Raw genomic sequence first — 57,671 nt, forward strand, 5'->3', positions numbered from 1 at the left:
GAATAACCCCACGTGTCGCGCCCCACGGGCGCGGGCGATCTCGATCTCGTTCCTCCCTCGCCCTCTCTCCTAACGAACTCAAACCCTTACCGAAGCGGCGGCACAATGAGTAACCAGTCTTTTCCCTACGAGGTGATCGGCGAATTCATTCGCGGTGGATGTTCGATCATCTACAAAATAAAAGGTCCGAAGGGGACCAAGGAAGAAGACAAAGAGTTCGTCCTCAAAACCATGGACCTTTCCGACGAAGAGCCCCAAGGTCCGCAACGTTTTTACATGGAGTACGAGTTCCTGCGCGCCTATCCCCACCCTAATTTGATTGAGGTGAAGGAGTTTTTCCCCGACTGGGAGGGCAAACCGGCGTACGTGATGGAGTGGGTCGAAGGCGATACCTGGCAAAACTACTGGAAACGCCGCACTATTTTTGAATCACTCCCCAACTTTTTGCATCTCTTCCGCCAACTGTGCGAGGTGCTTGATTTTATTCACAAGCACCAAATCATTCACCGCGATCTCAAACCCCAGAACATCCTCGTCTCCCGCAAGGACGAACTCAAACTCATCGATTTCGGCATTATGAAAGTTGCCGACATGACCATGTACACCCATCGCAATACCTTTATGGGCAGTGCCTATTACGTGTCGCCCGAGGGGATTAGCGGCGAACAAGTCAACCACACCGCCGACATCTTCGCCGTGGGCGTCATGCTGTACGATCTCTTTACCGGCATGAAACCCTTCAAGGGGCCGACCCTCGGGGAAACCATTTACCAGCGGCTCGTCAAAAAACCGCAAGCCCCCTCGCAAATCGCGGACTGTCCGCCCGCCCTCGACCCCATCATCCTCAAAATGTTGGATCGCGATCCCCGCAACCGCTACAACAGTTGCGGCGCCATTTACCGCGAGGTCGAAAAGGTTCTGCAATCCTACAGCCCGACGCCCCAATTACAAGAACAGCCCAAAATCGATGTGCTCACCCGCGGACCCCTGCTCCACGGGCATTTCATTCAATCGCTCAAGGATATTTGGTTATCGCGGCGTCTGCTGTACCTCAAGGGCGAACAAGGGAGCGGCAAAACCACCATTTTGGAGAACCTGTGTACCGAGGTGTTTGCCGATTCACCCGTGCGCATGGAGTGCAGCCAAGGCACCAACATCCTGGAATTTATGGAGATGATTCTCCAACACATTAAAATTCCCAACCACAAACCCGCGCTGAATCCCTGGATCGAAATCCTCGCCACCGCTTTGCCGCGGCTGCAATGGCCCTCACCCGGCCAGTACCAAGAACTGAGCCATTCCACCATCTTGACCGCCTTCCTGCGGGTCTTTTTTGCCGTTGAAGACACCTTCGTGCTCGCCATTGAACACCTGCACGATTGCTCGCCCAACCTCTCCCAATTTGTGGTGCAACTGGCGCAATCGATTGTTTCCGGCAACAACAAAAACCTTTTCCTGGTGCTCACCACCCAGAAACACGCACCCGAGTTCAGCATTATCGGCCCGCCCGTCACCGTGGAGTTCCCCGACGTCATCGCGCTCACCGATTACACCGTCAGCCTGTTTGACTCGGCACGCGGCAGTGTCGACCTGACCAACCAGCTCGTGGAAATGTCCGGTACCAACATCAGCAAATTCATTGAGTTGGTTGACAATTTGCGCGGCAACGGACGTTTGCTGGTGCGCGACGGTGTGCTGGAATTGAAGCTCCCCAAACCCGAGACCTTGCTGGCCGACGTAGAAACCGGCGTCCACACCATGCCCTTAAACCTCAAAGAGTTCAACGGCAAGCAGTTGGAAGCGTTGATGTGGGTCGCCTTGTGTCCCGACGGCATCGACCTCAACCTGCTGACCAAACTCACCCATTCCAGTTACGAGGAAATCAGCAGCACCATCGATTTGGCCGACAAGCTCCATTTCCTCGATTTCCAGTCGAGCACCACCGAGGGCTTCCGCTGGAAACACGAAAAGGTCCGCCAATACCTGATCACCTCCCTGCCCCCGGAGGAGCGCGCGCGCAAGTACAGCCGCCTGGCCGAAACCATCGAAACCGAAACCCGCAATTACCTCAACCATTCGCCGCCCTTGTGGTTCATGCTCTCGCGCCTCTACCAGCAGGCCGAAAACGATGAAAAGGCAGGCCATTACGCGCTCAATTACGCGCGGTACTGCTTCCAAAACGCCAATTACGAGCCGATCCGCAAAAATTTGAGCCTGTTTATTCCGCTACCCACCTTTCAAAACAACCTCGAGTTTTGGTCGATGCTGGCGTTGTCCTACCGCTCCGTCGACCCCGCCCAAGCGCTGTATTTCGGCCAAAAAGCGCTCAAAATTGAGCGCAACGTGCATACGCTGGCCCTGGTCGCGATTCTCGATTTCAACTGTGACAACCACGGCGAGGCCCACGGTTCCGTCCACCAGGTTTTTGCCCAGCCCAATTTCCGCGAGTTGTCGGTCCACTACGCATCCCTGCTGCAACCCATCCTGATGGCCTTTAACGAGTACGAGAAAGGCCAATTGCTGTTCGGCCTGCTGTATGAAAAACTCAAAAGCCGCAACGACCCCTTCGCGACCAACCTGCTGGTTTCCGCCAAAATTCGCCTGCTGCAACCCCATCCCCGCAAACTCACCAACGCCGTGGAGAAAGTCCCCAACGACCTGTTGCCGCAAACCCAGCGTCACCTCAACCAATGGGCCGGCTTGGCGCACCAGGAACTGTTCGAATACAACCGTGCCTTGGATTACCTGCACGCCTCGGAGCTGGAAGCAGACGGCGACCTGCACTATTACCGCAACCTGCTGTTTTTCTACCTCAACTTCCGCAAGTTCAACGATGTAAAACGCTTGGTCTCCAACTTCACCCACGCGTGCGAAAAGTATCCCCGCCTCAAGCAACTGGAACCCCTGTACCAACTGTCCACCGAGGTCGTGCTCTCCGACCCCAAGGCCTTTGATTTCCAGCACATCGTCCAGTGTTTAACCGAATCGAAGCAGGACCTGTCGGCGTGGCCCGCCTTGATCCTTTCAACCGTGGATCTCAAACATGTGGGTCCCGATTTGGTCGATCAAACCCTGAGCCGGCTCGAGGCCGCCGCCATCCCCTGGGCCCAGCACCAAATTCCACGCATCCGTTTGTTAAGCGCGCTGAAGAACAAGCGTTACAACGCCATTGATCGCCTCTGGAACAAGTGCCTGCAGCGCATGAGTGATTTCAACCTGGTCATGGAACGGGTGCGCTTGTTCGCCTTGTACCAGTACATGCAAAGCAACGAAATACCCCTGCCGGAAACGCCGATGATGCTGCCCCACGCCATACTGGATCGCCCGGAAACCATCGCCTTTATTTCGGGTTAACCCTAAGGGGCGCGATAGGTCGCGGTGATTTTAGCTGAATCTCCGGGCTGCAACTGCCGGCAAAAATGTGCGAGCCCATTGGACGGGATTGTGCGCGTTCCCGATCCGCTTTTCCAAATCATTTCGCTCCAGACATTTAGCCCCCTCGCTTCAGCGCGGGTTGGCCCGGCTCAGGACGCCTTAACGCCGGTGGCCACGAAAAGCCCCAAGAAACCCCAGGCATGGGGATCATCGATGAGCGCGCGCAGGGTCTGATAATCGCGATGCGCCTGCTCGCGTTGGGTTTCCGCGGTCATTTTCCACTTAGGTGAAACCGCCACATCTAAGAAGGTTTCCATCCCGAACACCGCCGAGGACATCGGCAGGATGGTCACCGCGACATCAACCAACCCCGCCTGTTGCAGGTAACGCCCGAGTTTGCGACCCACAAAGCGGTCCCCGCCGACCGCCGCCTGACCCGCGACCGAGTTTTCGTGAAAACGGGCGTAGACCTCGGGCTCAGGGACCAAGCTCAACCATCCGTCGTCAATATCAACGATGCACAACCGCCCGCCCGGGCGCAGATGCGAAACGATTTGCGCCAGCGCATCAGCCGGTTTGGCCAGGTGTTGGAAAAAGAGTCGGGCATAGACGAAATCAAAGGCGGGGCCGTCGAGGTTGAGATCGTAAACGCTGCCGTGCTGGAAGGTCACCGTTTCGGCCTGTTGTGATTCGGCATAGGCACGCGCTTGGGTCAACAGGGTTTCGCTGATGTCTACGCCGGCGACCGAACCGCCCGCGCCCACATAATTCGCCAAAAGGACCGAAACCAGACCGGGGCCGCAACCGATGTCGAGCGCGCGATCCCCCTCGCGGAGTCCGGCAAGCTGGAAAATTTTTTGTTCTACCGGCGCCAGTTCCCGGGCCTGGCGTTGCAGCCGCCGCAACTCTGCCTCACTTTCGGGAAGCGCGTCAAACGCGTAGGAACCTGCTTCTGCCATGGTTGCCTCCTCAGACACAGCGGTGTTTCGATTTGGGGACGACAGAGGAACAATCGCCGTTTTCATTCAGGTGGATAAACGCTATTATAAACCAACTCCAAAATCTCACCTTATCCAACTTTCCAGCAACCGCTAGGAACCCTGCTCGCGGACCGTTGCCGGTGTCCGGGCGGGGGAAAAAGGAGCGGCGCCGATGAGTGTCAAAATCAAAGTAGCCGAGGAAGACGTCACCCGCGAGGCCCTGTTTCGGGGACGTTACCAGGTTTATGTCGAAGAAATGGCGGCCATGCCGACCAACCCGGACGGGCTCATCATCGACCGCTTCGACACCTTTAGCGCCACGGTGAACATCGCCTGTATCGCGGAAAACGAGGTGGTCGGCGGCATCCGCATGACCGAGAAATTGGCTCCGCTGGGCACACCGGCCGACCATTTATTCGATTTCTCGCCCTATGTTCCTCCCGAGGCGCCTTGTGCCGGCAGCAGCATGCTGTTTATGCGCAAGGAATACCGCGGCCGAAGCGAATTGATCATGGGTTTGTTTTTGATGGGTTACTTTTGGGCGGTTAAGCGCGGCGCTGAATACCTGCTGGCCCCGGTGAATCCCCCGGTCGGTGCTAAACTGCGGCGCATCGGCTTTACCCAAGTCGCCGAGGATTGCAAGGCGCACGGACTCCCCATTCGTCCCATGGTCTGGGATTTCCGCCAAGTGAACAGCATCTTCCTGCGGTTTCTGGAGATGCAACAACTCAACACCTTTGCCCTCAACTTCCATCGCGAGTTTTTCGCGCCGGGCGAATACATCATGCGCCAAGGCGACACCGCCGACGCGGCGTACGTCATCGTCGACGGCCAAGCCGAGGTAAGCGTGGGCGAGCCGGACGGTGAGATTGCGCCGCGGGGAATCGGGACCGTCGGTCCCGGTGATCTGGTCGGCGAAGTCGCCTTGCTGGTCGAGGGCGACCGCACCGCCAACATCCGTGCGGTCACCGCGGTGGACACGGTGGTTTTGGATCGCGAACGTTTTAAACGGGAGATCGTCAAAAACCCGGAACAGTCAATGCGTTTGCTGCAACTGCTGGGAACCCGCCTGCAAAACGTGACCGAGTTGTTGACCGTGGGCCGCATGTCCACCATGGAACTACGCGACGGAACGCAAGGCGGCACGCGTCCCGTCAAACATTTTTACGATCCCAGCAACCCCGACATTCGCCGCAACCCCTACCCCATTTACGAACACATTCGCACCCGTGAGCCGGTCCACTACAATCCCATTCTGCAAGCCTGGATGGTGTTCGGCTATGAACAGGCCCAGGCCATGCTCAAAAACAGCAATGCCAGTTCGCGACGCGCCGAACTTTTGGCAAAAAAAGTGCCCGCGGCGGTTCGCGACAAGGCGAAAACCTTCACCCAAACCGCCAATGACATGTTGCTGTTTCTGGACCCGCCGGAACACCGCCGCAAACGCCACCTCACCGCTCGCCCCTTTTCCATGCGCATGGTACGTCGCTTGGAACCAACCATCCGCGACATGGTCGACAAGGCCCTAAAACGCATCGCCGATCAAGGTCGGTTCGACATGGTCCATGACTTGGCGCTGCCACTCCCCCTGGGCGTCATCGGCGCGATGCTCGGCGTCCCCGAGTCGGACCGCCACACCCTTAAAACCTTTAGTGAGGCGATGTCGCTGATGGTCAACCATCCCAAACCCAGTGCCGAAATGGTGGTTCAGGGGAGCGAGGGCATGGAAGCGTTGTTCGCTTATTTCCGTGACCTGATCGCGGAACGGCGCCGCCAACCGCAAAGCGATCTCATCAGTGAATGGATTAAGGTGGAGGAACAAGGTGACCTGCTCAGCGCACAGGAAGTTTTGGTCAACGGTTGCTTGCTCCTGTTCGCGGGTCACGAAACCACCACCAACTTGCTGGGAACCGGCCTCTACAACTTGCTGCGCCACGGGGAACAGTTGCAGCGCCTGCGTGAAGAACCCAACTTGATCGAAAGCGCGGTCGAGGAGATGCTGCGCTTCGAGAGCCCGGTCCAAATGGTTACCCGCATCGCGCGGGCCGATTTTGTCGCATCCGGCAAACAAATCAACCGAGGCGATCCAATTTTTGTGGTGCTGGGTTCCGCGAATCGGGATCGCCGCCATTTCAACGACCCGGAACGTTTCGACATCACCCGCCGCGACAGCCGTCACCTAGCCTTTGGTTACGGCGAACATTTTTGCTTGGGTTCGGGGTTGGCGCGGCTTGAAGCAAAAATCGTCTTCGAGCAGTTGCTCGAATTTTTCCCATCGCTGTCCCTGGCCGCGGATCAAATGGAATGGAAACCCGACATCATGAACCGCGGTTTGCTTTCCTTGCCAATTGCTTTTGAAACACACTAGCCTAAAACCTAAAACCTAAAACCTAAAACCCAAAACGAAAAAGCCGGCCCCTGGTGAAGGGCCGGCGGTTGAGCGGTTGTGTTTCGTAAGCGTGGGTTAGGGCAGGCGCAAGACGGGGTTTGCCAGCAGGAAGGCGAATGGCGCGCCGGGTCGGGAGCCACGCAAGGCCAGGACGTGAATCGGTTGATCGGATTCGAGGCGGACCATGCCGCGGTCTACCGTGCCGAACAGCGTGGCCAAATCGGCCAGCGCCTTACCGCGCACCGCCAATCCGGTCGCAATCTCGCGGGGTGTTCCCGCCGCGCCGTTCTCATGAACCAGGGTCGCCGTGACCCGTGCCGCACCACTCCCCGCATTCACCACCGCGATGCCGTCAAACACCAGATCGGCTTCACCCAAGTGCAACAGGAAGGTACGACCCGTTTGGCTGGATTCGGCGAGGTGGGCCCGCACACTTTGGTCACCGACAACGCGGTAGGCGGCGGTCATCAAACCCGCCCCGCTGACCAAAGCCAGGTGGCTGGGACGTTGGTCGGCGAACAAGGTATCGATGGTCAGCGCGCGACGTTGGTTGGCTGCCAGTTCCACGGTTTGCTCGCCCAGGTTTTGGCCGGCTTGGTCGTAAGCTCGCAAGGTCAGCGATTGGGCATTGCTACCGGGGTTGGTCAGATACAGCTCGGTTTCAAAACCGCCGGTGGTACTGGTAATGTGGGGCAACCACCGCTGTTCCATGGCGACGGTGGCGGGACTGTCGGTCAACAGTTCTTGGCGATAGCTGGTAATGACACAACGCATGCGGTTAATTTGGTTGGGGGTGAACTCGGTCATGCAGGTTTCGGGCATGTAGTTCATGTAGTTTTTGACAGGTTCCTCGGCGTCGCAGGCGGTGCGGCTGTTACAGGAGGAAATCGACAGGTCGGGTTGTGGGTGCGGGTTGGTGTCGCAAATCAAATCGCCGGTGGTGTTACAGTCACCGGTGGGGCAATTCTGGGCATCTTCGACACCGGCAAAGGTATGTTCCAGACCCAGGTAGTGACCCGCCTCATGGGTGGCCACGTGAAACGGCGAATTGTTAAAACCGTCGTAACCCATCACATCGTAGGCAACAACCCAACCCTCAAAGGCCGGTTCGGCCCAAGGTTCCCAGGGCATTTGGTAAACCACGCCGGCCGCGCCTTCCCCCTCGGAAACGTAGAAGTTCACATAGCGGGTGGGGTCCCATTGCAGTTCGGCCCCGTAGCTTTCGAGTTCGCCATGAAAATAGGCGTCGTTTTCAACATAAACAATGCCGTTGGTGGCGTTGCCGGCGGGATCGGTGCTCGCCAATTCAAACTGAATCCCAGCGTCGTTTCCGGCCGCACCCGAGGTGCCGGCCATGGCGCGAAAATCCGCGTTTAGGATTTCGACCGTGTCGCGAACCACTTGCTCGCTGACTTTGCCGGTGCCGTCTGCTTTATGAATGACATGAACCACCAGTCGCAGCGTGAAGGTCTCGTTGACCGCGTATTGATCGCTGATCACCGTGCTGTTGCCGTCACAATCGGCGGGTGCTTTGCTTACGTAATCTGCTTTGCGCACCACCGTGGCGCAGCGGCGGCCGTGGGAGGCCGACCAAAGCGGCATCGTCGCCATGACACAGCAAGAGAGCATCGTCAGGACCTTCATCATAAAATTCTTTCGCATGGTAACTCCTCATTTTCACGCACCCCGAGGCATGCAGCATGGTGCCGCAATCACCTGCTTAGGGTGAACAGGAACGGGTGACGCGTTTGACCCTTCGGCGTCACGAGTTGATGTCGTTTCTTCAATCCCCAGCCCGTTTTGCTCAGGCGCCACGGCCCATGTGAACAAATGGGGCAAGCGGGTGGTGAACCAAGAAGACCACCCATTTATTGATCCGCTTTGGAGGACCCGTTTAACCCTGCCTCAAGTTAAAATAACGGGTCGGGTGCGCGGGTGACGGCAGGCTTTTCAACCGTTTCACCGCAACTATCACACCCATACGGGGCCACGCGCGGTTCCCCCTACCCCGGCCTCGGTCTTTTTTAAAAAAAACGAAAAATCTCGATAAGAATCCGTCATTTTGTCTCAACCATGCCGCCACCCCGCCTCGTTTGAGGGTTCGGGCGCGGTTCAAAACCCTTGATTCGCGAAGCCGTCACCCGGCACAAAACCGAGGTCACTCATGGAACTCCCTACATTACTAATGATCCTAGGTTCCATCGGCATCGCCTTCCGCCTCGGCCGCCCCTTGCTAACCCGCCTGCGATTGGGGGAACCCCTCGCTGGACATTTATTAAAAGGCGGCTTCGAAAAACCGGGGGCGGAACCTGGCTGGCACCTGGCGACACGGCAACTGACCATCCACCTCGAACGGATGGGAACCCGTATCACGGTAACCTTCACCGACCGGACGGGCGGTCCCCGAGCGAAACTGGAACCCGCATTTGAGAAGGTGGTGACCGAGGTCCTAACCGGACCCACCTTGGCAATGGCCCAAAACCTCAAGCCGGCCCTGACCTTTACCGAGGATCACATCCAGCTCGCCTTCGAAAACACCGAAAACCTCACCTCGACCTCGGCCAAACAATGGATGCACAACCTTATGGCGCTTGTCATTCCCGCGATCACCCTGACCACCGGCGCCTTCTCCGATCCACAGCGTTGGCTTTGGCTCACCACACTCCGTTCTTTTGCCGCGCACCACGCCGCGGCGGTTCGCGCTTTGTGGCCACGATTTGAGACGGTCCACCGCTCGCCGGACGATACCGAGGCCGCCGACCGCGTCCTCGCCGAACTTTTCCCCGGCCTTTCCCGCGCAGGTTTGTCGCGCAACCTCACGGACGCGGGCGACAATGAGCCTCCCATCGCGGTATTTCGTCGTTGGTTGGACGACCCCAAACTGCTCCCTGAAGCATTACACGACCAGCGCCCACACCTGCGCGTTACCGGCCCCTTCGAACTGGTTACCGCCATGGTTTCGGCACCCTTGCCGCCGAGATTGCTGACCCTTACCCTGCTCGATGTGCCCAGCGAATACAACCAACAGCTTCTGGAGATGTGGCGCACCCACCGTGAAATCGCCCGCGATCCCGAACAAACCAAAGTGCTGATTGATTTCAGCCTGGCCCCGCACAAGGATTTGGTCAAACTGCTGATCGAGAACAGCCCCGCCCATAGCCGCAAACACCTTTGGCAAAAAGCCTGGTGCAAAACGTTTCTCCAAGATGAAGCGCTTTCCGCGCTCTCGGCAATGAGCGACCTTGACCTGATCCCCTTCTTCAAGCAGCAACTCCGCGAAGGTCGTCAAGAAGACCACCTGATCCACGTTTTGGCCAATCATCCCAGCCAAGCGGGCCGGGACGCCCTGATCGACTGCCTCACCATTCCCCACTTGATCGCCCGCATCAAGAACCACCTCAAGTCACGCAACGACGACCTTCTCATCAAACAACTGGCCGCCTGCATGCTTAACCCAAGCACCTGCGATGAGATCCTGCTCCATTTCAGCGAGCGAAGAGACGACCGCCTCCTCGAGGCGATGCTGACCGCGCTCAGCCGGCCGGAATTGGTCGAACGGGTCTTGCCCCATGTGATGACCCGACGAGAAAAAGGGGTGCTGCCGGCATTAATCGAGGTGGTGACCGACGCCAGGCTCCCCCTCTCGGCGCGAATCACGGTCACCAACGGCCTCAAAATGTTTACCGATCCCGCGGCGCAAAAGACCCTACGTGCGCTGATTGATCACGGGGAACAAGGGATCGCGCTTGCCGCCATTGAAGGACTGGGCTTCCGCCGGGAAGCTGGAGATTTAAGCCTGTTGGCGGCGGCGCGCAAACGCACCAAGGATCGCGACATCCGCGCGGCGATTGATCGCGCAACGGCGCGCATTCGCGAAAGCAATGATGGCGGCGAGACCGGCTTGTTATCCTTGGCCACACCGAGCAGCCAGGGCGATTTAGAGATCGCACCGCGGGGCGGTGATTTGTCCAAACCTTCTTAAGCGACGGTGCCCATCGCGGGTGTCACCGGGATTCGGCGCCAAACGAAACGGAGCCGAACCCCGGCGCGGGTTTAATCCATGCAGATGAAGTTGATCTTGTTGCCGTCGAGGTCACGGAAATATGCGGCGTAAAAACCACCGGCGCGAACACCGGGTGCCCCCTCATCCGCGCCACCCAGTTCAAGCGCTTTGGCATGCAACTGGTCAACGTGTTCACGATTTTTGGCAACCAGCGAAATCATCACCCCATTGCCCACGGTCGCCGCGTTCCCGTCGTAGGGCTTGCAGACGCAAAAGTAGAGCTGATCACGGCCGTTGGCATAGGCAATAAACTGTTCGCTGTCTCGTACCCGTTTGCCGTCCAACAGCGCAAACAAGGCATCATAAAATTCACCGGCCTTGGGTAAGTCATTCGAACCAAGCATGGTGTAGGCAATCATCGCATCCTCCGTGGTTGGATTTTTTACAGACCCGTCCATCATAACCCGCGTCGCAACCAAAAGAGAGCGCTTCTCGGGGCCGAACCCACGAGAGTGAGGTGGAAGCGTTCGTGGAAAATCAGCTTCAATCCTCGTCATCATAAAAATAGGGCGATTGAAAGGGTTCAATAAACATGCCGGGCATTTCAAGTTGATCCTTTGATACATCTGCATCGCATCCAAGATACATATAGTAGTCGTAGCCAAAATGAAAAAACACGCCGTCATCGCCGACAAGTTTGCACCAAAGGAGTTCGCGCAAAATGTATCGCATACAAACCAAGGCTTCTTGTTTTCGTAACCGTGCCCCCTCCTCAATAGAGGTTAATGCCAAAAACCGGCGGCCAACAGAAACGAGATCAGCGATTGACCCACCAAGGCGCGCCTCCAAACCCACAACGGTTAAGGTTTCAACCCGGAGCAGACTTAAGAATCGATCAGCAACAGCCACGTATTGTTTTTCAGCACGCACATAGTCTGTCCCTGTAAAAACCACACCATCAAAGTTGCGGCCGATCTCCGAGATACTCGTCCATTCATCGGGTCGGTAAGCACCTGAAGCGTCCCGATAGCGAGGGTTGTATTTTGTCACACGAAACTGAGCCATATTAACCACTCTGTTCATCGTAAGGCTTAAACTTTTTCACCAGACTTCGCGCGGGATCGTAGGGAGTACAGGACCATGGTGCCGCATCAAATTCAGGCAATGATTTCGCTAGGAACGCCAAGCCGTTAAGGATTTCTAAGACATAGGGATGAAAAGGATCTTCTTTTTCTTGTTGTAAAAAGTGCTGTGCTTTTCCATTCAAAAATGCAACGTCTTGGGGTCCCATTTGGTGGGATTCAAAATCAAGTGGAAGGTTAAGCGCCAACGCGGACAATCGGCGTGCCCGTACTGCATCAAGACGGTCTTGCGCGTGTTTCACCACCTGCCACACCGAGCGCAAAAACCCCCGCTCCTCAACCCCACGGCATCCTGCCATCGATTGTGAGAGGGCATAGTTCTGCAATAAGTTATAGAGCGCATTCTTGTGAACTTTTGGGTGGCTCGGCCGGGCTTTTTCAACCGCTACCGGTTTTTCATCATTGATGTCTTCTGATCCAGGCAGATAGAAGGCGCGCGCCAGTTCAATTAAGTTGGGGGTAAATATTTCGATGACCTCATCCATGGTGTCGTGTTTGATCTGGAGCAATGCCGCTGGTTTTCCATCGCGCCATCCAGAACCCTCGCGAAGGGCTTCCTTGGTTAAAAAGTGGCGGCTTTGAAGTTTTCCGAGATGGCGATTGAGGGCAAACCCCAACACCTGCTCAACGGCAGTAAACGCAAAGCGTTCTTCCGAATTAACGGGTGGAACGGGGATGCTCCTCAAAAGCGCGGTGTCCTTGGTTTCACTCATAAAATGCTCCTTTGCTCAATAGAACCTGATGGCACCCATCTTGGATTGGATGCCACTCAAGGAATTTCATCTTGCAAAAACGCATCCCATAACTGATAAAATTTCGGCAAGGCCTTTTGTGTATCCCCCTCTGCAAATTTATTTAACACAACCCAATCCCACCCACTTGAACACCGATTACCAATCTTTTCATACAACCATTGCTCAAATAAGGTAAGCTCACAGCTTAAACCAGAACCTTTCCTGCCGGCAGAGAAGCCATTTAAAAAAGCAACAACATGGCTCCAATCCGGGGGGAGAACGTACATCCCTTCGCGGCCGCGCATGCCACCAATCACTTTACGCAACGGTTTTTCCATTCGATCTCCTTTGAAAACGACAGAACAAATGAGGTCTGGATGTTCGCAAGAAATCCTCCAAGAACCGGCAACCAATTTGATACTAAGTCACATTCACAGATAACAACTATCAGCGACACATTCTTCTAAGGTCTGGTACCAGTGATTTGAAGATCCAGTACTATTATCCTCATGAGAAACCAAACCCCAAGGATAACCCTTTTCGCCAAAGCCTTTCTCGGTGTAAGCCACGGCCACGCCATAACCTTCAAATTCAGCAATAATCCAAACAAGATATTTTTCTTCTTTCCGGTCCCATTCCCAAATTTTTTCATCCGCTCGCGGAGGAACCAAACACGCGCGAAATGCTTCGGCTAATGCATAATCAGCAAACTCAGCCAAGGATCTAGCAACTTTCTCTGAAACATTTGTTTCAATCATACTGTCTTCTCACTTCTTTTTTGTAGGATTTTTTGTAGTTGGACGCATAAGAGAACTCGCCTCATCCCCTGTCAAGCCACTCAATGTAGCGTGATCAGGATTCTTTACATTAGGACTAGGCACGACATCGCCACCAGCTTTTCTAACATTCCCTACAGTTGTCTGGCCAACTTGACCATTTCTAATCGTTTTTGTCAGCTCTTTTGTTGACTTTCCTGCGGCACTATTAACTGATACCTGGTCAAGTTTCCCGTCAGGACCCTTTACTACCCCAGATCCCTTCTCAAAATTCTCAGGTAGGCTCTGTCCTCCTCTCAGCACTAAAGCATCATCTGGTAAATGCCCAGGTTGATGCGGAACCTCTTCGGGAGAACCAGAATTAGAGCCCCTAGGAGAACGACCCGAGCCCTTCGAGTAGCTGTGGGTTATGTCGTCGTAGGAGTTTTGGGCGAAGTTTTTGGAGCCCTGCGTCATGACCGCGAAGCCGTAACCCGCCACGATGATCCCGCCGGCGACGACGCCGCCCGCCAATAGGATCGGGCCGCCCGCCGTGGCGATGGCCACGCCGCCAATCGCCATCGCGCCGCCCATCATCATACCCGAACCGGCCAGCGCCGCGGCAATATCACCAACACCTTGGCCCACCTGGAACCAAAAATGATCGACCTCCTCGCGGCCCAAACCCATCATCATGTTGCTGCCAAAGCCGTTCATTGCGCCCATGGTGAACATGCCCGAACCTTCGATCATCTTGTCCAAGTCGACCCAGCGATCACCCTGCAACACCTGCACCCGCACGATGGTCATTTGCTCGTCTTGCAGGCCGGTCGGGTCGATGCGGTTGATCGGGTTGTTGCCCACGTAACTGTAACTGTTCCAGTACTGTCGCATCGGATCGGCTTGGAGGAAGCGGCCCACCTCGGCCAAATACCAGCGACCGTTCATGTAAAGCAAGCCAAGGCTGCGCTCTACTTCCTGGCCGGTGAACTGGTGGGGCTCGGTTAGGTCACCCGCCAATGGCTGGTAACGCTCGATGAGGCTGACACCAAAGGGATCACTCTCAACCCGCGAAAGCACAAACAGTGAACGGGCCCGTTCTTTTGCGGGCGCATCGACCGGGGGTGCCGCCGCCGGCGCGCGGCGCATCGGCGCATCCGGCGCGGAACGCAGATAATGGTCGCGAATGGCCGGATCCGCCTCGGCGCGGGTGGTGATCCAAACCGCGTCCAATCCGCCGTGCCAGGCGTAATCCTCATGGCCCGGCCAGTCACCGACCACCACATCTTGGGCGGGGAACAAGGCGGTTAAGTCCACGGACTCCGGCTCACCCAGGAGTTCGCCGTTTTGGTAACAGCGCACATGGGTCCCGTCAAAACTGACGGCCAAATGGACCCAGGTTTTTTGCGGCAAGGGACTGAAGCGACTGAAATACCGCCAACCCTCGGCCCCGCCGCCCAATCGCAACACGGGCAGCTTGCCGCCGTCGAGATAAAAGTGGACGGGATTGTGGCGAATGGATAAACCCGCGCCGACCGCCACCATGGTGCTGCTGTCCCATGAGCCGTCGTCCTCATCGCTGTCATAAGCCCACAAAGCGATGGTAAACCCTTGGGTAAGCTGTTCTACGTCGGCATGGTTGGGGAAACGCAGGGCTTCATCGCGATCAAACCACAAGCCACGCTGACCGTCACGGGCTAGGTAATTGGGTTCCCCCATAAATGCGCCCTCGCCTAAGGTGCCCCGGTTTATTAAGGACCCCTCGAAATCGAGATCTACCAGGGTTTGGGGGCTTGGGGTGACGGAAGGTTCGCCGGGGGTTTCGCTTCCCGAGGAAGGTTGCGCATCCGCGACGGGATCGCGGTTGAGCGCAACCACCATTTTGGTACTTCCCAGGTGATCCTTAATGTACAAACCGCTGTTCCGCTTGCTTTTGTAACCGAGCCGCTCCGCGCCGTTGAAGAGGTAGACCCGGCGGGCACGGCCCCAGCCATCCAACTCGGCCGCGTTTTCCAAACCATGGGGGACGAAGAAGGTAGTTTCCGGCGGCCCAACCGGTTTTTCGACAGCGCGGAAGATGCGGGTCCCGTCATGGTCGTAGCGATAGCGGTGGATCTCGGTAGCGAAACCCGACCCTTCAGCGTCCCCGCCGTACAGGGTTTGGGTCAAACGGGTCGGCTGGTGCAGGAAACGCGGATCCTCGTAGGCGAACACCTGATCAACCTCAAGGCTCGAATCGACATCTTTATACCGTTGGATGCCGGTCACATTGCCCATGCTGTCGTAATCAAAGGTGTTGTTTTCGTAACGGGGTTCGTTGTTGGGGGCGTCCCAATCCTTGCGCACGGCGCGTAGGCGATTGGTTCCGGTATGGAAGTCGTGAACCAGGTTGGCCTGATAGGGCACCTCGGAACGAGGACTAAAGTAACCGCTTCGGTTTTCGCGAATCCGGTTGCCGTTGCGATCATAACCGTAACGGACGATCAACAGGCTGTCGCGCTGCTGGGTAGCCTCGGTTAACTGGTAAACGCCGTCGTAACGGTAGGCATGTTGGGTGGTTTCACCCGCAACCCCTTCCAGGTGAAAGGTTTCGGACAAGGCGGCCACGGTGCCGTCGAACATGCGCCGCGTTTCCTCTTCGCCTTGCAATAAACCACCCAAACCAAAGTAGTCCAGCGCCAGCGAATAAGCGGGTACCCCGTCAACGGCAACCTCTTGGCCGAGGAGCCAATCACGGACATCGTAGGTGAATCGATTGGAAATGGGCGCGGCACCGTCGCCCCCGTAAACAACCTCGCGCACGTGACCGGTTACGGCGAAATCCCAAACGGCAAGCTGCCGGGCGGTGTCTTCCAAGGCGAGGTTGCTTCCCTCATCCACCAGGGGGCCCAAAACAGCAACGACGGCTTCGGCCGGTTCGTTGGCGGGTGTGTCTTCGTGACGGTAACGAACGCGCAAACGCATGCGCTCCGAAAGCGGGGCTAAATCATGGGTGGCGGCCAAACGACCGAAGGGATCGTAAGCGAAACCGGTCCCCAGATGATGGGTTTGGTTATAACGTGCGACGGGTAAATCGCGATGGTCGTAGCGGGTCCAGGTGACCTGGGGCTCTAAAACGCCGCGAATCAACTGAACGCGGCAAATCAAGCGCCCCTTGAAGTCGTAATAAAAACGCTCGGCACTTTGATCGGCCATAATTTCGACGCGTTGGTCCAAAGGTTCCGCAAACAAAAGGCCGTCGTAATCCCAGGGATAAGCTTGTTCCAGGGATTGAATGGTCGGCCAATAGGCACCCTCGCGAAATGTGTCCGACCAAGGATGGCGTTGGTTGAAAAGATCGTATTCACCATAGAGGTATTGGACGACCGATTCGGCGTTGACCCGGACCCGGTAATCAGCGGTGGAAACGCCTTCCTCAGGCAAAGCCTGATCATCGGCGGGGATGCCCCGCACGGGGTCACCCACGATAAACAAACGCTGCAAGGTCTGCTGCTGTTGGGTGCTGATGCCGGGAAAGGAAACGATTCGTGTTTGCACGAGGCGACCCAGCCGGTCGTAAACTGACTCAAGCCATTGGTTACGCGCGATATCACCGGCGTGGCGCACCAAACGCGGGCGACCCAGGCGGTCATAAACGTATTCGGTGCGCCCGTGATCCGGGGCGATGGTCGCGGCCAGGCGTCCTTGCCCATCATACTGATGACGGACACACAACGCGCCTTGGCCGGACGCCGGCGTCAAACGCCAGGGTTCCCCTTCCCCTCCCCGTTGCAGGTTCAACGCTTTCGGCGGCCACACGGCTGTCACCCGATCCTCGGCGTCAACCTCGGTAAAGGTAAACACATTGAGATCAGAACGCCATTCGCCGGCACCCGTCGGATCACCGGATGACAGATCATTGGCGGCAACACGGTCGTGGTAATCGGCAGGCAGCTCAATCACGGTATTTTGGTGGAGGATTTTGTCGCCGACATAAAATTCCGAATCGCCGATGCGCACACCGAAACCCCATGAACGCAGCAGGTCCACGCTGGGATTACCGATCTCTACAAAAGCGGTGCCATGGGCGTCCATCAAGGAAGCGTGCATCAAACCGTTGGGATCAATGCTCAGCCGACCCTGAACGACGGGCACCGACAGGTCGTCGAACGGCATGATGGTAAAGGCTTGGTGAACAGCCAGTTGGTCAAACAGGAGCTTGGCCGCGGCGGGCGGCGTACCGCCTTTGGAAAGGTCAAAAACGGGCAGCGTAAAGTAATGAAAACGATGGTGGCGCAAGGGATCGACCGCATTTCGGGCCTGACTGCCGGCGGGGATTTCGGCAAGCATTCGGCCGCGGGCACTGTCGCGTTCGTAAACGGTTTCGGTGTAGGCAAAAGGATCGCGCCCTACCAAATGGTTAAGCCGTTCCCGATTGCCGACACCCTGGGCATCGGCGCCCCAATAAAAGATAGCGGCTTCAAAACTACGCGCGGCGCCGCCGGCCCCAACCAAGGCGGCAGGCGGCGGGTTTTGCCGCCCCTGGCTACTCACGGTATTCATACCGAAACGACCGTTTTCGTAGTCATTGATTTCAAAAGGTTTGGCGGTTAAAGAAACACGGCCGAGCGCATCATAACGCCGTGCCCCGGATACGCCCACCCGGTCGATCCAATCAAAAGGAACGTGGGTGGCCATGGTGCGGGTTTCTTGGTAACGCCCGATCAGGTCAAAAAAATCGATGGAGACAATGCGTTGTTGCGGGTTCTCAGGATTGGGATAGGTCATGGAAACAACGCGGTTGTGGGTTTCGCTTTCCCCCCAATTGCTCGGGTCGTCACCCTCCAAAAATGCGTTTAAACGCGGGTTCTTCCGCCAAAAATCCTCATCTCCCTCACCCAACGGGGAACGTTCTAGGCGACTTTGAGGGACGAATACACAAATGTGGAACGCCCCGCCGCGATCCGAGCAGGGTGGGCGGTAGCGGTAAAACAGGTTGTGTTCCCATCGCCAAGTGGTGGCCGCTTTTTGCAGGCTCACCGCTTGCCGCGCGGCGTACTGGAAGGGCAAGGGTCCACCGTCTTTGTGGTCGGGATAAGGCACCACAAAAACCCGGTGCGAACCGCTGTCGGTGAAGGGATCGACGGGAACGGTAAGCCAAGCATACACACCCAAGGCTTCCAGGTTCGTCGGGGTTTGGGTGAGATCCATGTCGTCTTGGGCGCTACCACCCAAAACCCAGGTTTGATTGCCGGCACCGTCCAAACGACGCGGCTTCAGAACCATTGGCTCGGGGGCAAAGGCATTGGCCAAGGCATCGCGCAGCTGAGGCGTGATTTCTTCCAGCAAAGGCTGGAACGGCTGCTGCTGATCCGCTGCACTCAAGCCGCTGTTGCGCAGTCGCGGTGTTGCGACGGTGCCGGTACCGGCGGGAACCCAGTTGATTTGGAGGCGGTTGGCGGGCCCGTCACCCTCGGCGACCAGCGAGCTGTCCCCGTTTTGTCCGAGGTAAACCAGCTCCAGATGAAGGGTTAATTGATCGCGCCCCTCGGGTTTGAAACCGACGGGAAAACCGGTTGCGGGGAGACTCGCCTGAACCAGAAGCCGCGGCAATCCGTTTTGCCAACCAATTCGCGCAAAACTTTGGGTAAACATCGGCGCTTGACCCACGGCCAAGTCGGCAGGCGCACTCTGCCATGCTTGCCCGTTGAAATACCCCAGCTCGGAACGCCAGCGCCAACGGAAGTTGGCGTTATTGACCTGGTCGGGACGAACCGATGGGTTAACCGCCAGGGTTTGGGTCATCACCAACGCGACACCGTCCCCTTCCCGTTTCATAACGCGGTCGGGCGAAATGGTTTGGTAGGTCATGTGCGTCAGGGGCCGGCCTTGGGGCGGCTCTCCCGGACGCAGGTCAATCGCAATCCCGGCACCGTGCAAGCGGCTACTGCGCGCGAGAAAATTGCCCTGGGTGTCCACCAAATTGATATGCAGCCGTACCCGCGTTGAAGCATCAGGGGCCTGGCGAAAGTCGACCCAGCCATTTTGCTGAAAAAGGGCCCACCAGTTTTCGGCAATCACTTTCGGCAGCACCAAAAGTGGCTGGGCAACCTCGGTGAGGCCGGTGGTCGGCATGGCTTGTCCCGTTGCGGCCAAGTAATCAACCAAGGGCATTCCCGCGGAACGCTGTTGAAGGCCGTCCTCGGATAAAAAGGTCAGACGCAATTGCCATTGATTGACAGCGCTTTGGTAGTCCTCGGTTTTGAATTTAACGTGGGTTTGCAAGGCGAAATCGTGAAGGTCCGCCGCACCGTAGCGCCACACCAAATCTTCTGAAGCCGCGGCAATGCCGATGGTCCCCAAGGTGTTGGGTTCAAAGTCCGGGGTTGGACAGGTAAGCGATCCCCCATAGTTCAACGTCAAAGACGCATCGGCCAGGGGATAATTTCGACCGGTCAGTTGATCGACCACGGCCACCTGGCGCACGGAGATGGGATAAGGGAGCGTGGCCAAATGGACCGGAACCGTTTGGTTGAGATCCTGGGCGGTGCAGAAATTGATCGCGGACAATGCCTGATTGAGCACGGCCTGGTATTCCTCCGGCCGGCCCGAGGCATTTTCTCGGGTGGCGAAGGTGTTGAACACAACACCGGCCTGGGTAACGGGCACCACCTCAAAACGGTTGTGTTGGCGGCTCCAGACCTCGCGGGTGACGGCACCGGCGCGAAGCGCAAAGCGATGGTTGCCGGTACCAACGAAGCCGGGGTAATCCACGCTGTAATTGAGATTTAGGTTTCGGGTCAGGCTGGTTTCCAAAACGGGATGGTTAAAGTTTTGCGAGTCGGCACCGCCAAAAGCAAAACCTACCCGAGCCCGATCCAAGGAACGGATCGAACCAAAATCTTGCACGGCCCGCACACGCATGCCGCAGGGATCGCGGCCTTCATAAATCACGCGGTAGGCGGTGTCGGGAAGGAAAAGGTCGTCAAACAGGAGACCGTTACCGGCGGGACGCACCTCAATCAAGCTCGGTTCACTCGAATCGGGATCAAGCCGAAAAACAGCAAAGGTCCCCTCAGGGAAGGCTTCGGAAAAAGCCGCGTTCTCCACCCAGGGAACCAGGGTCGCCACGCGCGGAACCAGTTGGTCGCCGAGGTTGGCGGCGGCGCGGCCTTGCAGCCGCCAGGGACGCGGCAGGTTGCCGGCGACGCCTTCTCCATTGACGCGGTGGGAAAATGACGTGATGGTGCGATCCGGCAGAGTGCGGTACTGAACCGGCAGGGTCGCCGTGGTGAAATCAGCACCTTGTTCGTCGTGGAGTAAACCAATCTCGTGGCCGGCCACGCGCAAGCGAACCTGCATGCCCGGCAAAGGCAGCTCCGGCTGATAACGAGCATGGTTAAGCGCATCGTGGGTTTGGTTTGAAACCAAAAATGCGGCCAGCCGGTAGGTGCGATTGGGCGGGCGCGGCACCAAAGAGGAAGGGTAAACGGTGGCTGATGCGGGAATGTAGGTGGGAAGGTCGGATTCGCGCAGAAGCGACTGAAAAGCCCGTGACAAAACAGCCGCGCCTTGCTCACCGGCCAGCTCGGGAAGGGGCGTGGGCACACTGGTGAACAACGGACGATAACCACCATCGCGATCAGGTTCGTAGAGACGCAACACGAGTTTCCAATCGGCGGGAACACCACTACCGGGAAGGATTTCCAGCGAGGAGGACAAACCCACCGCCTCGGGTTGTAATTCGCCGTCGGTAAGCACCACTTCGGCCAAGGTTGGGTCGGTGGTTAAGCCCCAACGGTCAACGCCCAGCGCCAAGGAAAACCGAGCGTTGAGGTTGTCAAAGGTCAAGATCTCGGTGAAGGGAAACAGGTTGTTTAGGAGATCGGTGCCCATGTTTTCTTGCCGGAAGAAAAGCCGGAGGCGACGTCGTTCACGACCGTTGAAGAACAGGTCCCGATGGGGGCCAAGCTGGTAGGTCACCTGAAAAGAATCGTCCCTATGGGTGAGTTCGAGGCCGGGTCGGTCCGGGCTTACGGCGCCCAGTCTGGGCTGGTAAACCAAGGACCAAGGGGTTTGATCACCGGACGCCAACCATTGGCGGCCGTCCCACATCTCGCCGGTATCTTCATCGCGCCACACCCACTGAATGTGTTCTGAATGCTCGCGGAAAGAGGGATGAACGGAAACGCGGAAGGAGATCGCGTCGCGTCCATTAATAATGTAGTGGGTTTGATCCACCACAAAGGGTTTGTAGACCCCGACATCCAGGGCAATCTCTTGGCGCTCGCCTAAAACCTGCCAACCGAGGGTGAGGTTGTCGCCCAAACCTTTGATGAAGTCGTTGGCAAACGAGGCGCCGTTGCCCGGCCACATAAAGTGAAAAACCAAATTGGTTGGATCCCCCCGAAATGCCCCATGAAGTATGCCGAAATAATCCCTTTGAAGGGTTTCAACAAAAGTAAAACCGTAGTGATCAGGATCATTTCGATCATGGGCAATCCATTGTTCACCATCGAAAAACAAGCCATCGCTAAGAACCAAAACGCGAATATCATCACCGGCTAAACGTTCCGGCAGATTGAAGAACTCAACCCAACCCATGATGTACTGCACGCTGGTCATTCCCCCCATGGGAAACCATGGGGAAGGCCCCGAATAAATGGGGGTTCTCGGGCGATCCTTTGCGACCTGAAGGTCCTGCACCTGGAGATCGTCGTGCATGGCAACGGTCTCCGCATCTGTCATCGTGGAATGAAGTGAAAACGCACCGGCTTCCACGGTTGGCATCGCCAAAGGTGCCGGCATCGCGGAGGATGAAACAGGCGGCCGATAAGTCATCTGCGCCAATAAAAGTTCGGGGGTGCGCTGGTGGCGGTCTCCATAATGCATGACAATGTCGTAGGTTTCATTGGGACGCAGCCGTTCGCTGCCCAACATATAAGCCATGTTCAGCCGTAGCCCACCCGGTAAACGCCGCCAATGGGGATTCAACCACCGCCCAAAACGATCGCGAATCCCAAAAAAAGCAAAACGCGAGCCACTGACCGACAGACCCGGCGCGGTCAGGTTCAAGTCATGGGGCAACGGCTCGGTGGTGGTCACCTGAAAAGGTTCAGCACCCTCTCCCCTTTCGGCCACGGAGACATTGCTGTAGGCGGTAACCGGTAACAACCCCATCGTTTCTTGGTTGAGCGGCGCCAACGCGGTCGGACGGCGATGAATGATCTCAAGGGTCGCGGGGAAGTTGGAACCAACGGGGTTCGCGCTATTGTTGCGAAAACGGTAAAGCACCAACTGGTACGCGGTTTCGGGTTCAAGTCGGCTGCCGTCAACCACCACGGAAGCCTCGAAAATCGCGTTGTTTTTCCAGTTGGGATCCATCCAGCGCCCATCACTAACTTTCTGTACACCCAGCCGATAGAAGTAGGCCTCGGGCGGAACCCCCGCGGGCAAGTCCCAAGAAACACGAAAACGGCCGTCGGCGAAAAAGGAAACATCCAACCCGGTGGGCGCGGGTAAGGCCGCAAATTCCAGGTTTACCGGCGTCCAACCGGATTCGTGTAGACCGTCCGCGCGCGTCTCGCGCACCTTGACGGCGTAAAGGGTCGCGACACCGTCCCAAAAAGCCGAACCCCGATCATCGACCCGCAACACCAGCCGGCCGGCTTCATCGTCAACCGGGGTCAGCCTGGAAGCAGCGCCGATCACGAGCCACTGAAGGGTGTTCTGCCAGTGTGAGCCGTCCCAATATTCGGTCACCCCGTTGCGGACACGCCGCCAGGCAAAGGTCGCATCCTCAAACACAAGCGCGCCAGGGTCCCGATGCTGAAGATGGAGCGAAAGCTGTGAAAAACCATCGTCTTGGGATACCAAGGACGCGGTGCCTTGGTCCTGAAGCTGAACAGACAGTTCCGCCGCATGGAGACCCGGCCCGACCAAGCTCGCAAGCATTCCATAGATCGCTAAAAGCAAAACACCCTTTTTCATTTGTTTACCCTTTATCAACGTGCAAAAAAGCTGAGTACCCGGCATATTTGAAACGAAAAACCAAAGCATCAAGGCGCTGGGTTCGTCGCGGGCCGGCGCCGATGTTCGAGAACCTGAAACTCCTGACGCACGGCGCCGTCGCCGTCAAAAACACGCCACAACTCGCCGTCCGCGTTGTACTGGTAACGAACCGTCCGCCCTCGTCCATCGGTGGACGCGCTCAACTTTTGGAAATGGGGATCATAAGCAAAGTGATTGAGCATCGCGCCGGTGCCTGGCGACGAACCCGCCGGATACGCGGCGATATCGTCGAGACGCATGCCGGCCTGGCCCAGCGTCAAGCCGCTAAGCTGGTCCCGGTTCAACTTAATCTTGACGTAGAACCATCCTTGAACCATCGGCCGAATGGTGATGTGCCGCGAGGCACTGGCGGGACGCTGCGCCGTCAGTGTCACAGTCCTTGGCTCCCAACCGCCGGGAATGTTGAGGTTCAGCGTGGACCCGCTATCCGGACGGCAGTAAAAGGAAAGGTAGTAGGGACCGTTCGGGTCAGCGGGGTTAACGGCCGGGGTAACATTCAGCGTCACCGGACCCAGGGCCGCCCCACGCCCGCTGTAAACCTGTTGGTACCGGGCCATATAAGCCGCGGCGGAAAGGTTGTGTGCATCGGGTGCCGTTAACGTCGTGATTTGATAACCCAGCGGGTTGGCTTTGGCCGCGGGGTAGGCACCACCGGCCACCTCGCGGTAGTCTTCAAAATCCTCGAAAAAGACCTGGTCCCGTTTGGCATTGGCAAAAGATGCCACCACCCGACGCCCCGATGCCTCAAACACCAAAGCACTGAAGTTGCCCATACGGTCGCGACGCTCCACGCGACGATTAAACCGGTTGTAGGCGGTGTTCTGATAAGCGACTTCCCAACGACCCGCCGAGGATTCGGCGTAGGAATCGTGCCAATAACCGTCGGCACCCGGCGCGAAAGTCAAACCACTTAAAACCTGATCGGCGCGCCCGTTGAGATCGGGTGCAAAGGACGCCGAACCGGCAAATAACCAATTCTCAGGCTGATCACGGTTGAGACCGGGTCGCCACAAATCAATGTTGGCGTAAAGTTGGGCAACCTCAGCCTGCGCCAATTGCGACAACCAGGGCCGCTCCGCGGTAGGTCGCAACGGCGCGTGGGACACCACGGACAAGGTCATCCCTTTTTGAACCAACATATTTTTGTTTTTTAAGCCGGCGGAATCCTCCGACATCCAGAACTCATGGGCGGGAATCTGCCATACATATTGGTAACGGGTGCGACCGTCGGCCGACAAAGCCCGTGTTTCGGTAATCGCGTTTGAACCGTTGGAAAAATCAATGGCAATCACTTCGCTCTCTAAGGATGTCGGTCGGCCGGCGGTACCGAGCTGTTCGAAATAGGAAAGCGTGCTTTTCATCGGTCGGTAGGTGTTCCAGATTTCGTCCTGCAATAAGGCTTTGACACGAAAATGCTTGCCTTGGCTGTCCTTACGTCCAATGAGTAGCCCAAAGTGTTTCTCCGCATGAACACCCGGCATGAGGTTGTTCAACGCACCCGCGGCCCCATTCCCCGCCAAAGTTTCTTCCGCCAAACGACCGGCGTCGTCACGATAAAACCTTTTGACCGGTAAAGCAGGCAGACTCGGATCGTAAGCGGCACGGTACTCGGTGGTTGTACGCTGAATCGGTCTGCCGAGCGTATCCAACACCAACGCTTCAACTTGGCGACCAATTAAACCGGCTTGGTTCACAACGCGCGTGCGAACTTGATAGTCAAAGGAGAACACCAGGTCCTCGACGTTGTTAAAGGGGGCCGCTTCCCAAGGCTGGTCACCATCGGTGAGATTTTTGAACTGCAGCAATTGCCGATGCGCCTGATGCCCATCCCAAGATAAGGCAACCCGATCTTGATAGGGTTTTACGGTTTCCACGAAAGTGCCGTGGACCACGGCGGGGTCGGCGGCGGTTTTCATGCGAACCCGGCGTTTCCCCGTGTCAAACCGTGCATTCTCCTGTTGGATGGTGACGGTGCCGTAGTGAACATCCGCACCCGGCATGAATAAATAAGGATAGGCCTCGCCGCGCAAGAGGCGTCGGTCCCCGCCAACCCCTTGGATGTTGCCGGTGGGCTCGGCAAAGATCACACCACTGTCCGCATCCCAATCGGGATCGCGGTAGTCGTAAACCACGGAGCGAACCATATCAGGATCCTCAGAGCCGGTTTGACTCGGCCCAATTTGAATGCGCTTGACCCGCAGACTGCCGGTAAGCTCACCCACGGCCCAACGTTGACGGGGATCCAAGCGGTAAGGATCCTGATAATCGGTGGCGACAGGCACCACCCGCGCCAAAGCTTCGCCGGCCGCGGTTTGATTGCGCCCGGGGATTTGCTGAACCTGAAACCGCACCAAATCGCCGCGTGGATGGTCGATTTCGTGCCAAATCCAAGAGGCAAACTCGCGCACCGAGGGATGCTCCGCGATCCCCAAGGTGTTGGAAACCTTGTCGATTGCCAACGACCACCGATTCTCAGCCTCCAACCGTTTCACCGGGAGAACGAACCGAAGATCGTTGCTGTTGTAACGAACCCCGCCGGTGCCGCTTGTTTCGCATTCACCACGCGTATTGAGGAAGGGGCAATTGTTGCGCGAAGAACCCCGCGCCAAAACCATGACGTGCCCTTGGTACACATTCGGGTCGTTGTCCGCCCACCGCCAAGTGAAATCCGCGAGCTGGGCCAGAATGGTTTCCAACGGGAGTGGGCGCCCACTTGAGGTGCGGAAACGGATCGGCAATGTTTCACCGCGCACATAATCAACCAACTTGCCCGGTTCACCCGCCTCAAAAAAGGTCATCTGCTGGTCACGGGTCAAGGCCGGGCGGTCTTGAATCCAAGTGTAGGTGTCGCGTTCGTAAACAATCGCCAGACGACTGCCGACCGGGGTCTCAATGGAAGCCAGGCTGTCCAAAGCCTGAACCGGAACGTTTTGGCCCGAAACCGTTGCAACATTGCGGTCATCGACCCTGGCCGCATAAGGTTCGGAAAGGCTGGAGGGGTAACCCCAAGGATCTTTGCGGTAATAGGCACGGTCGGCAAAAGCGTCAGGGTTGCGATGGTAGTCGAAACGATAACCGTTCCCCAAGGGAACCGCGCCGGAACGGCCAAAGAAATTCACCTCGGTGAGCGCCAATTTGCCGGTGCCGGGCGTGCGCACGTTGGGGTAACCGGGCGCCAAGTCTTGGTCATAGGTAAAGCGCACCTCGTTCATAAAACCATCACGCCAAGCCGTATCATCCAGCCAGGCCGATAAATCACGAGCCGCGGTGGCCGACCCCGTCTGAAAAATGGCGTCATCAACCGCGGGCCCCCGTGCATACAGCCGAATCGCTTTAAGTTTGATCGAACCGTTAAAGGTTTCCATCGACGCTTCGGCAGAACCATCAGCCGATGTGGTGGAGAGGGCGGGATTGCGAATGACCAAATGACTGAATAAGCCGTGGGAACCGGGCGTTTGGGGCGGTGGCGGTAAGGGCGGCGTGGCGACGTGGAAGGTGATCCGAAAAACATCGTGGTGGCCGTAATCCCAGTTACCAAGATAGGTTAGATCGCCTTGGCCGAACATGGGCGCATTCCTCGCCCATAGGTAACCTGCCACCAAACTTTGGTCAACGGATACACCCCACTTGGCGGCAGTACCCGCGGGAAAAAGCAGAACCCGCTCAAGCGTGGCATCAGCTTGGAGGTTAAACGAACCGAGAAAGCGTTGTTGGGTCGTAGAAGGTGCATTTTGGTCAATAAAGGAAGCCGCGCTGAAAAAGTGCGGACCGGCGGTGTACACCAGCACGTCCCGACCCGTAAAAGCACCCAGGGGATTGGGAACGGGCCGTGTAGGGTCCACAAACCCGGCTCCTGAATCCGCGGGATTGACACGGGCGGACACGTTATCCGCTCGGTCACGATCATGCTCAAACACGGCTAAGTGCGTGCGCGTTTTGGCGAGAAGCGGATGGTAAAAATCCTTGAAGCCGGTATTGCGCTGAAAATGGAAGGTGTCGTCGTAACTGTTGCGGCCGGTTAATGCGTAACTCGGTTCTTCCCCCTCGGTATCGGATTCAGAGTAGGGCGTGCGCCAATGGTAGGAAGGATTGGTTAAGGCATAGTGGAAGGTGACATAGTCGCCAAAATCCTCGGGGCCAAAATGGCCGAGTGGCGCGCGATCCACAAAGTGGGGTGAGGTCACCGCCGCCAAATACCAAGCGTAGGCATAAGGTTCGGTTTTGTGCTCCTCCCGACGCGCGCTTGAATCAAAATGATTGGCTTGTGAACTGGTCCGCTGGAAGGTTGATTCGCGCAGGTTCATCGGCCGCGCCCCCGCGGTCACCAGACCGTCGGCGTCCTGGAGCACCCCGAAATGGTACACCACGCCATCGGGATTGGTGACAATAATGCGGGCAATCCGCGCCTCGCCGTCCAACGCGTATCGGATCCGCCGACTTCGGTTGTGAACGGCATGACGCTTGTGTGCGGCGCCGTCGCCAATCGGCTGATCAACGGACATGGGAAACAAAGTATGATCGGTCAACAGGGCGGGATCGGTCAACATCACCATGTTGTCTTGCAGCGCATCCCGCGTCCGCCAGCGGCTTTCCCTAAAAAACGCGTTCAGATCGGCATCCCAGGGAATGCTGCCTTCTTCCATAAGGCGGTAGAGGTTGCGGTACGGGTAAAAATGCCAGCCGTCACCCAGGGAAACGGACGCGCTCGAATCGGAAGGCGCCAGAAAACCGCGTTGTGCATGAACCGGTTTGGCCATGCCGGTTAACCCTTGGGCGGCGATCGAGTAACCATCGAAACTGGTTGTCACATAATCCGCCTCGTAGGCTTGGTTGGTTCGCATCGCGTCTTGTTGATCATCGTCGTCGGGGACCGGGGTGGTGCCTTTCTGGAAGTCTTGAAAATAGGTGTCCAAGGCCAAACCGACATGTTTGTAGGGCGCATCGGGGAAACGCTCGTCACGACGTTGGTAACTTGGAAAAAACCCGTGCCCATCGACACGGGACTGATACACCGCATGAAAACCGGGGTCATTCGAAGGAAGCGCTTTCACATCCTCGGCGATACGCATTTTCGCGCGCTGTTGATGCGGTGTACTTTCGCCGACCTTGTCCAGATGCAAGGCACCCCACGCTTCGTTGGCACCGGCGCGAATCACCTTGGTACGTCCCCAGCCAAAATTGAAGGCCTTGATGCTCAAACTTACATAATCGCTATTGACGGAGGTTTGGGTTGCCAAGGCGGTTGTTTCCGTGCGGCCCGAACTGAGATGCATCGATACGTCGCTATTGCCAAAACCCACGGTTCCCGAGCTGGAAAGGCCGACAAAGGTCCCATTCTCACCCGAATAGCGGAAACTACTGGAAACATCCCCATGCTGACTGAGTGAAATGCCGACACCCACCCCCGAACTCTGGTGATTTAGGCCGACATCGGCGGAAAAACCGTTGCGATTATGGAAACCAAGCGTTGCATTCCCACCGAAGGCCTTATCACCGCTACGACCGAGGGAACCACCAAAACCACCGTGGTTATCCCAATTAACCCCAATCGTCCATCCCTGGTAGCCAAAACCGACGTTGTAGCTGTACACACCTTCAAAGTGTTCTTTGGTTGTGGTCAGCGCCCCGTGGTAATCATCGGGAATAGAACGCACAAATCGAGAAACAGAGCCAGGCTGAAGGTTCCAGCCTAAACCGACCCAGCTTGCCTCTTGCCCGTGAAGCACCCCGGCCTGGTAACTAAGCGAAAGGGGGTAGCTACCACCCGGCGCACCGGGAAGGGTCATGACAGGAACCGCATAGGTGAAGTCACCATTGGCAAGATTGACCAAGTCGGAAATATCAACCGGTTCGAACTGCGTCACTTCCGGCGCGGTGGCACCACTGGTCTGTGCCCAAACGGGCAAGATGGCGGAAAAAATCAACACAAGGCATCGCAAAACCATGAGGTTCACTCCCAGCAAATCACGGCAAGGGGCAACCAAAAGGGCATGCCAACCTCGCTGTACCTCAAGAAAAAAATCGGCCTCCCTAAAGGAAAACAAGAAAAGCCAACGAATGAATGTTCAATTTTTATTCGAAAAGAATCGAAAAAAACACGTTCTTAAAAAAGGAAATTAAAACAAGTCACAGCGTTTTCACGCTTCAAAAAACGAACCAAACACTAGCAGAAAATTCAAACAAAAACCAAGGAAAATATCCCAAGCTACTCTTTTAACAATGGTTACCCTACAAAACCAGTCTGTTAAGACAGAGGATTTTCATCCAATTGAACGGATTAAAAAGAAAGGCCCGCGCGAGGCGGGCCTAACAACAGAATCCTTTTTTTGACCGGGTCAAGCCCGGGCCGGAGCCCGGGCAAGCCGGATCGGGTTAGTCCACACAATCCTCAACACGGATGTAGAGGAAGTCCAAGACGTTGATGATGCCGTCACCGTTGGCATCTTCTTCGGTCAGCATCAGCCAGTCAGGCGCCAAGAATGCAACGTCGCGTTCGTCGTTGCAGAGGTCGCCGTTGAGGTCGAGGAAGCTGGTGCTTTCGCCGACCAAAACCGTGACTTGCGCCGTGGCGGTATTGCTGTTGGCGTTTTCATCCACCGTGACCGAGTAGACCGTGGTCGCTTGAGGCGCGGGATCCAAGGTGACCGGATTCCCTGCTGGGAAGTCGGAAGCGTTGGTCACATCACGCCATTGGATGGTGACGTCGTTGCTGAAGCAGGTGGGGTTCGCATCCAGTACGACGAAGTTAAGCCCTTGGGCAATCGACACGGGAACCAGAACGTCCACATCTTGAATGGTGAGGGTGACGGTGTCGGCAAGGACACAGGAACCACTCGCCACTTCCCACTGCAACACGTACTCACCAATGAGATCGGTGGTGAAGGTTGAGGTGGGGCTGTTGGCGTCACTGAAGGAGGTTGCCGCACCGTTGGGGCCGGATTCAACCGTCCAAGTCCCGGTACCCACACCCGGCGCCGTGGCACCCAAGGTGATGGTATCGATCAGACAGGCGCTGAAGTCGGCACCCGCCTCGGCGGTCGGTGTGCTGAAGAACTGAACGTTGACCGTGTCGATCGCGGTACAGTTCACACCGTCGGTTTCTTCCCACTGAAGGACGTAGGAAACCCCGGTGGTGCCGGTGAAGGTGGTGGTGGTGGCGTTTGGCGTGGCGATCACACCGTTGCCGTCACCGGAAGTAATGCTCCAGGTACCACCGGTTCCGTTGGAAAGCGTGGCCGTCAAGGTGGCGGGATCTTGGTCGCAGACCAGTTGATCGTCGCCGGCATTGGCGGTCAAGAGCGGACGGAATTCGACATCCAGGGTATCCGAGGTATCGGGGCAGATGCCGTTGCTGATGGTCCAGGTCAGGGTGTAGGTGGCACCAATGGTACCGGTGAAGGTTGACGTGGGCGAGGTATCGTCGGAGAAGACCCCGTTCATGTCGGGACCGGTATAGGTCCACCGGCCGGATTCACCCGCGCCGGCGGCGTTGGCGGCCAGTTGCGCACTGCCGTCACAAGCACCGGTCGCACCGGATTGATCCGGGCCGGCGTTGGCGGCGGTTGGCGTATTGCCGAAGGTGAGGGAGACGGTATCCGCGGACGGCGTACAGTTCCCACTGGCGATGGTCCAGGTGAAGACGTAGGTGCCGAGGGCGTCTACGGTCACCAAGGCGCCGGGATCGTTGGCACCGTTGGGGTAGGTACCCGCGTCGGTAGTGGTGAAGACCGCGTTACCGGGACCGGTGAAGGTCCAAGTCCCGTCGCCCATGCCCGCACCGGGCGTATTGCCGGCGAGGTTGGTGCTCAGGGTGTCACAGATGGTGCGGTCATCGCCGGCGGCGGCGGTGGCGGGATCCATGTTCAACGTGATGCTCACGTCGTCTTGGTTGCCGGTGCCGCAGGAGCCGTTGAGAACGGTCCAGCGCAGGACATAGACGTAACCGCGGTTACCGGTGAAGGTTGCGGTTGGCGTGTTGGCGTCGGGCGCGAAGGATTCGCCGCCGGGGTTCGCACCCAAGTCGGCGTCAATCGGGGTCGCGCTGACGATGGTCCAGGTACCGGTACCCACGGCCGGCGTGTTGCCTGCCAGTGTGTAGCTAGCACCGCAGATTTCTTCATCGTCGCCGGCCGTAGCCAAGGTCGGTGCCGCTTCGAAGGTAATGGAAACTTCGTCGGGCAGGACACAGATCGCATTGGCGGTTTGGAAGGCCAGGGTGTAGGTTTCACCGGCACTACCGGTAAAGGTGGTGGTGAAGCCGCTGTTGGCCGGGGTCGTCTCGGTGGTACCGGGAACGCTTGTGAAGAAACCGAATTCATCGGTATTGCCGTTGGTCGCAAAAACCCAATTACCGTTGTAAGAGGGATCGCTAAGCGGATCGGGCAAACCGGCGAGGTTGACGGTACCTTGGTTGAAGTTCAAACCCCAACTGGTGATTTGACCGGTATTCCCAACGGTATCGTCGAGAATATCCAGGCGCCATTCACCGGCCAGGCTGACCCCGTCAAAGACGTCCAAACCGTTGCTGCCGCCGCGGGTCACGTTCCCGAAGGGACGCTGATAACCGGTGGCACAGCTGACGGCCGCGGTTGCTTCATCATCGTAGATGCGCATGCCGGCGGAAGCCGCACCGCAGCTCAGGAGGTCGATCAAGACCAAGGTACGGCCTGATTCAACATGGGTCAGGGTGGCGCGCAGGTCGTCGGCGTTGGCGTGTTCAAAATTCAACATAACGTTGAGGTCGGACACGGTGCCGAAACGATCCACGGTGATGCTGTTGGAGAAGGTACTGGTACCGTCGTCGGGAATGGCGTCGGGACCCAGGGTCGCCGTCATCTTGGCGCCACCGGCGCAAACGGTTTGGTCGGAACCACCGTTGGGTGTATCCGGCGCTTCCAAGAAGTCGATGGTGATTTGGGTGCTGTCCTCACGACAAGGCGAGTTGGTCAACAACCACTGCAAGGTGTAGCTGACACCGGCGTCGCCGGTGAAGGTATCGTCACCTTGGGTGGAGGTGGTGCTGTTGGTGGAACCAAAGCGACCGTTGGTGTTGTTAATGGGATCGGTGGACACGATGGTCCAGGTGCCGGCGCCGCGTGACGGCAGCGAACCCGCAACCCCGTTGTGACCACCGTCAAGCGTCACCGAGGTGGTGCAGGATTGTTGGCTGGTTGCGGTGGCAATCGGATCTTCGACAAGCAGAATTTCTACTTGGTCGGAGGTAGAACAGACGTCTTCACGCAGTGCCCACTCGAGCAAGTAGGTAAACCCGCGGGTACCGGTGAAGGTTGAGTTGAAGGCGTTGACATCGCCGAAGGAGGCGTTGCCGTCACCCGTAATCACGCGCCAGGTGCCCGTCACGTTGGGGTCGGCCGGATCGTTGCCACCAAGAATGGTAGAGGCAACACACAGAAGCTGGTCGGCACCCGCGTTGGCAATGGGCAGTTCCTTAATAATGACCTCGGTCACGTCGGAAGAGACACAGGTCGTACCGGTGAACACTTCCCAACGCAGTTCGTAGGTGGTGCCTACATTACCGGTAAAGGTCGAGGTGGGACTGCTGGGATCACTGAAGGTTTCACCACCAAGATTGGCGGCGGGGTCGGCACTTTGAATGCTCCACACACCGATACCAACCGTCGGCGCGGTCCCGCTAAGCGGAACGGTTGCGGTCAGGCCGCCTGGAGGACAGGCGTTGGCATCGACGCCGGCGTCGGCGGTCGAGGGTGTTGGTGAAAAACGGGCGGTGATCATAGAACTGGAAGTATCACACTGGTTGGTAACACTCCAGGTCAAACCATAGTCCGTTCCGTTGGTGCCGTGGAAGGTGGCGTTGGGCAGGTTGGAGGTCAAGGTACCGGGTGTTCCGTCGAAGTAGCCGTTGCCGTCACCGGAAGTGATGGTCCAGGTACCCAAGGTCGCGTTGGCCGGTTCGACCGTTGCGTTGAGCTGGATCATGGTACCGGAACCTTCGCAGAGTTCCACACCATTGGCCATGCCCCCGAAAATAGGTTCATCGGAACCCACCGCGTCGTTGTCCGGTTGGAAACTGATATCCACCGAGTCGCTGGTCAAGGGGCAAGGATCCGAACCCGTGACTTCCCACTGCAGGGTGTAGTTTTGGCCCGAGGTACCGGTAAAAGTATCGGTTGGGTTGTTGGACGTGGTGGTACCCGGCGTCACACCGAAGTAACCACGACCGTCACCACTGGTAATGGTCCACTGACCGGTACCAAGCGCGGGCGTCGTGGCGGCCAAGGTGGTGGTTGCGTTGTTTTGGGTACGGAAGCCCAGACTCCAACCGTTCAAGGTACCGGTTTCACCAGTTTCGTTGTCGGTCACGGTCAAGGTCCACATCCCGGTTACCGCTTCGCCGTTCAGTGCCGAGAGCGCCGCTTGCGGCGCAATGAACTGAGGCAGATAAGCCACGGTGCCGGTCATGCCGCGACACATGTCGCCGGTGGCGCCGTCGCGGAAACCCAGGTTGGCGGCATTCCCCGAAACGTTACATTTGGTAGAACCGTCAAAGATTTGAACCATGGTGCCCATGGGACTGGTCAGCATGAGATCGACTTGAGACAGTTCGGTGTGGGTGATTTGTACGAAAACATCCACGCCCAAAATGGTGGCGCCGTTGGGATAGGTACCCGCGCCGGGATCGGTCACCGTGATAACGTCCGTGGTCGTTGCATTGTCGTTGAGTGCAGTCGTACCACCGGATTGATCCATCCGGGTGGGATCGGCACACACGGCTTGGTCGGCACCGGCTTGCGCAACAACCGTATCGACAAATTCGATGTCAACCGTATCAGTGCTGTCGGTACAAGGTGCGTTAGCGGTGGTCCAAGTCAAGGTGTAGGTTTGACCCGGGGTACCGGTAAAGGTGGTGGTCGGATCGTTGGCGTCCGCAAGCACACCCATCCCGTCGGCCGCGCCGGTAATGGTCCAGGTACCGGTCCCCACGCTTGCCGCGGTGGCGCCCAGAGTGGCATTGACCCCGCACACCGCGTTAACACCGGTTTGATCCGGTCCCGCGTTTGCCGGGGTGGGATCGTCAACCAGGGAGATGGTCACATTGGCGAAGCTGTCGGCACAAAGGCTGCCGCTTTCCACGGTGTAACGCAGACCATAGCTGGTGCCGCGCGTACCGGTGAAGGTGTCGGTGGGGTTGTTGGTGGTCAGGGTACCGGGTACACCGCCGAAGTAACCGTTGCCGTCGCCGGAAGTAATGGTCCAGACAGCGGTACGGCCGTCGGGATCGCTACCGTCCAAGGTGGCGGTATCGGAACAAACGGTTTGGTCGGTGGCCGTCGCGGTGGGCGGTGGCGCGCCGAAGAACACCTGGACATCATCGGTACTCGGCGGGCAAGGGCCGCTGTCCGGCGTGATGGTCCAACGCAGTTGATAGGTGGTGTTCAGGTCACCGGAGAACGAGGTGGTGGGACTGGTCGCATCATTAAAAGAAAATGCCGCGCCACCAGGGCTCGACGAGGTAACAGACCACAACCCGGTTTCGCCGGCGCCGGGCGCATTCGCGGTCATCGCGATAATCAAGGCGCCGCCTTCCGGTGGACAGAAGACTTTTTGTGAACCCGCTTCTGCAACCGTGGGTTCGCTGTTGAAGGTCACCACGACATCATCGCTGGAAAGCGGGCAAACCCCGTTGGTCAGGGTCCAACGCAAGGTGTAGCTTGCGCCCTGGGTTCCATTGAAGGTGTCCGCTTCGTTGGTCGAAGAAGTGGTTCCCGGCGTGCTGCCGAAGTAACCATTGCCGTCGCCGGAGACAATCGACCAAGAACCGGTCACATCCAAACCGGAAGCCGCGTTGGCAGCCAGGGTTGCGGAAGAACCACAGATATCTTGATCCGCACCGGCCGCCGCGACCGGGGAATCGTAGAAGGTAATGCTTACCGTATCGGTATCTTGACAGGTCCCGTTGGTTTCTTCCCACTGAAGCACGTAGGTGGTGTCAACGGTACCGGTGAAGTTACTGGTCGGCGAGGAAGGCGTGGTAATGGTGCCACCCGCACCGGAGACGATGCTCCAGGTGCCACCGGAGCCCGTGGAAAGGGATGCACCGAGCGTGGTGGAGGTGCCACATACATTTTGATCAGCCCCCGCGGCGGGCGCCAAATCTTCTAACAGTTCAATCACCACATCATCCGAGGAGATGGGGCAGACACCGTTGGTGATGGTCCAACGCAGGGTGTAGGTCACGCCTTTGGTCCCCGTGAAGGTGGTGGTTGGCGAAGTCGCGTCGGCAAAGGAACCACCCACGCCGGAAACCACGCTCCAGGAGCCGCTTTCTTGGAAGCCGGAGGCCGCGTTCCCAGCCAGGGTCGCCGTGTCGGCACACAAGGTTTGATCGGCACCCGCGGCGGCAACCGTGGGGTTGTCGAAGAAGGTAATGCTCACCGTATCGGTATCACTACAGCTTCCATTGTTCTCCGTCCATGTCAGAACATAAGTTGTTCCAAGGGTACCGGAAAAGGCAGAGGTTGGGCTGGTTGGTGTGGTAACCGTACCGCCCGCGCCGCTGGTAATCGACCAGGAGCCGTCGGTGCCGGTTGAGAGGCTCGCCCCAAGGAAGGTACTGGTACCGCAAACACTTTGGTTACTGCCCGCGTTCGGCACAACGTCCTCACGCAAGTCAACCACGACATCATCCGAGGAAATCGGACAAACCCCGTTGCTGATGGTCCAGCGCAAGGTGTAGGAAACACCCCGTGTCCCGGAAAAAGTTGCGGTGGGGCTGTTCGCATCGGAAAACGAACCACCGGATCCTGCAACGACCGACCAGGTACCCGTCTCCTCGAAGCCCGCGGCCGCGTTAGCGGCCAAGGTGGCGGAGGCGGCACAAACGTCTTGGTCGGCGCCCGCGGCAGCCACGGTGGGGTTGTCGTAAAAGGTGATGGTCACCGAATCATTGCCCGAGCAAGAACCGTTGGTTTCGGTCCATTGCAGGGTGTATTCGGTACCGACAACGCCGCTGAATTGAGACGTTGCGCTGGTTGGGGTGGAAACGGTGCCACCCGCGCCGGAGGTGATCGACCAAGAACCGGTGCCCGAGGAAGGCGTCGCGCCCAAGAAGGTGGTGGTGCCACAGACATCTTGGTCGGAACCGGCATTGGCAACAACCGGTTCGAAGAACTCGATGTCCACATCATCGGTTTCAGCGTTACAAAGCCCGTTTACGGTTGTCCAGCGCAGGGTGTAAGTTTGACCCGCGGTGCCGTTAAAGGTGTCGGCTTCGTTGTTGGAGGTTACGGTACCCGGCGTGGCGCCAAAGTAACCGTTGCCGTCACCGGAAACAATCGACCAGGTCCCGGTTCCCAGGGTTACCGCTGTCGCGGCCAAGGTGGTGCTGGTACCGCACACGCCGTTGGTCATCCCCGTTTGGTCGGCCCCGGCGTTTGCCGTGGTTGGGCTACTAAACAGAACCACCGTATCGTCCGAGCAGGTGGTGGTGTCGGCCTGGGTAATGGTCCAGCGCAAGGTGTACTCAACGTCGACCTCGGCGGTAAAGCTGGCATTGGGATCGGTGGGATCATTAAATGCCCCCTGACCCGCCGGGCTGACCACGGTCCACATGCCGGTGTTACCGGCGCCGGGGTCGTTACCGAAAAGCCCGGTATTGGTGGTGGTACCCGTGGGCAAACACCCGCGGATATCGTCGCCCGCTTCAGCGGGACATTGCGCGCGAAGCACCGACCCCTGGGCAAGCAGGAAGCCGCAAAACACGCACATAACTATCTTCAACATCAAAGGTTGCAGGGACATATCATCTACCCTCCGTTTCCGTATAGGATGAGACCCATGATTCACATTCACCGCCTGACGCGAAAAAACGCGACGACGACGAAAACTCTAACGAACGAAATCGTGGATCGGAAATTCGCTAGCTTTCCTTGAATTCCGCTAATCCACGAGTTCCAGACTGTGACTTTTTGACTGATTAGAACTAGCATGCACCCTAAGCACCTCGAATTGCAAGAATTTTTTTCAAGTGTCACGGATCACAGACAGCCACATTTAAACTTTTCCTTTTAAAAAACTTTGCCATCCATTGCGACCTTCAAATCGGCCCGTGGATTTCCTCGTATCCGGCCGCGACGGGGCTTGCGAACAAAGCGAAAAAAACGCGAAACAACGACCTTCCAAGCTCACGGTGACACCCATCCTCGCGCCTCATGAGGCCGAGGTCTCAGCGGGTAAACGCCCCGCCGGCGCTTCAGCTCATGCCTCGCGGTTCCCCCGCCAACAGCGCTCAGGGCCGCCTGTCGTTGTGTTGGGAGAGCTAAGACCTGGGAACAAACAACTTTGAAAATACCCCTCGGACGGCTAAGATAAAATCAACCCTTAACCTAAGAAACACGAAAACGCGCACTGATTTTAGCTAAACCTCTGGGCTGCAACGGCCTGTAAAAATGCTCATCGCACCCAACGGCCGCGGTCAGGAGCGACCGCGGTCCGCTGTTTCCATGCCATTTCGCCTCAGATCTTTAGCCAAAATCCCTCGCTCTTATCCCACCTCTTAGGTTTGTGTAAGATACGTGCAGGTCAAGAATTGTTCGGGATCAGCACCCACAGGCGCGGGATCGGTTATAATGACGCCGAGACCGTCCATGGGTCGTTCCAGGCAAGCATCTGGATTTTCCAAGTCTGCCGGGGCAAGGGTTTTGGGCCTGCTCGCAACCCGTTCCGCCCACCACCCGTTTATCCCTGTCGTGTTTTGTTAATGGGTCCGAAAGGTCCCACCTCATCTCCCTGCTTGCGCGTTGTTACGCCGACGAAAGAGTGCCGCCCCCATGAAAGTCACCCAATCCGACCCTAGCCCCACCAAGCCGAGCCAAGAAAACCCGCCCGCCATGAAATTTTTGGTGTTTACCGACCTTGCCGGCAGTACCCACATGGTGGAACGCCTCGGCGACGCGGCGGCCGCGGAAATTTTTGCGCACCATGATCGCATCGCCCGCAATTTAATCGAGCGCTGGCACGGCCGCGAGATTGACCGCACCGACGGTTTTTTTCTCATATTTGATCGCGCCGTCACCGCGGTCGGTTTTGCACTCGCCTATCACCAGGCGCTGCACGACCTAGCCGCCTCACGCAAAGTCGAAATCAGTTCACGGGTGGGTATTTATTTAGAAGAAGTACGCATTGTCCAGAACACGCCCGAAAAAATCGCGCGCGGCATGAAGCCGGTAGAGGTGTTGGGCCGGCCGGTTCGCCTGGCGGAACGTTTGATGGACATGGGCGACGCCGGTCAAACCCTCTTAACCCGCGCGGTTTTGGATTTGGCGGTCAGCGCCGCCAAGGAAACCCCGTTTACCGACCGACCCTTCAAGTGGGTGAGCCACGGCGAGTACACGCTTTCCAAGCTCGGCCCCACGCTGGAAGTTTGCGACATCGGCGATCCCGACCTGGCCCCCTTCTCCACCCCGGAATCCCCCATCCTGGGCGAATCCTTAGTCGGCGTTTCCATTCCGGGCGAACAACTGTGGATCCCCCGCAAAAACGAGGAGATTCCCGGCCACAGCCATTGGGTCCTGCGCAAAAAACTGCGCCGTATCGGCGATCAAAGCGATTGGATTGGTGAACACGTCAAAACCGGTGATCGCCGCGTTTTCAAAATTACCAACGAACCGGAACAACTCAAGATGCTCAAACGCGAGGTGGCGGTATTCCGCCTGCTCCGCGAAGAACTGGGCGACCGCGCCGACATTACCCCCATCCACGACTGGAACTTCGAGTATCCCCCCTACTTCTTAGAAATGGGCTGTACCGAACAAGGGTTCCTGGACGATTGGGCCGAAACCCAAGGTGGTCTCGACCAACTCTCGCTGGACGTGCGCCTCGACCTCATCATCCAAATCGCAAAAACCCTGGACGCGGCCCATTCCGTCGGCGTATTACACAAATGCCTCAGCCCCAAAAGCGTGCAGGTTCAAGTTGACCAAAACGGGAAAGTATACCCGCGCTTGTGCAACTTCGGATACGGCGCCATCGCACGACCGGAACGCCTCAAAGACATCGGTATTTCCACCGCTCAAATGAAAATACCCACCTTGTTTAACGCCCAACTCGGGGTTTCCGAACTGGCCCTCTACCTCGCCCCCGAGGTGCAAAAAGGCCAATCCGCGACGCTGCAATCCGACGTTTACTCGCTGGGCGTGCTCCTCTACCAAATGGTGATCGGTAGTTTTGAGGGATCCACCACCGGTTATTGGCAGGAACGCATGTCCGACAAAGTCATGCGCGACCTCATTTCCGATTTGGTCGACAGTGATCCCAACAAACGCCTGATGCGGCCCCTTTGGGTGGTGGAACAGCTACAGAGCATGGATGAAAAACGCGCCGAACTCGCGGAACAAACCGAGGCCGCGGAACGGCGGCGCGCCCAACACGAGGAAGACCTCAAAGCGGCGCTCAGCCAAGCGCAGAGCTACCGCAAAGCGGTGCTGGTATTAGCCCTGCTCCTGCTAACCTCGCTGGGTATCCTAGGCGTCAGCGCCTTTGCCCACGGTCAAGAGCCGCCCGACCCAGCCCGGGTCAGCGAAACCACCACCGATCCGTAGGGGTTTTATGGATACGGATGAACACGTCCTCACGGTCGAACTCAAAACCCTGGCCATCGTCGACCTCGCCAACCGCGAAAACTTGGTCGATTTGCTGGGCCGTTCCGGTAGCGAAGAACGCGAATCGGTGCATGACGCCATTGTGCGCCAATGCCTCCACCAATTCCAAGGTCGCGAAATCGACCACACCGCCGGTTTCCTCCTGCTTTTTAACCGGCCCATCGACGCTCTCTATTTCGCGCTCGCCTACCATGCGGAGCTGACCAAACTCGACGCGCGCTTCGCGGGCGGGGGGCACCATACCCAAACCGTCCCCATCGGCCGCGTCGGCATCCACCTGGGTGAAGTCTACTTGGTAGAAAACAACCCGGACGACGTCGCGCGCGGCGCCAAACCCCTTGAAGTCGAAGGTTTGGCCAAACCGATGGCGGCGCGCTTGATGAGCCTCGCCCTGGGACGGCAAACCTTATTGACCCGCGGCGCCTACGATCTGGCACGCCGTGCCATGACCCACCAAACCAAACACCCGCAACCGATTGAATGGTGCCACCACGGCGCCTATCAATTCAAAGGGGTTAGCGAACCGGTCGACGTGTTTGAAGCCGGCGTCGAAGGCGTGGCGCCCCTGACCCCGCCGCCCTCCTCCAAAAAAGTTCGTCGCCTCACCCAAGAAGAAGACCTGGCGGGCTGGCGACCCGGCGCGGGCCGCGATATTCCCCACCGCGCCAATTGGCGGCTGAGTAAAAACCTGGCCAAGAAAAACTACGGCGAAGTCTGGCTCGCCAACCACAAAAAAACCGGCGATCCACGGGTCTTCAAATTCTGTACCGATCCTGCCCACCTGACCCGTCTGCAACGCGAGGTAACCATGTTCCGCCTGATGCGCGAAACCCTGGGCACCCGCCGCGACATCAACCGCATCCTGGATTGGAATTTTGAGGACGCCCCCTATTTTGTAGAAACCGAATACACCAAAGGCGGCAACCTGGTGGATTGGGCCGAAAAACAAGGCGGCCTGAACCAAATTCCGCTCACCAAACGCCTGGAAGTGGTGGCACAAATTGCCGACGCCTTGGCGGCAGCCCATTCCGTGGGTGTCCTTCACAAAGATCTCAAACCAAAAAACATTTTGATGACCACCGATCTCAACGGTGAACCCTGCCCGCAGCTCAACGATTTCGGTATTTCGCAATTCACCACCAAGGAATTGCTCCAAAGTGTAAATTTCACGGTGATGGGTTTCGGGGATCAGGTATTCGACGGCAACAGCAAGGAACGCGGCATTTCCATGTACCAAGCCCCGGAGCTCTTGCAAAGTCAGCCCCCCAGTGTTCAAGCCGACATTTTCGCGCTCGGCGTCCTCCTCTACCAGATGGTGGTCGGCGACTTCAAACGGCCTTTGGCCCCCGGCTGGGAACGCTCTATCGAGGACGGCCTGCTCTGTGACGATATCGCTGAAATGACCGACGTGTCGCCCGGCCAACGCATGGGCAGCGCGGCCGAGGCGGCCACCCGCGTGCGTTATCTGGAAGATCGCCGCCGCGCACAACACGCGGAACGCGAGGAAAAAGAAGCCCTTGCCCACAAAGAAGCGGTCATCGAAAAACTCAACAAAAGACGCAAACGTGTCATTTTCACCTTGGGCGCCCTGGTCGCGGTCGCCGGCTTCTTTTTCTTTCAAGCGCAACGCCACCGCATGCAGGCCAACCAGCTGCTGCACAACGCGGTCATCGAACGCCACGCTTCCGAGTTATGGCTTGACGCTTTTGAAACCAACAGTTTGCCCGATGAACCAGAAACCGTTCGCGTGCTTTTGGATCGCGCAACCCGGCTCCTTCGCAACCGCCGCCTCAACAACCCCACCAAGGCCGCGGTCGGTAGCCAACTCGGCTTGGCTTATTTGCGCCAAGGTCACTTGGTGGAAGCCGAGCAGTTAATTCAAGAGTCCTTTGAATGGGAACAGAAAAATTACCGGCCCAAAGACCCTCGTCGCTCCCGCTCGCTCACGGCGCGGGCACTGCTTCAATTGGAACGGGGCGACCACGCGGCCTGTGAGCAAGACCTACGCAAAGCGTGGGAACTGGCGTCTGAATCGGGCAAAACCGGGGTTCCCTACCGGAAAAATGTCCTCTATGCCTTGCTATACCTTTATGAAAAACAAGGAAACCAAGAGCAAATCCTCGTCATCCGCAAACGGATCAATGTAGAGGAATCCGGCCCCGGAACCTAAATCAGGCGGCAACCATGCTTGAATTCGGCCTGTTCGCCCTGCTGCTCCTGCTCGGCGGTTCTCTCATTTGGCACACCTTTCGAACCGGTATTTCCCCCGTGCCGACACCGCCCAAGGTCGCGCGAACCTTCGCCCGCGGCCTGGACGAGGTCATCGTCAACGCGGAAACACCTCCGCGCCACGCCTGTGAATTGGGCTGTGGCTGGGGTAGCCTGCTCATCCCCAGCGCCAAACGCATTCCCCATCTGCACTGGCGTGCCTGGGAACGCTCGCCCCTACCCTATGCGATCACCCGCCTGCGCCTGATGCTACAGCTCGGCGGAAAACAGCGAGCCCGCATCCAATGTTTTCGCCGCGATTTCCTCAAGGCCGATTTGCGCGATGCGGATGTAATTTTGTGTTACCTCTTTCCAGGCGCAATGACCGCCTTGGCCGACAAGTTCCTCCGCGAAGGCCTACCCAACGGCTGGTTAATCAGCCACACCTTTCGGTTACCGGGCCACGAACCGTGGCGCACCTATCAAGCCGACGATCTGTACCGTACCCCGGTTTATATTTACCGCCTAGGCGAACCCGGTCCAAAGCAAAGCATTTGATTTCAACCACCTGCGATTTTTTTCGACTTTTTTTCGTTTTTTTTCCGTTTTCGCCGGCGGTTTCCCGCCCAAATCGCGCTTTATATTAATGATGGGTTATGGTCCTGAGCCGGACTGCTAAAGCAGTGCGATCCAATCAGGAACGCACGTCGGTTCTCATCCCAGCCCGCCGCGGCGGGCGCGCTCCCACGCGGGACCGGCAATCGTTCACATCCACTCATGGTTTTCGGCTCAGGCCCCACACCTAATCAACCCTATAAAAACCTTTTCAATAACCCACAAACCCTTTTTATCTTGTGCTTTGTGGAATCTATAAAAGCGGCGAAACGCGCTGTTTACCCGAGGAATTTCCTATGTTTGTCCTGCTCACGATGTTGTGGCTGGGTTGCCCCGAGCCACCGGTTCCCACGTTAAACAACCCTTGTGAAAAACATTGTCTCCCCGAGCAAAGCACCGGCTGCTCGGTTCGCAACAACGCCTGTCACCGTTCTTTGGCAATCGGCCTGGATTGGTACACATCGGTTCTCGAGAAGTCCGCCGACCCGGGCGACACGGATTGCCGTCGCAAAACCATGCAACAAACCCTGGATGCATTTCGCACCTCGCTGGACCTCCACTTGAGCTGCGGGCGCTGCAGCGAGGCCGAGGCACATCCGCCCTACAGCGCGGTACAGATTGCACAACGCTTGCTGGACCAATGCAGTAACCAATTCCGCTGGGGCCATTTGGACGAAAAACGGGTCGCAACCCGCCTGATCCAGGTTTCGCGTTTGCTGCGTCAGGATCGCCGGCCAGGCATGGCCCGTTTGGCCGACCAACTGGAACATTTCGTTACCGGGATGAACCCAACACCAACCGATAACGGCTAAATTACCCGCATCCAAGCAACAACACCCAAAAAGGCCTCCCCTACCCGGGAGGCCTTTTTTGGTCTGGAAGCGTCGATTGCTTCCCTCGAAATTCGACACAAGCGAATCCCCTTCAGTTAGAATGAGATGGCTCCAAATCCTCCAATCCAATGGTTTTTTCGTACGCAGGTCGTGCTCGGTCCGCAATTGGGCCAATCTATGGAACGAAAAAAAGGTTATCCGTTACCCGGAACCAACCGAAAGGTTTGGTAGCCCGCCCGATGCAAGCCACTCGCGTACCGAACCTTATTTCCGGTAAACGCCTCTTCCGGCTTTGACCCCGCCCAACAGGACGCTGTCTATGAGCAAGGATCCATCGATGTCCCTTAACACCGAAACCCGCGACGCCCGCTTTTCCAAACTGGGCCGCTCGATCTTCTTTTGGTTCATGGTCATCGCGCTTTTCCCGTTGGCATTGGCCTCAACCTGGCTCTGGCTCAGCACCAAAGGCACCCTGGTTGAGAAAACCAAACAAACCTTGACCCGCGACATTACACTCAAAGAAGAGACGATTCACCAATATTTCAGCGAGCGCGCGCGCGATTTGCGCGTTCAAGCCGAATTACAGAGCAACGTTCGCTTTATGACGGTGCTGCAGACACGCTTTCAGGGAAACGACCTCAGCGCCGAGGCATTCGTTCAATCCAGTGAATGGGCCGAACTCAGCCGCAACGGCTCCAGCGATTTGCGCAACTTTATTCAGACCTACGGCTACCGCGACGCGTTCCTCATCGACCAACAGGGTTATGTTCTTTTTTCCGTGATGGCGGGCGAAGATCTGGGTACCAATTTACTCTCCGGGCCGTTCAGCCAATCCAACCTCAGTACCGCATGGCGCCACGCGCGCAATTCCATCTTACCGATTTGCTCGGACCTAGCCCACTACACGCCCACTTGGAACGAGGCCGCCATGTTTTTGGCGCAACGGATTGTGGATGCCGACGGAAACCAATTGGGCGTCTTGGCGATTCAGATCCCCATCGACCAAATCAACAAAATCGTCTCGCGGGAAATCGGAAACTACCGCCGCGCGCACACGATTGTGGTCGGCAATGATTTGAAGATCCGCGCCCCACAAGAGAATGACGGGCCAGACGCGGAGGAAGGCCTCGCCAAAATTGACACACCCGTTACCCGCGGCTGGGTTTTCGAAAAAGAGGCGGCCAAACTCACCCTGGAGGAAGAAAACCTGCGTCGGGAGAAACTCGCGGCCCTGGAACAACAGGGCGAACGACTACCGGACACAGTCCCGGGTTTTTACGTCAACCACCTGGGTCGGGAAGTGCTTGGCGTTTATAGTGAAATAGAGTACTTGCATGACCTCGGTTTGGACTGGGCCTTGATCACCGAAATCGATCAGGACGAGGCTATGCGCGAGCTGGACAACCTTTTTGTAGGGACGGTCGTGGTCCTCGGCACCATGATCTTGTTGATCGCACTGGTTTCATTTCTTATCACCCACCGCATCTCATCACCGATTCGGCGCATCTCGCGACGAGCCAAACAAACCGCCGTCGGCATGTTACCCGAACCTGACCTGGACATTAGCGACAACGAGATCGGCGAGTTGGCCGACAGCTTCCAGAAGGTGGTGGCGTCGATCCAGGAGGTGACCGACGTCTGTGCCGCCATCGCCATCGGTGATTTTTCTAAATCGGTGGTGATCAAAGGCGAACACGATGCCTTGGGTTTGGCAGTCAATCAAATGGGTCAAAACCTGCGTCAGGTGGTGGATCAGGCCAACGCCGTGGCCAAAGGCGATTACAGCGGCGAAATTGAGCCGCGTTCAGAAAAAGACGCGCTGAGTTTCGCGCTGGTCAACATGACCAACGAACTCGGCAACCTGCAAGCCCAAAAAGAACGCCAGGATTGGTTGACCTCCGGTGAGGTACAGCTGCGCAACGCCATGCAAGGTGACTTGGAAATCAACGAGTTGGGCAAGCAGATCATCCAGTTTGTGTGCCGTTACCTCAACGCGATGATCGGCGCCTTTTACGTGCTGGACCAAAAAAACGTGTTGCGCCTCATCAGCAGTTTCGCGTATCGCAAACGCAAGGGCGTTTCTAACGAGTTCCAACTGGGCCACGGGCTTGTCGGGCAGGCCGCCCTGGAAGGCGAAAGCATCTTGGTGACCAACGTTCCCGACGATTACGTGGCTATTTTCTCCGGGCTGGGCGAAGCCACGCCGCGGGCGATTCTGGCCGTCCCCTTCCTCTACGAGGAAAAGGTGGTCGGTGTATTGGAACTCGGCAGCTTCGAGGTCTTTAACGACGATCAGATTTACTTGTTGGAGAAATTTCGCGACTTCGTCGGCATCGCCGTCAACACCGCACAGGCCCGCTCGCGCATGTCGCAGTTGCTGACACAAACCCAGGAGCAGGCCGACGCGCTCCAAAAGCAGCAGGAAGACCTCAAACTGGCCAATACCGAGCTGGAAGAACAAACCAAGGCGTTGTTGGAATCCGAGGCCAGACTACAGACCCAACAGGAGGAACTGCGTTCAACCAACGAGGAACTGGAAGATCAAACGCGCGCCTTGCGTGAATCCCAAGCCCGTTTACAGGCGCAGCAAGAAGAGCTCCAGCAGATTAACGAGGAGCTGGAAGAGCGCTCCGAGGCCTTGGAACGGCAACGCGACGAGGTGAAACTGAAAAACCAAGAACTGGAACGGGCGCGCCGCGAGTTGGCGGAGAAAGCCCGCGACCTGACCTTAACGAGTAAATACAAGTCGGAATTCCTGGCCAATATGTCCCACGAATTGCGCACCCCGCTCAACAGCATGCTCATTTTGTCTCAGTTACTTGAGAAAAACCAAAAAGGTAATTTGACCGAAAAGCAGGTTGAATACGCCAAAACCATCTACCAGTCCGGCAGCGATTTATTGGCGCTGATCAACGAAATTCTCGACCTCTCAAAAATCGAAGCGGGCAAAATGGAGTTGGTACCAACCGAGATTCAAATCAGGCCGTTTTTGAAGGATCTGGGTCTCAAATTCCAGCCCATCGCGGACGAAAAAAGTTTGGGTTTCGCCATCAACATCGGGGACAAGGTGCCTGAGACCTTCACCAGCGATCCCCACCGCTGCGAACAAATTTTGCGGAACCTCCTCTCCAACGCGCTTAAATTCACCGATCAAGGCCATGTTCATCTCAGCGTTAGCGCGGTCACCCACCAGGGCGCCCCCGCCCTGGCTTTTACCGTTGAAGATACCGGGATGGGCATCCCCGAGGAAAAGCGCCGCTTGATTTTTGAAGCCTTCCAACAGGCCGACGGAACCACCAGCCGCCAGTTCGGCGGCACCGGCCTGGGGCTTTCGATTTCGCGAGAGCTGGCCAAGCTGCTCCAGGGCGAAATCCAGCTCGACAGCGAGGAAGGCCGCGGCAGTTCCTTTACGCTGAACCTACCCATCACCTACAGCGCCGGCGAAAGCGATCAGCCCGACGCCTTTGTCTCCAGCAAAGTCGAGGACCCGCCCCGTGACGAGGCCGACCCGGCACCGGACAACAAAGTCCAAAAACGGGCGCTGCTCGAAAAAGCCAAAGCGCTCACCGCCACACCCCTCGAGCCGCCGACCGTGCGAAGCCGGGAAGAACCGCCGCGCGCCGACTACCCGGACGACCGCGAAAACTTGCAACGGGGCGACGCGGTCCTGCTGATTATTGAAGATGACCGTCAGTTCCAATGGACTTTGCAGAACTTGGCCCGTGAACGCGGCTTCAAATGTTTACTGGCCAACAACGGCGAAGCCGGCCTCCACATGGCCGACTATTACAAACCCGACGCCGTCTTGCTCGACATCGGTTTGCCGCGCATGGACGGGATGGCGGTCATGTCTCGCCTCAAGGACAACCCGGAAACCCGCCACATTCCAGTTCACTTCATCTCGGGAACGGACCGCAACTTTGAGGCAATGAAAATGGGCGCCGCCGGCTTCCTGCAAAAACCGGCAACCATGGCCGACCTCGACCAAGCCTTTAACCGCATCGGCCACATTCTGTCCCATCCCGTCAAAAACCTGTTGATCGTCGAAGACGACGCCAAATTGCGCAGCAGCCTCAAGGCGCTCACCGGCGGTAAAGATGTCCAGGTACACGGCGTGGGCACCGCGCGCAAAGCGCTTGACGCCCTGCGAACCCAACATTTTGACTGCATGGTCTTAGATGTCAACCTGCCGGATATTTCCGGTTACGATTTACTCTCAGAAATTCGCAACGACAGTCAAATTCCCCACTTACCGATCATCATTTACACCGGCCGTGATTTGACCGAAAGCGAAAAGGTCCAACTCGACAAATACGCGGAAAGCGTCATCATCAAAACCGCCAACTCGGCCGAACGCCTGCTGGACGAAACCATTTTGTTCCTGCACCGCGTGGAAGCCGAATTGGGTGGCGAGCAGAAACGCTTGCTCCACTTGGTCCACGATAAAGAGAACATTTTCCGCGATAAAAAGATTCTGGTGGTCGACGACGACATGCGCAATGTGTTCGCGCTGAGCAGCGTGTTGGAAGAAAAAGGCATGACCATTCTGGTCGCCGTCAACGGCCGAGAAGGCTTGGAACAGCTTGAAAAACACCCCGATATCGACCTGGTCCTGATGGACATCATGATGCCCGAAATGAATGGTTACGAGGCAACCCGCGCCATCCGCCAAAACCCCAAATTCCGCAACCTCCCGGTCATCGCCTTAACCGCCAAGGCCATGAAAGGTGATCGCCACAAATGTATCGACGCCGGCGCCAACGACTACATGTCCAAACCGGTGGATACCGTCAAACTACTGAGCCTCATGCGGGTTTGGTTGTACTAGTTCGGGTTGGGGGACTGATCATGCGCCACACCGAAAACGAACGGATTGAGCTGCGCTTGCTCAAAGAAGCCATCTTCCACAAATACGGTTACGATTTTCGCAATTACGCCGAGGCCTCGATTAAACGCCGCGTCATGGCCTTTCTCAAAGAAACCCGCATCGAATCCATTTCCATGTTGCAACACCGGGTACTTTATGACGCCTCGCTGTTCAAACACCTCCTGGCCGGGCTTTCGATCAATGTCACGGAAATGTTCCGCGACCCCGGCTTTTACGCTTCCATCCGAAAATATGTCATCCCCATTCTTCGTGAACTCCCCTTCTTCAAGCTGTGGCACGCGGGGTGTTCCACCGGCATGGAAGTCTACTCCATGGCAATCATTCTTGAGGAAGAGGGCTTGAGCGAAAAAGCACGCATTTACGCCACCGACTTCGACGAAACGGTATTGCAGAAGGCACGCGACGGCATTTTCCCCCTCGAACACGCGCGGGAGTACACGGCTAACTATCAAAAAGCAGGTGGCTTGGCGAGTTTCTCCGATTACTTTACCGCCAAGTACGAGCACGCCATTTTCAAAAGCTCACTCAAAAAAAATGTGGTTTTTGCAGATCACAATTTGGCCAGTGACGGCGTTTTTGGTGAAATGAATTTGATCTTCTGCCGGAATGTGTTGATATATTTCAATAAAGATTTGCAGAACCGCGTCTTCAAACTTTTTTACGAGAGTCTGGCCGACGATGGCTTCTTGTGTCTGGGCGCCAAGGAGAGCATTCGCTACTCACGTTATTCGGATGCCTTCGCCGATGTCGCTCCCAAGGACAAGATTTACCGCAAAATCGAAAACGGCCCGGCGGCGGAAACGCCGATTCGCCCTTACCATGATTTGTCCTAAGAGGTCATTGTGCGCGAAGAATCCCCCATTAAAGTCGGCCTGCTGATTGTCGACGACCGCCCCGAAAACCTGTTATCGCTTGAAGCCATTTTAGAAGCGCCCGACCGCGAAATCGTGCGGGCCAACTCCGGCAACGAAGCCCTTTCACTCATGCTCAAACACGATTTCGCCCTTGTCCTCCTCGACGTTCAAATGCCGGGCATGGACGGGTTTGAAACGGCCCAATTGATGCGGGGGTTGGAAAAAACCCGCGGGGTTCCCATCATCTTCGTCAGCGCCATAAACAAGGAACAAACCTTTGTGTTCCGCGGTTATGAAGCCGGCGCGGTCGACTACCTCTTCAAACCCATCGAGCCGCATATCCTGCAAGGCAAGGTCAATGTCTTCCTCGATCTCTACCGACAGCGCGAGGCCAAAAAACAATTGTTGGCCGAATTGGAACGCAGTAACCAGGAATTACAAGACTTTGCCCACATGACCTCCCACGATCTCAAAGCCCCGCTGCGCAGCGTGCGTTTTTCCCTGCAAATGCTGCGCGAGGACTTCGAACCGGTCCTCAACGAGGAAGGTGTCGAGTACCTGGACACCATGGATCGTTCCGTAAAACGCATGCAAACCCTGATCGACGATCTCCTCGATTACGCCAAAGCCGCCAATTCCCCAACTGCTTTTGAAACCCTACCCCTGAATCGCATTATTGAAGACGTGCTTGTCGACCTGCACGGTCAAATCCAGGAAACCGGGGCCACGGTGGCATCAGATGATCTGCCAAACGTGCGTGGGGATGGGACCCAGCTCACCCGCCTCTTTCAAAATCTCATCGGCAACGCCCTCAAATACCGGCGCCCGGACGAAAAGCCGCACATCACCCTCAAAACGGAGCATTGCGACGACAGCCGATGTACGGTCGTGGTCACCGACAACGGGATGGGCTTTGATAACCAACATGCAGAACGCATCTTCTTGCCGTTCCAGCGCTTGGTGCCGAAAGGCAAACTCGAAGGAAGCGGGATCGGCTTGGCGATTTGTAAAAAAATCGTCAACCACCACGGCGGTACCATCAACGCCTCGGGCGAGATCGGTATCGGCGCTACATTTCGCGTAACCCTACGGCGCCACCAGTAACCCCCATCGGACCAAAAAGCATCGCCCTCGGGGAAATAACGAAAATTTCTTAATTACCTCGCCGGCGGAAAGTGATAGCTTGAAGCATATCGCCTAATTTGTGCCAGGTAACGGCCTTCAAACCAAAGCCTACCGCCGTAGGAATCAGACCTTAACCTCGATTGGAGCCTTCGTTGAGTCCCCCAACCCGTGCAGCCCTTTACAGTGAAACCGACAGGTTTCGGCATCAATTCAACGAACATGTGACGCGCCGGTTTGACGTCGCGGTGGATGAGCTCACAAGCCAAGCGCAAGTCTACAACCTGCTGAGCAGCACAAACTCGGACGTCAAAAAAACACCAATCCTTCTCTTTGTCCACACCCAAACCTACAATACCTCTTTCTTTGAAGAACTTTTTTCCCTCAAAGACACGACTGATGCCCTAAAGACACCCATAATCATTTGGTCGGATCGACTTAACCGCGCTGAAATTTCCGCGCTTTATCGTCTCGGAGCCACCAGCGTGATTCACCAAGACGCGCAAACTAATTCACTGGCCAAAACCCTGTCCGATATGGGAGAGTATTGGTTTAGGTCGGTCATCTTACCGAGGCCGGGCTTCAGGGGGTAGCCTTGGGCGAGCAGCCACACATCATAGAACCAACGGGCACACCCATTCACGCGGAAAAAGAAGAGACCGCGCCGGCCCAGGAAAAAAGATTGATCCGTGTTCTCCTCATTGAAGACGATGAGAACGACCACTACATTATTCGCAAGCTGCTCACCAAAATTCGCACCTACGATTACGAAATAAAATGGGTCGACACCGTGGCCGAGGCCGTTTCCGCGATTCAAACCGGGGTCTTTGAGGCGGTTTTAACCGATTATCAATTGCGCGACGGCACGGGTTTGGACGTTATTAGCAAGGCGGTCCAGGCCAATAAAAGCCTGCCGATGATCATGTTAACCGGCAACCAGGATCCAAAAATCGACGAGGCTTCGATGGGCCGAGGCGCCGACGATTTCCTCCCCAAGGAAGAACTGACCGGTCCTTTGCTGTCACGCACCATTCGCCACAGCATTTTTCGCAAAAAGGCCGAGCAGGAATTGCGCGAAAGCGAAGATCGCAACCGGGAATTGGCCGAATTTTCTTCGGCGGTGCTGCACAACATCGGCAACGTGCTCAACAGCGTTAACGTCTCAACCGGGCGCATTATTAAGAACTTACGGGAATCAAAAACTACATCCCTTGAAAAAACCAAAGAGTTGCTGGAAGCCAACGCGGATAACCCGGACTTTTTCAGCAAAGATCCGAAGGGCCGCATGTTGCCCCCTTTTTTGGTGCGATTGGCCGACCTGCTCCAGCAGGAGCATTACCAGAACGTGACCGAGGCGGAAAAGATCCGCAAAGGCTTGGGTTTGATGAAAGAAGTCATCAAAACCCAGCAAACCCATGCCAAACACGGCATGGAGTTGGAGGACCTCGATTTGCGCGAGGTGATTAGCGACGCCCTCAACGTCAACATGGCGGCCCTGATGCGCCACCGAATCGAAGTACAAACGCTGTACCACAGCGATATTCGCGTCCAAGCGCAGAAGGTCAAGCTCACCCATATCCTGATTAACCTGATCAAAAACTCGATAGAGGCCATGACCGACCTCCCGGAAAGCCAACACCGCACGATTAAAATCGAGCTGGGCCACAACGCCCACCACCAGCCGGAGTTGGCGATTTGCGACCTGGGCCACGGTGTCGAACCCGACCAGTTGGAAAAGCTCTTTCAACATGGATTCACCACCAAACAGCGCGGCCACGGTTTTGGGCTGAATTACTGCTACAAAACCATGCGCGAGCTGGGCGGCTCGATCCGTGCCGAAAGTGACGGCCTCGGCACCGGTACCCGCTTCGTCCTCACCTTCCCCTTCGGAACCCTCGTCTAGCGCGGATGGTTTGGGGTCGGGTTTCAAAATGAGGCTGGGTTTGGTGTTCGTTTATTTCTCAGGATGCGCAACGAAGTGCGCCTGCCAGGTGCAGCCTCTTTGCGGTTTGGATAATTGGCGATTAGGCCGGCGCCTCCTCTTTATTGGCTGATTTTGCCTTGGAGCGCGGGTGGCAAGTTCCCGGTTCAGGGGCTCAGAAGTCTGTTTTCTCGGGGAGACTTTGCCGGGCGGCGGCAAACGTCGGTCTTGGTTTCGAAATCGAAATGGCGGCTCCATCCGCGGCGGGCACCGGCAAGGCCCAACCGGGGATTGGGCGGATCCCCATCCAAGGAGCATCCGCTTCCTATCTTTTTCCATCCTGATCATTACAAACAACGATCCTGTTCCCGAAATCGCACCCGATCCATTCTCCCGAAAACTATTTTTTGGGATCTTACAGTTTTCCGCCTGCACCTTTAAACTCTGGGCGTTATATTTCCGTAAAAGAAACCAGCAACGCTTTACCGCCCTTGGGAAAAGCCACGTCGCCCGCTTGCTCCCGCCGATTTTCGCATCGGGAAATTACTTCGGCTCTGAGTCCCCGCTTCATGGTAAAATGGCCGAGCTGATTTTTTTGTGACCGGTTGTGATCGGTTTTTACGCTTATAAAAATAGTCCTTCAATGCTATTGGTCCTTCCTCGGAGGTTTCTTTTGTCACGGCTTCTTGATGCAAACCTACCCGTTTCAGCACAACCAACCCACTCAGAATTTCAACCAACGCCTTTGGCGCTTGAAGGTGCCGTCCGCACCCTCAAAGTGGAACACAAACCCAACGAACTCATTCTTCGTTACCAATGGTCACTCAACCCGGCCCTCCCCTTTACCGCCGCGTTGATTGCCCTCGCCTCCGCGGTCGCGGTCTTTTGGGTAAGTTCCACCTTACAACCCGTTTTTGCAATGATCGGTTTGGCCGCCGCATACACGGCGCCCGCCCTGCGTTTTAACCGAACCGCCGCTCTGGTCGGCTGTGGCATTCTTTCCATTCGCCATCGTCCCTTTCCATGGTTCAGCCGGTTCCTCTACGCTTGCGAAATTGAGCGCTTGGAATGTAACCAACATCCCATCTTCCGCGAGAACATTCGCATTCAGGCCGTCCTTAAAAAAGGCCGCCGCGTCACGCTCATGAGTTGGTTGCGCAGCCCCGATGAAGGCTGTTGGATCTGTAAGCTGATTTCCCAAAACATGGACGTCAGCCATTCAATTAACAAAGACTAAACCGCGTACACCCATACGTTTAAAAAAGGCCGGCACCTTCGCCGGCTTTTTTTATGTCCCGACCCGGGTGTGAGCGGGACCGCATTTCTCCAGGAAAATTAAAGATGCGGCGAACTGGATTCGATAGGTTCATAAAACCTTAACAATCGTCTGGATTCGCGCTTCACCGAGCCCATCCCTAGCTCAATGTGCCGACCCACCGGGTACCGCGGCCAAACCGTAACCTATCAACACCATGGATCGAGGAGATAAGGGATGGTGATTTGTATTCTGCTGCTCACCTTCGGTTATGGAAAGCCGCTGTACGACCAATCCTATGATTTGTTTACGCGTGCCCAACAAGCCCAAGCCCAAGGTTCAGAGGCGGTCGCGGACCGCTTGTTCACCGAGGCACAGCAAAAACTTAACAAACTCATCGAAAAGCAGCCGGACCACAAACGGGCCTGGCTCCTCAAAGCAAAGGCCCACTTCTATTTGGGCCAAGATGTCCACGCCGCGGACGCCTTTGACAAGCTGTGTCAAATGGATCCCAACAACCACGAGGCCTTTTTCTACCGCGGCATGGCACAAATCTACGGGGGCAGTCATCAGGAAGCGGTGGCTAGTTTTACACGGGCTACCCAACTCGAGCCCGCCAACCCCGTCTATTTTGAAGAGTTGGGCCGTGCCAACAATTTCATCGGCGAATACGAACAAGCACTCAAAGCCTATGATCAAGCGCTCCGCCTGTCCCCGGATTCTGAATCGGCCATGTTCCAAACCGGCGTGGCTTTGTCGCGCCTTGGCAGACCCCGCATGGCCCTTGAACGCTTTAGCGGCCTGTTGCTGCTGTACCCAAAAAATCAAAACGCCTTGTACAACGCGGGCCAACTCCACCAAATTCTCGGCGAACACGGCGCGGCCTTAAACCGATTCGACAAACTGGTCAAGCTGGCGCCCAAGGACGGCACCACCCTCTCCAAAATGGTCCAGATCCATGACGAACTGGGCAACAACCGACGACGCGAACAATACCGCCGCAAAATCTACCGCCTATGGCGCCGCGGCGAGGATCCGAAACTGGTCAAACTCGGCTTTTTTGTGGCAACCCAGTTCGATGAGGGCGACCGCCACATCGTCGGTCTCGAGAACTTCGAATTAAAAGGCGAGGAAGCCAAAAAATACGTTTTCCGGGTGTATGCCGAGGACATGCGTGAAATCGTCCAAGAGATCTCCCTGGGGAGCTATGCCCTGCTCAACAGCATCGCCCAGGAATCCGGGCAAATCAAAGGAGACGACCGCCTTTACCACTTGGACAGCACCTGGCCGGACGGCCGCCGCCAAACCTATGAAACCTTTTACGGCAAGGAACCGGATTACGACGAGGTGAAACAACTGGTGATCCGTGTCTTGCGCGGCGAGCATCGCGCTTTTGCGGGCAGAACCCAATAGCCCAATTACCAATAGCTACGACCGGTAAGCCCGCCTTTTACCTAAAGGCTGTGTTGGGCAGCTTCTTTTTTGAACCATGTTGTAACTACGGCTCCATCCGCGTCGGGTACGGCCGCAAAGGGCAACCAAGCCCATCCGCATCCTTGGTTCCGAATATCCTGAGAAATGCTTTTCCTACCCCAGGAAAAACCGGAAGGAACCAATCCCCAACTTCCTAAATAGGAAAGGTTTGCACGTGGGCGAAACGCCCGCATACAAACCTTTCTTCGTTTGTGGCTAGATTGAGAGAGGGATGCTCCGCCGACCTAAAGAGCCAAGGCCGAGGAGACCGAATTTTCGAGAATAGCTACCAGCTCGGGGTCCATGTAACGGTAATCCCGCGGGACGCCCAACACGGAAATACGCTTGCCGCGAAGCAAGCCGTCGAAATCATCACACAATCGACTTTTGTGTTTGGCCTCCATCACCAAAATCACATCAGCCCATTGTATGTCGTTAACGGAAACAGGGTGACGCGCGTCCCGGTCGGTACCGGCGGAACGCACTTTGAGGCCGGCGCGTTGTTGCCACAGCGTTTCCGCGGTGGAACTGCGCCATTGATTGCTGCTACAAATGAACAATACATTGGTCATAACGCACTATTCCAGTTGGCAGAGCGGTCACAGGGGCGGTGCTCGAAACGAGAAGCAAGGAGGAATAGATCGAGAAACGAGCTAAGCGGAATGTGGGACCAACTCAGCTTTGTGATCGAGGAAAGTACTAAAGAAAATACACCTTCGCGAGGCAAATTACAATCGCAGACACCACATTTCTCGAAAAACACATTCACGGCGGTTTTCATCATTTCTGGAAAACGGGGCAGGAGGAACAAATTCACGTCTCGCCCCCGTCGAAGAGACGCGCAAGCGCCCTTCTTTACACTAAAAAACGTCGTAACAAAGCCACGGTTTCGTCTGGCTGCTCAAAGGGAAACAAATGACCGCCCTCGAAAGGCACCCGATTCATTCGGGGATAAACCCATTGAAGCCAACGAATATCCGAAGGCCACAACACATCACTGGTTCGTCCGTAAATGAGCGCGACCTCGACCTGATCATCGGGCACCGATGCGGTCGGTGTATCAGGAAAGGCGGGTAGGATCACCTTACGCATACCACGCGGCATGCTTAGGGGAACCGAACGAAACACCGCAACCTCGGTTTCAGCCGAAAAGGTTAGGGTCAAGCCCGCGTCGTGGGGCTTCAAACCGTGGCTCAGGTAATCGTCGAAGCAACGGGGATGGAACTGACGGAAAAAGGCCTTGCGGCGAAAATAATCTCTAGCTTGGTCGCGGTCGTCAAATTCGGTCCGTCGTGTCATCGCCTTTCGGGTGGGACCGATGTCGTCACCGCGCCCAACCAACTGCATCAAACGAATCCCGTTTCTTTTGAAGGTGCTGAATAACACGGGGTCCAACAGAATCACCCGCTTGAAGAGATCCGGTCGGCGAACCGCGGCGAACAGGGTGGCAACGGCGCCGGAAGAATGCCCGACCCCATAGACCGGCCCCCCACCGCGTTGCTCCAGGGTATGAATCAACTCGTCGGCAAAATGGTTGAGGTCGCCCTCAATGGGGAAGTCACCATGCCCCATGCAATTGACGTAATGGAAAGCGACATCGTCGAACTGTTCAAATAAATAGCTGTAGGTTTTGGCGGGAAACCCGTTGGCATGGGTGAACTGAACCTGCTTCTTCAAAAAACCTGCCTCCGGCCGCGCGGGCGATAAACACGCACTCCCTGCAAAAAGCAGCGTGGCGCGGGCTTATTTTAGCGGAAAGGCGCGGTTCGGGTCAGGGATTCGCGCCATCGCGGCCCAAGAGTTCCGCTTCTTCTAAAACACAATCGAGACAGAGCCCAAAGTGATCAGAAAGGAGCACACCCGGCTCCAGCGCTTGATTCCCCACCAGTTGCATGCTTTCCGGCCGCAAACCGGGCTTGCGCGGTGCCAAGAGAATACGGTCGAAACGCACCTGTTTCTCCTTACCCTTATCGGCCAAACGCATTTTGTTGATGTCTGTATCCACGGTCCAGCCCGGATCGCCGGGATTGAGAAGTGGCCACAGATCGTGAAAACCCTCGGGCAGGACGTCGTTTTCGGGAAAGCTGTGACAGAAATTAAAATCCCCCATCAGCAGCGACCAATCACCGCGATTCATCGGTTTTTCCAGTTCGCGCAACTGGCGCAGACGGTAATCCCGCATGACCTGTTTGCTTTCGAGGTGAACCGCGCCCACCTGTAAATCCCCGCCGGGAAGAGACCAAACCCCCTCGACCAAAGACCGGTTCATGGCGCTGGTAAAGGGATGGATCGAAAAAACGTCGGGCGCCCGTCGGGCCAGAAGCACCACGCCGTAGGAATCGAAGGTGCGCCCGTCGCGATCACTGAACCAGTAATCGGCCAAGCGGGAATCTCCCGCCAGTTGCCTCAGAACCGGAACGGTCATTTCCTGCAGGGC

The 57,671-nt window shown here is 56.8% G+C and carries 29 protein-coding genes (2 of these 29 running past the window's edge); 16 read left to right on the forward strand and 13 right to left on the reverse strand.

Annotated features, from left to right (window positions below; genetic code table 11):
* Both J3U88_RS19475 and J3U88_RS19480 read left to right on the forward strand, forming a co-directional pair.
* A protein-coding gene (locus J3U88_RS19475) for a transcriptional repressor (protein WP_207860617.1) crosses the window boundary here: on the forward strand, positions 1 to 6 show its end. The gene continues 477 nt to the left of window position 1, outside the view; only the last 6 of its 483 coding nucleotides appear in the window; its start codon lies off the left edge, out of view; it ends in the stop codon at positions 4 to 6.
* A 99-nt stretch (positions 7 to 105) separates the two neighbouring features.
* Complete coding sequence (locus tag J3U88_RS19480) at positions 106 to 3,354, forward strand: serine/threonine-protein kinase (RefSeq protein WP_207860618.1); 3,249 nt, start codon at positions 106 to 108, stop codon at positions 3,352 to 3,354.
* A gap of 170 nt (positions 3,355 to 3,524) precedes the next feature.
* On the opposite strand, the gene J3U88_RS19485 is transcribed toward J3U88_RS19480, so the two are convergent.
* Complete coding sequence (locus J3U88_RS19485) at positions 3,525 to 4,334, reverse strand: methyltransferase domain-containing protein (protein WP_207860619.1); 810 nt, start codon at positions 4,332 to 4,334, stop codon at positions 3,525 to 3,527.
* 193 nt (positions 4,335 to 4,527) lie between these two features.
* On the opposite strand from J3U88_RS19485, the gene J3U88_RS19490 reads away from it, so the two are divergent.
* Positions 4,528 to 6,723 carry a cytochrome P450 gene (locus tag J3U88_RS19490; protein WP_207860620.1) on the forward strand — a complete coding sequence of 732 codons (2,196 nt, stop codon included), beginning with the start codon at positions 4,528 to 4,530 and terminating at the stop codon, positions 6,721 to 6,723.
* A gap of 96 nt (positions 6,724 to 6,819) precedes the next feature.
* Here J3U88_RS19490 and J3U88_RS19495 read toward each other — a convergent pair whose 3' ends face one another.
* Positions 6,820 to 8,406 carry a DUF5719 family protein gene (locus J3U88_RS19495; RefSeq protein WP_207860621.1) on the reverse strand — a complete coding sequence of 529 codons (1,587 nt, stop codon included), beginning with the start codon at positions 8,404 to 8,406 and terminating at the stop codon, positions 6,820 to 6,822.
* A 502-nt stretch (positions 8,407 to 8,908) separates the two neighbouring features.
* On the opposite strand from J3U88_RS19495, the gene J3U88_RS19500 reads away from it, so the two are divergent.
* Positions 8,909 to 10,726, forward strand: coding sequence for a HEAT repeat domain-containing protein (locus tag J3U88_RS19500; RefSeq protein WP_207860622.1), 1,818 nt, complete (start codon positions 8,909 to 8,911; stop codon positions 10,724 to 10,726).
* A gap of 71 nt (positions 10,727 to 10,797) precedes the next feature.
* Here the strand turns inward: J3U88_RS19500 and J3U88_RS19505 are convergent, their stop codons facing one another.
* From J3U88_RS19505 to J3U88_RS19540, 8 genes are all read right to left on the reverse strand, one after another.
* Entirely contained in the window at positions 10,798 to 11,166 is a 369-nt protein-coding gene (locus tag J3U88_RS19505) for a VOC family protein (RefSeq protein ID WP_207860623.1), read from the reverse strand.
* A 124-nt stretch (positions 11,167 to 11,290) separates the two neighbouring features.
* Positions 11,291 to 11,812, reverse strand: coding sequence for a hypothetical protein (locus tag J3U88_RS19510; protein ID WP_207860624.1), 522 nt, complete (start codon positions 11,810 to 11,812; stop codon positions 11,291 to 11,293).
* Between the two features lies 1 nt (position 11,813).
* Positions 11,814 to 12,602 carry a hypothetical protein gene (locus J3U88_RS19515; protein WP_207860625.1) on the reverse strand — a complete coding sequence of 263 codons (789 nt, stop codon included), beginning with the start codon at positions 12,600 to 12,602 and terminating at the stop codon, positions 11,814 to 11,816.
* A 56-nt stretch (positions 12,603 to 12,658) separates the two neighbouring features.
* On the reverse strand, positions 12,659 to 12,961 hold the full coding sequence (locus J3U88_RS19520; RefSeq protein ID WP_207860626.1) for a hypothetical protein: 303 nt from the start codon (positions 12,959 to 12,961) through the stop codon (positions 12,659 to 12,661).
* A 93-nt stretch (positions 12,962 to 13,054) separates the two neighbouring features.
* Complete coding sequence (locus J3U88_RS19525; protein WP_207860627.1) at positions 13,055 to 13,381, reverse strand: hypothetical protein; 327 nt, start codon at positions 13,379 to 13,381, stop codon at positions 13,055 to 13,057.
* 9 nt (positions 13,382 to 13,390) lie between these two features.
* Positions 13,391 to 23,311 (reverse strand): RHS repeat-associated core domain-containing protein, encoded by a 9,921-nt coding sequence (locus tag J3U88_RS19530; protein WP_207860628.1) that lies wholly within the window; start codon positions 23,309 to 23,311, stop codon positions 13,391 to 13,393.
* 104 nt (positions 23,312 to 23,415) lie between these two features.
* Positions 23,416 to 29,373 carry an RHS repeat domain-containing protein gene (locus J3U88_RS19535; RefSeq protein ID WP_207860629.1) on the reverse strand — a complete coding sequence of 1,986 codons (5,958 nt, stop codon included), beginning with the start codon at positions 29,371 to 29,373 and terminating at the stop codon, positions 23,416 to 23,418.
* A 427-nt stretch (positions 29,374 to 29,800) separates the two neighbouring features.
* A complete protein-coding gene (locus tag J3U88_RS19540) occupies positions 29,801 to 37,207 on the reverse strand; it encodes a proprotein convertase P-domain-containing protein (protein WP_207860630.1) in 7,407 nt (2,468 codons plus the stop codon).
* Positions 37,208 to 38,235: 1,028 nt separating this feature from the next.
* Between J3U88_RS19540 and J3U88_RS19545 the strand changes: the two genes are divergently transcribed.
* The 12 genes from J3U88_RS19545 to J3U88_RS19600 all read left to right on the forward strand — a co-directional run bounded on the left by J3U88_RS19545 (position 38,236) and on the right by J3U88_RS19600 (position 55,174).
* Positions 38,236 to 40,005, forward strand: coding sequence for a protein kinase domain-containing protein (locus J3U88_RS19545; RefSeq protein ID WP_207860631.1), 1,770 nt, complete (start codon positions 38,236 to 38,238; stop codon positions 40,003 to 40,005).
* 7 nt (positions 40,006 to 40,012) lie between these two features.
* Complete coding sequence (locus J3U88_RS19550) at positions 40,013 to 42,235, forward strand: protein kinase domain-containing protein (protein WP_207860632.1); 2,223 nt, start codon at positions 40,013 to 40,015, stop codon at positions 42,233 to 42,235.
* 14 nt (positions 42,236 to 42,249) lie between these two features.
* Positions 42,250 to 42,831: a class I SAM-dependent methyltransferase gene (locus J3U88_RS19555; RefSeq protein ID WP_207860633.1), complete on the forward strand. Its 582-nt coding sequence runs from the start codon at positions 42,250 to 42,252 to the stop codon at positions 42,829 to 42,831.
* A 353-nt stretch (positions 42,832 to 43,184) separates the two neighbouring features.
* Positions 43,185 to 43,700, forward strand: a complete 516-nt coding sequence (locus tag J3U88_RS19560; RefSeq protein WP_207860634.1) for a hypothetical protein — start codon at positions 43,185 to 43,187, stop codon at positions 43,698 to 43,700.
* Positions 43,701 to 44,040: 340 nt separating this feature from the next.
* On the forward strand, positions 44,041 to 48,549 hold the full coding sequence (locus J3U88_RS19565; RefSeq protein ID WP_207860635.1) for a response regulator: 4,509 nt from the start codon (positions 44,041 to 44,043) through the stop codon (positions 48,547 to 48,549).
* A gap of 20 nt (positions 48,550 to 48,569) precedes the next feature.
* The gene (locus J3U88_RS19570; protein WP_207860636.1) at positions 48,570 to 49,442 is read left to right on the forward strand and encodes a CheR family methyltransferase; all 873 of its coding nucleotides are present in this window, start codon (positions 48,570 to 48,572) and stop codon (positions 49,440 to 49,442) included.
* Positions 49,443 to 49,451: 9 nt separating this feature from the next.
* Complete coding sequence (locus tag J3U88_RS19575) at positions 49,452 to 50,567, forward strand: ATP-binding protein (RefSeq protein WP_207860637.1); 1,116 nt, start codon at positions 49,452 to 49,454, stop codon at positions 50,565 to 50,567.
* Positions 50,568 to 50,740: 173 nt separating this feature from the next.
* The gene (locus J3U88_RS19580) at positions 50,741 to 51,178 is read left to right on the forward strand and encodes a hypothetical protein (RefSeq protein ID WP_207860638.1); all 438 of its coding nucleotides are present in this window, start codon (positions 50,741 to 50,743) and stop codon (positions 51,176 to 51,178) included.
* Positions 51,179 to 51,180: 2 nt separating this feature from the next.
* Entirely contained in the window at positions 51,181 to 52,488 is a 1,308-nt protein-coding gene (locus J3U88_RS19585; RefSeq protein WP_207860639.1) for a hybrid sensor histidine kinase/response regulator, read from the forward strand.
* 220 nt (positions 52,489 to 52,708) lie between these two features.
* A complete protein-coding gene (locus J3U88_RS19590) occupies positions 52,709 to 53,107 on the forward strand; it encodes a hypothetical protein (protein WP_207860640.1) in 399 nt (132 codons plus the stop codon).
* Between the two features lie 72 nt (positions 53,108 to 53,179).
* Positions 53,180 to 53,743, forward strand: a complete 564-nt coding sequence (locus tag J3U88_RS19595; protein WP_207860641.1) for a hypothetical protein — start codon at positions 53,180 to 53,182, stop codon at positions 53,741 to 53,743.
* Between the two features lie 255 nt (positions 53,744 to 53,998).
* Positions 53,999 to 55,174, forward strand: a complete 1,176-nt coding sequence (locus J3U88_RS19600) for a tetratricopeptide repeat protein (protein WP_207860642.1) — start codon at positions 53,999 to 54,001, stop codon at positions 55,172 to 55,174.
* Positions 55,175 to 55,479: 305 nt separating this feature from the next.
* Here J3U88_RS19600 and J3U88_RS19605 read toward each other — a convergent pair whose 3' ends face one another.
* The 3 genes from J3U88_RS19605 to J3U88_RS19615 all read right to left on the reverse strand — a co-directional run.
* Complete coding sequence (locus J3U88_RS19605; RefSeq protein WP_207860643.1) at positions 55,480 to 55,806, reverse strand: low molecular weight protein tyrosine phosphatase family protein; 327 nt, start codon at positions 55,804 to 55,806, stop codon at positions 55,480 to 55,482.
* A gap of 283 nt (positions 55,807 to 56,089) precedes the next feature.
* Positions 56,090 to 56,911, reverse strand: coding sequence for an alpha/beta fold hydrolase (locus J3U88_RS19610; RefSeq protein ID WP_207860644.1), 822 nt, complete (start codon positions 56,909 to 56,911; stop codon positions 56,090 to 56,092).
* 94 nt (positions 56,912 to 57,005) lie between these two features.
* Positions 57,006 to 57,671 carry the 3' portion of an endonuclease/exonuclease/phosphatase family protein gene (locus J3U88_RS19615; protein ID WP_207860645.1) on the reverse strand. The gene runs 153 nt beyond the window's last position, so only the last 666 of its 819 coding nucleotides appear in the window; its start codon lies beyond the right edge, outside the window — the gene reads right to left on this strand; it ends in the stop codon at positions 57,006 to 57,008.

Source organism: Acanthopleuribacter pedis (assembly GCF_017377855.1).
Taxonomy (GTDB): Bacteria; Acidobacteriota; Holophagae; order Acanthopleuribacterales; family Acanthopleuribacteraceae; genus Acanthopleuribacter; species Acanthopleuribacter pedis.

What these genes read in the sequence shown, in the direction of transcription:
- J3U88_RS19480 (WP_207860618.1), top strand. Translation starts at nt 106, where the DNA reads ATGAGTAACCAGTCTTTTCCCTACGAGGTGATCGGCGAATTCATTCGC.
- J3U88_RS19485 (WP_207860619.1), bottom strand. Translation starts at nt 4,334, where the DNA reads ATGGCAGAAGCAGGTTCCTACGCGTTTGACGCGCTTCCCGAAAGTGAG.
- J3U88_RS19490 (WP_207860620.1), top strand. Translation starts at nt 4,528, where the DNA reads ATGAGTGTCAAAATCAAAGTAGCCGAGGAAGACGTCACCCGCGAGGCC.
- J3U88_RS19495 (WP_207860621.1), bottom strand. Translation starts at nt 8,406, where the DNA reads ATGCGAAAGAATTTTATGATGAAGGTCCTGACGATGCTCTCTTGCTGT.
- J3U88_RS19500 (WP_207860622.1), top strand. Translation starts at nt 8,909, where the DNA reads ATGGAACTCCCTACATTACTAATGATCCTAGGTTCCATCGGCATCGCC.
- J3U88_RS19505 (WP_207860623.1), bottom strand. Translation starts at nt 11,166, where the DNA reads ATGATTGCCTACACCATGCTTGGTTCGAATGACTTACCCAAGGCCGGT.
- J3U88_RS19510 (WP_207860624.1), bottom strand. Translation starts at nt 11,812, where the DNA reads ATGGCTCAGTTTCGTGTGACAAAATACAACCCTCGCTATCGGGACGCT.
- J3U88_RS19515 (WP_207860625.1), bottom strand. Translation starts at nt 12,602, where the DNA reads ATGAGTGAAACCAAGGACACCGCGCTTTTGAGGAGCATCCCCGTTCCA.
- J3U88_RS19520 (WP_207860626.1), bottom strand. Translation starts at nt 12,961, where the DNA reads ATGGAAAAACCGTTGCGTAAAGTGATTGGTGGCATGCGCGGCCGCGAA.
- J3U88_RS19525 (WP_207860627.1), bottom strand. Translation starts at nt 13,381, where the DNA reads ATGATTGAAACAAATGTTTCAGAGAAAGTTGCTAGATCCTTGGCTGAG.
- J3U88_RS19530 (WP_207860628.1), bottom strand. Translation starts at nt 23,311, where the DNA reads ATGCTTGCGAGCTTGGTCGGGCCGGGTCTCCATGCGGCGGAACTGTCT.
- J3U88_RS19535 (WP_207860629.1), bottom strand. Translation starts at nt 29,373, where the DNA reads ATGGTTTTGCGATGCCTTGTGTTGATTTTTTCCGCCATCTTGCCCGTT.
- J3U88_RS19540 (WP_207860630.1), bottom strand. Translation starts at nt 37,207, where the DNA reads ATGTCCCTGCAACCTTTGATGTTGAAGATAGTTATGTGCGTGTTTTGC.
- J3U88_RS19545 (WP_207860631.1), top strand. Translation starts at nt 38,236, where the DNA reads ATGAAAGTCACCCAATCCGACCCTAGCCCCACCAAGCCGAGCCAAGAA.
- J3U88_RS19550 (WP_207860632.1), top strand. Translation starts at nt 40,013, where the DNA reads ATGGATACGGATGAACACGTCCTCACGGTCGAACTCAAAACCCTGGCC.
- J3U88_RS19555 (WP_207860633.1), top strand. Translation starts at nt 42,250, where the DNA reads ATGCTTGAATTCGGCCTGTTCGCCCTGCTGCTCCTGCTCGGCGGTTCT.
- J3U88_RS19560 (WP_207860634.1), top strand. Translation starts at nt 43,185, where the DNA reads ATGTTTGTCCTGCTCACGATGTTGTGGCTGGGTTGCCCCGAGCCACCG.
- J3U88_RS19565 (WP_207860635.1), top strand. Translation starts at nt 44,041, where the DNA reads ATGAGCAAGGATCCATCGATGTCCCTTAACACCGAAACCCGCGACGCC.
- J3U88_RS19570 (WP_207860636.1), top strand. Translation starts at nt 48,570, where the DNA reads ATGCGCCACACCGAAAACGAACGGATTGAGCTGCGCTTGCTCAAAGAA.
- J3U88_RS19600 (WP_207860642.1), top strand. Translation starts at nt 53,999, where the DNA reads ATGGTGATTTGTATTCTGCTGCTCACCTTCGGTTATGGAAAGCCGCTG.
- J3U88_RS19605 (WP_207860643.1), bottom strand. Translation starts at nt 55,806, where the DNA reads ATGACCAATGTATTGTTCATTTGTAGCAGCAATCAATGGCGCAGTTCC.